Origin of the sequence: Idiomarina aquatica, assembly GCF_004362895.1 — a bacterium.
Taxonomy (GTDB): Bacteria; Pseudomonadota; Gammaproteobacteria; order Enterobacterales; family Alteromonadaceae; genus Idiomarina.
Genome location: NZ_SNXI01000006.1, coordinates 1 through 57671 on the forward strand (window position 1 = coordinate 1; position 57671 = coordinate 57671).

Consider the following 57671-nt stretch of genomic DNA (forward strand, 5'->3'; position numbering starts at 1 on the left):
ATCGGGGATCGGCGTCAAGAGGTAATCGGTAAATTGGCGATCAATCGCTCATTTATTGGACAGTTCTAAATCCGAATATTGGTGCGGAATAACGGGTATACCGCAATAGCGTCTCGACTTGCCAACTCCGCTGCGCTGCCCTTCCAAGTATCCGAATGTAAAGAGCCTTTATGTCGATTCTTTTTGCCAATCACCCAGTTCGAGTCATTGTCATTTCTATTTGTGTGTTCGTCATCATCTCTGGCCGCCGCATTGATTCTGGCACGGAAATCTACCTCACTTTCTAAAGGGCGTTTCACGTCAAAGCGAAGACCATGAGACTCATACCGATAGCGTGAGGTAACTCCACGAGCCGAGGGGTTAGGCTCAATAAAATACGACAATGTTACACGCATTTCCACGGAAGTTTCGCCAAGTGCTTCGAGCTCTTGTAGGGGCCAAGGCAGATTGTGAAGTTTCATATCACGGAGCTGAGGTTCTTTTCCCTTTTCGCGTTTGAACGGATTTAAAAACTCTTCACAGATCATGGTTAGTGAATTATCTGTGCTCCATATGGCTCGTTCGATGCTCGGCTCACCAAATCCGCAATGTCTTACTAATTCTGTTGTCTGTGCCTTGGTCGGCTCTCCTTTAGCTGGAAGAAACATGCGTTTCATGGCGTCCGTCCACTGTGCTGAGTGTACTATCAACCCTCGAATACTCTCACACCATAGTTCGGGATATCTTGCCATCAACTCGGCAGCCATTTTTGCGCAAAGAGCTGAAGCTGCGCTTGTTGCATTGCTCGTAGTAAACATACGCTCGGCTGGATTCAAATGAGTAGTGAGCAGGCTCAGGCTCCTCATCCAAGCTGCACCAATACCATCTTGGGCAACATTGCCACCTTCAAACACTACATCTGGTTTGAGTGGCCAATGAGACTGCCACGTCTGTGATGTCGTACTAAATGGACTTAATCCGCCTAATTCTGCAATTGGTGTATAATGTTGGGTATCAGCTTCAGTAATTCGTGTAAGGTTAGTCATTGCTCCGACGGTTAGCGCATTCCATGCTTGTGCAGGATCGTGGATACCGTCGGTTGCATTGCTGTGTGGATATTCCATCCAGGCATTGGCATCGTTGATATTGCCAGCAGATATAACAAATAGCCTTGGACTCTCACTTTGTTCATCAGCATCGTATGCAAGTCGATCAATAGTAGCTGACCAGGCAGAGGGACGGCCTCTGTCCCGATTGTCTCTCGCTGTAATAGCCATACTGTAAACTCGTTTACGATGTGGCGCAGCTATGGTTGTTCGATAGACGGCCTCTGATGTCAGGTATCCGTGTAACTGAGCATCTCCGCCATTAGCACCGTCCTGCGGTATAAGTTTAACTGATTCTAGACGATGTGATACGCCGACAGGCGAGTTGGTTTCAAGCACTTCCGACAGATTTCCAAGTACAGCAAGCCCGGCCATTTCCGTGCCGTGCCCCTCGATATCGTTTACTCCCCATGCGGGATCAACGCTATGCTTATCTTCATTTGAAATGAGTTCTTTTAACAAGGGGTGGCCATTGTTTACGCCAGTATCAAATAAGCACACATACGGCACATCTTGGTCTGGCATTATTAAACGCTCCCTCAGATCATCTACCCACTGTGGCTGCTCATCAGGTGCTAAGTCATCAAAAAATTCTGCTGTTTCTTTCGCTCGACGTAATTCTGCAATGCTGTTTAAAGTCATTACCGAGCGTTTCATTTGCCCTACAGAACCATAAACTAGTAATACAGAACGTTCGGGAAAGTATAGCTCGCCAGGCGCAAGGCGAAAGCCGAGCCCCTCCGCCATTTCTCTAAATTGATCAACCACACCAATACGATCGTCTCGTATAGGCAGCCAGACCTCCCACCAAAGGTGTTCTTCGTCATCTGTTGGCATGGAGTCGGAAGAGTCTGTCCACAATGCGTGTATTGTTGCCGCGCGAATCTCATAAATTGCGTTCAGGAGTTTACTATTAGCCGGGCCACTTTTTTTATCATTGCTTTCATCTAAATAAGCAGTAATGAGTTTCTCAAACACTTCGAGTTTACCATCAGGCACAAATACGGTCGCAAAGGTTCTATTAACGTCGTGGCGGACATTTCGCAGTTCGATTCCTGAGCGCTCTCTGGCTAAAGACTCAAAAGCCAACTCAACATCAGGGAAGCTCTCAAACTCAATTTGTAAGCCAAAACCTTCCTCAACACCAGCCAGCCTTTGCTGAGCTGCTGCATCATTCAAAACTGATGTTAATTGCTTAATTTTATTCAGCAGCGCGCCACCATGTGCGTTTCTATCTCTATCGGGTATGACTTTGCCACTACCGCCTCTAGGTGGTGAAGTAAAACGCTCTGGCTGTGCGCTGTTTTGAAAAATAAAATGCTGGTGATTATTTGGTTCCTTACCTGCCATGCAATGTCCCTATCGTTAACTGCCAGTACTTAACCGTTTAGAAAGTTTACAGCGCTCTTCCAGTGCATGCGAAATATCTTTTTCTGATACACTCTTTGCTCGTTCAATCAGTGCTGTTTTGAGTACTTCATCAGTTGAACGGGTTAGTTCGGCATAACTTAAGCCATTGGCTTTGGCTGCCAACCTCTTCCATGAAATATTTTTGACTGACACGCGAGATAGGCGAGATTTGAGCACGTTAGCGATATGAACATCATCAGGTAGTTCATAGTGCAGCAAATCATCAAAGCGACGGAAAAGAGCATTATCCAGAATATCGGGGTGATTAGTGGCACCGATAATTATGCTGTGGGAATCGTCCTGTTCAATCATCTGTAAAAAGCTATTGAGGATGCGCCGAACTTCACCCACGTCGTTTGCTAACCCACGTTGAGAACCTATAGCGTCAAACTCATCAAAGAAATATACCCCACGAGCCTGACGGGTGGACTCAAATATCTGTCGCAGCTTCGCAGCCGTTTCGCCCATAAACTTGGTAATTAACCCATCCAAACGCACCTGAAACAACGGAAGTCCCAGTTCACCGGCGAGCACAGATGCTGTCATAGTTTTACCAGTTCCCGGAGGCCCGACTAATAAAAGCTTACGCCGAGGAGACAAACCGTGTGAAAGGATCTCGGCCGCATGGCGCTGTTCAAGAATGATGCGATTCAATTGCTGAGCCAGATCACTGCTGAGCACCATATCGCCCAAGCGAGCTTTAGGATAACTAACGCTAAGCAGATTAGCCAACTCACCTCGTGGCTTGCTGATGGGCACTGTTTTCTTCTCTGACCCAATCACTCGACTAGCTTTGGCCTGATCTACTAAAGTACGCAATTCTCCTGCAAGCTTGCCATGCCCTCTCTTAGCTTCATGCGCGGCCACCTGCATGGCGACTGAATAGAAACGGCTGTCGTCACCCTCCAAATGTGATTGAAGCAACGCTTTTAGTTGATTTGCATTGGCCATAAAGTGATCCTCCCAAATGTGGAGTCATTGTACCTTGTCACGCGAGTAATCACGACCAAAAACATCAAGTAACCACCTAGGCTTCAAAACTCCGCTTACAATCTGACTTCCCGGGGCTTTTAATCTTGTCTACGACTTGTTTCCCAGCTTTTCCTGATTCTATATACGAGCCAATAAGGCGCGAGTAGAACCAGCATAAGCCTGATACTTGCACAAAGCAGATACGAGCAACAAACACGGCCATTAATGGTGTATAACCAATAAACCAGGCAAAGAAAAATACTGTCCACCATTGCATCCACCAATCCGGAGCAGTATTTGTAGTCATCGTCGCCATAGCAAAGAACGAGCCAAGATATCTGCCCATGCCCTGTAAATAACTGTCTGCCAGGAACAGTGTTGGCCCAAATACGATAATCACAGCGGCAATAGCGAGTGCTAAAAACACGTTCATTCGACTTAAAAACTGAATGCCTTTGTGCAGTCCGGTTAACGCTGAGGTCATATAAATCGCCGCCAGACATAACAAAATAGTCAGCTGCAGGGCAAAGCCATCCGTTGCGCCAAACAACTCACTCAAGCCAAAGCTCACCTGCGTTGCCAGAAAACCAATAGGACCGACTGTTCCTGCAACCACTGCAATCACGCAGCAAGCATCAACAATACTACCTAACGCACCTTTTAAAACGCGCTCTCCCAACACCGGATACAACAATGTCCGCGGCTGCAGCGGCTTACCTTTAACATAGTGGGCGTAGGACAATACAATCGCAGACAATGAGCCCAGCACGGCCCAGGCCAAAAACCCCCAATGCATAAAACTCTGCGCCAAAGCGGGCGCTATTGCTTCAGCACTTCCCCCATCGGCATCTGATGCCGGCGGACTGACCAAAAAGTGATAGACCGGTTCTCCTGCTGCGAAAAATACACCACCACCTGCAAGTAAGGTACACAAGATCATAGACAGCCAACGAAATGTGGTTATCTCCGGCTTATCAAGGGAGCCTATTCGTGCTTGCCCATAACGACTCATGGCCGTCGCGATCGCAATAAAAAAAGTAAGTATCAGCAGAACCTGGAAAAACGAGCCAAAATATTTGGCAGTCCAGGCAAAACCGCTGGCAATAGCGCTTGCCGTTAGCTCTATATCCCAAAGCGACAGGCCTAAAAACAAAACAATAAATCCCATTGTTAAGACGAGAACAATAGGGTCTCCGAAGCGTTTTTCCTGATTTACGTTCGCTTTATTCATTGCTCGGCCTTTGTCGGTCGGTTTATAAAGTGTACTTAGGGAAGGCGTAAAAAGTTTTCCCGATAATGGCGAAGTTCTGCAACTGATTCACGAATATCTTCCAGAGCTTCGTGTGCGCCTTTCTTTTTAAAGCCATTCAGAACCTCCGGATTCCAGCGCTTTGCCAACTCTTTCAAGCTACTGACATCCAAATTGCGATAATGAAAAAAAGACTCTAATTCAGGCATGTGTTTAACTAAAAAACGGCGATCCTGACAAATACTATTACCACACATCGGGCTACTATTGGGCTCGACCCATTGTTTTAGGAAGTCGAGGGTTGCTTGCACAGCGTGAGGCTCTTTAAATTCACTTGCCTTTATACGATCAACCAGGCCCGAGCCGGTATGCGTTTTTACATTCCAATCATCCATCCGATCAAGAAACTCTTGCGGTTGGTTGATAGCGATTACTGGCCCCTGCGCCAGTTCATTAAGGTCAGCATCCGTTACGATAGTCGCTATTTCAATAATGTGATGTTGCTCAGGATCCAAGCCGGTCATTTCCAGATCAATCCAAATTAGCCTATCGTTTTTATTGTTATCGCTCATAATCCCACTCTAAACTGTTACTATTTTCAGGTATGATAGCGTCAATTCAGTTTCAACGACAGGTCGATTGGCTTGGTAAAAAAACGTCGCCTCAATAAAGGTCAGCAACGCCGGGTAAAACAAAATCAGCGTAAGCGGCTGGAACAGCCTGGCTTAGACTTTGATAGTGATCAATTAGGTCCGTCCGAGCAGGGACGCGTGGTTAGCCGTTATGGGCAACACGCCGACATTATAGATAATGACGGCGTGTTGATACGCTGTCATATTCGCCGCGCCGTCGACAGCCTCGTCTGTGGCGATCGCGTAATCTGGCGCCGGGCCACGTCATCTACTGATGGCATGCAGGGCGTCATCGAAGCGGTTCATGATCGCGAATCGCTTCTCTCCCGGCCTGATTTCTATGACGGGCTGAAACCGGTCGCTGCTAATGTCGACCAGATTTTTGTGATATCCAGTGTGTTACCTGCTTTTAGTTCACAGATTATCGATCGTTATATTGTCGCCTGCGAAGATATTCATATTGAACCCATCATCGTGCTGAATAAAATTGATTTGCTGGCTGAACTCTCGAGTAACGAGCAACAGTTGATCAACGACTGTTTAAATTATTATCAAGAGATAGGGTATAAGGTTCTTAAAGTCAGTAGTGCGCTTGAGCACGGCCTAACCGCTATGACCGAAAAACTGCCCGGCCATATTTCGATTGTTGTCGGCCAGTCCGGCGTGGGTAAATCTTCATTGGTTAATAATATCCTGCCTGAAGTTGGCACCGCCACCAAGCAGGTTTCGGATAACTCAGGGCTCGGTCAGCATACAACCACAGTTGCGACATGGTACGACTTGCCGGCAGGTGGATCATTGATTGATTCACCCGGCATTCGTGAGTTTTCCTTGTGGCATTTAGAAAAGGACCGGGTCGCCTGGGGCTTTAAAGACTTCAGACCCTACTTAGGCGGCTGTAAGTTTCGCGACTGCAAGCATCGCAATGATCCTGGCTGCGCCCTTCAACAGGCGACAGACGCCGGCGAGATCGCCAGCTGGCGATTGCAGAACTATCACCGAATTATCGAGTCTATGGACTCACAGAAGCCCAATAGGGTTATGCCAAGAGGTTAATGAGCGTGTCAACGTCAGACAAAATTAAAATTGCAGCACAGTATGCTACCCCAAAACATTTACTTTCTCGCTTAGTCGGCCGGTTTGCTGCGGCTCGGGCGGGTATTTTTACCCAGTTATTCATTAAATGGTTTATCAAGCAATATGGCATTGATATGAGTGAGGCGATTGAGGAACACCCGTCGGCGTATAAAACCTTTAATGCGTTTTTCACCCGGCGTCTCAAACCCGAGTTACGCCCTCTGATTGCCGCGGAAGGCGAGTTAGCACATCCTGTTGACGGGGCTGTCAGTCAACTGGGCCAGATAAATGAAGACCGTGTGTTTCAGGCCAAGGGGCACGATTATTCATTACAAGAATTATTGGGCGGCGAGGCGCAGGATGCGAGCCAGTTCATCGACGGTGATTTTGCCACCATCTATTTAGCACCGAAAGATTACCATCGTATTCATATGCCCTGCGACGGCGTGCTGAAGAAAATGACCTACATACCCGGCGACTTGTTTTCTGTTAATCCCCTGACAGCAGCAAACGTACCGAATTTGTTTGCCCGTAATGAGCGCGTAGTCGCTATTTTTGATACGGAAGTTGGCCCTATGGCCATGGTGCTGGTTGGGGCAACTATTGTTGCCAGTATTGGCACTGTTTGGTCAGGAACGGTTACGCCTCCGCGCGGCGGCCGAGTTCAATCATGGTCTTATCCGACATCGGGACCCGAAGCGATTCGCTTAAACAAAGGTGAAGAGATGGGGCATTTTAAACTCGGTTCTACTGTGGTTCTGGCCTTTGCTAAAGACGCCATTACGTTTGAGGAGTCGCTAAAACCGCGCTCAGTTACACGTATGGGGCAAATTATGGCTGTATGCAAGGAAGCTAACAGCTAAATGAAAATTTGGGCGCACCGGGGAGCCAGTGCAGAGGCTCCCGAAAACACCCTGGCGGCATTTAGTCGCGCGATGGATGCAAAGGTTCACGGCATAGAGCTGGATGTTTATGCTATCGATGGCGAGCGCTTCGTGTTTCACGATCGTTATTTACAGCGTTTAACCGCGACTCACGGGCGTTTAAAAGACCTTACCCAGCAGCAAATTCGCCGCTTAAAAGTGTTTGGCCAACAACCCATTCCAACCTTACGCGAAGCACTGCAACACATTGATGGTTACTGTTGCGTCAACATCGAGTTAAAAGGTGATGTGCCCAGCCCCGAGTTGATTAGCGACATTGACTGGGCACTGGCCAACACCCAGTTTGAGCTGCCGCAGATCTTGGTATCTTCGTTTAACCATCACTGGCTACAACGCCTGACTCATCGTCGCCCTGACATTGCGATTGGCGCTTTAACGACCTGCTGCCCGCTGGATTATTGCGCATTCGCGTCACGGCTCAATGCTGTTGCCGCTCACGTCGATGTTGATTTTATTACGCAGGAACTGGTCGATGACGCACACCGGCGCGATCTACAAATTTATGTGTTTACCGTTGACGAGCAGCACGATATTGAAGAACTGCACGCCATGGGCGTCGATGGCATTTTTACCAACAACCCGGTGTTTGTCGACAACATTTTAAAAGGGGTTGGCACCTCCCGGTGACAACCCCTTTTAACTTACTCAATTTGCCGCAGCGTTTTAGCTGTGATGGTCGGGATAGTCTTCCTGCATAGATTCCAGGCGTCGGGTAAGTGCTAATGGTGATGTTGTTTTCTTAGCCATCAACAAGTAAAGCGCCGGAATTACAAACAGAGTTAAAAACGCCGATACCGCAACCCCGGAAAATATAACAATACCAATAACCATACGGCTCTCATGCCCCGGACCTGACCCCAGAATAAGCGGTAGTGCGCTCATTAGTGTGGTAAATGCAGTCATAACGATAGGACGAAGACGCTGTTGCGACGCGCGTAACACAGCCTCTTTAAAATCTAAGCCGGCATCACGCAACTGGTTGGCAAATTCGACAATCAAAATACCATTTTTAGCCGCCAGACCGATTAACATCACAATGCCGATTTGAGAGTAAATATTAATGGTTTGCCCGGTAACGTAAAGGCCAATAAATGCGCCGACAATTGCCATGGGTACCGCCAGCATAATAACCAGCGGATGCACGAAGCTCTCAAATTGCGCCGCCAATACCAGAAACGTGATTACCAGGGCCAGTCCAAACACAAAAATGATTGAGCTGCCACTTTCCTGATAAAGCTGCGATTCGCCCTTATAATCAATGGATACATCTTCCGGCAATTTCTCATCGACTACCCCTTCCAGAAAACTGAGCGCCTCACCCAGTGAGTAGCCTTCTGCAAGGTTTGCTTCGATGGTCACGCTGCGCATTCGGTTATAGCGATTAAGCTGTCCGGAAGTAGCCTTTTCACTAATATTGACCACGTTAGACAGCGGAATTAACTCGCCGCTACGACTTGAGCGTACGTAAATGTTATCGATAGCTGCCGGACTGCGGTAGTCAGCTTTCTCGCCTTCCAGCATCACATAATATTCTTCACCGCGATCAAGATAGGTGGTTACCCGACGCTGCCCAAGGATCGATTGTAAGGTAATACCGATATCCTGTACCGACACACCTAAATCAGCAGCCCGGGCTTCGTCTACTTCGATCAATAACTGCGGCAATGTTTCTTTATAATCGCTATCGACTTCCTGCAAACCCGGATTAGTCATCGCCTCTTCGATAACAATATCCCGGTATTGGGCCAGCTGCTCATAGGTATTGCCCTGCAGTACAAACTGAACCGGGCGGCCGCCACCACCACTAATACCACTGCGCATAAAGGCAAAGGCCTGTACACCGACAACCTGGTTAAGTTTGCTGCGCATCTCTTCCATCAGTTCGAACGTCGACCATTCGCGCTCTTCAAACGGAATAGCACCGACAATGGCAATACCGGCAGAGCCACCCCAGCCTGGCGCCCGCACAATGACACGGTCAATTTTATTTTGATCAAGGTACGGCAACAGTATTTGCTCAATTTCATCCATATGACGAGAGTTTGATTCAAAACTCGCACCCTCAGCGCCACGGATACTAATGTAAAACGTGCCTCGGTCTTCTGGTGGCGCAAACTCCTGGGGGATGAGTTTAAGTGCGCCAAAGCTAACAACACCCGCCATGATGACTAATATCAGGGCAAAAATCGGTCGCGCAACACTCGCCTCCAGTACCTTGCGATAGCTTTTCTCCAGCCACGAAAATACCGCGTCAAACGCCTTACCAAATTTGCTACTGCGCTCTTTATGGCTTAGTACCTTTGAACTTAGCATCGGCGTTAACGTCAACGCCGCAATGCTCGAAAACGCAACCGCCGCCGCTATGGCTAAAGCAAACTCCGTAAACAGCTTACCAATGTTACCTTCCAAAAAGGCTAACGGTACAAATACACTGATTAGCACTAAGGTTGTTGCAACAACTGCAAAGCCAACTTCACGTGCGCCGCGATAAGCAGCCAACAGAGGCGGTTCGCCCGACTCAATGCGGCGATAAATGTTCTCCAGCACTACAATAGAGTCATCGACCACCAGGCCAATCGCAAGCACCAGCGCCAGCAGCGTCAACAGGTTTATCGAAAAGCCTAAAGCAAATAATACAATATAGGAGGCAATAATCGCGACCGGAACGGTGAGCGCCGGAATGATGGTGGCACGGACATTACCGAGGAATAAGTATATCACCACCACCACTAAGCACATGGCGATTAATAATGTGTTGTATACCTCGTCGATTGAACCCTGAATGAAAATCGATGAGTCATAACTGGTCGCCAGATACATGGTTTCAGGAAGCGTTTTTTCCAGCCGCTCCATCTCTTGCCGGACATTTTCGACAACTGACAGCGTATTGGCTTTGGATTGTTTAATAATGCCAATACCGACCATGTTAACGCCGTTACCGCGGAAGTCGGTTTTATCATCTTCGGCACCGAGTTCGACACGTGCTATTTCTCCCAGCCTTACCAGGTACCCGTCGTCTCCCCGGCGAACGACGAGGTTTTTAAAGTCCTCTTCGGATAGATAAGCACGCGCCATGCGCACCGAGAATTCTCGTTCGGTCGATTCAACCTGGCCCGCGGGCAGCTCAATATTTTCTTCCCGCAGTCGGCTGACAATATCGGTAACTGTTACATCGCGAGCTGCCATAGCGTCACGATCAAGCCATACGCGCATCGCGTAGCGGCGGTCACCGCCAATCCGCACTCGCGCCACACCATCGACTACCGCTAAGCGATCGACAATATAGCGTTCGGCGTAATCGGTAAGCTCCAGAATCGACATGCTTTCGCTGCGCAGGTTGTACCAAACCACAGTGGTTTCATCTGAGGAAGCTTTTGAGACTTCAGGCGGGTCGGATTCTTCCGGCAGGTTGTCAAGGGCCCGGGAGACACGCTCGCGTACGTCGTTTGAGGCCGCGTCGATATCACGTGTTAAATTAAACTCGATGCTAATATTAGAATAACCCGGACGGCTACTGGAACTAATATTCTTAATCCCTTCGATACCACTAATACGCTCTTCGATCAGCTGCGTAATTTGCGTCTCGACGACTTCTGCAGACGCTCCCGGATAGTCCGTGCTGACACTTACTACCGGCGCGTCGATATCAGGAAACTCACGCAGTGGCAGCATAGTAAACGCGACAATGCCGAAAATTAGCAAGAGCACGTTTATAACCGTGGCGAAAACCGGACGCTTTACCGAAACATCAGATAAAAACACGTATTAATCCTCCCGCACGCTTACGGGAACACCATCGCGAAGGCGCACCAAGCCCTCCACTATTACCTTATCACCCGGCTCTACACCTTCAGTAATTTCTACAATTCCTAGCTTCCGGCGGCCTATAACCACTTCGACCTGCTTAGCACTGCCATCAGGCATCAACTTAAACACGTACTGCCGGTTTTGTATTGGCATCAGCGCCTTCTCAGGCAGCAACAAGGTTTTATCAATGCTACGTAGCAAAATGATCTGTAATAGCATGCCGGGTCGCAACAAATCGTCACTGTTAGGCAGTTGCGCACGCACGCGAACTGATCGAGTTACCGGATCCACGCGAGAATCGATACTGGTAATACGACCGACGAATTGCTGGCCAGGATAGGCACGGTTGCGCGCGATAACTTCCTGATCAACAGCTAAGCTGGCAAAGTAGCGCTCAGGAACACTGAAATCGACTTTTATCGGAGTAATATCATCTAAAGTGGTAAATACGTCGCCAGGCGAAACTAACGCGCCCGGGCTAACTTCACGAATACCCACGCGGCCAGAAAAAGGTGCATAGATCTTCATCTCAGCGAGGGTTGCTTCCGCTACCTCAAGCTCAGCCTGCAGACCATTCACCCTAACTTGCTGCTCTTCTACCTGTTGCTGAGAAGCTGCATTTCCGCGACGAAGTTCATTGAGTCGTTTTAGTTGGCGCTCCGCTTCACCCAAACTAAACTCTAACTGTTGCACGCGGGCAATCTCTTTACGCGCGTTAAGTTCTGCCAGCAGTTGTCCTTGTTCTACAAAGTCACCGCTATCAAAATAAATTTTTTCGACAACTTCCTGGGTTTGCGAGGTGATTGCCACGGTCTCGTTAGCTTGTGCCGTTCCTAACGCCTCTATAACATCACGAAACTCACTAATTTCGGCAGTTTGCACGCGAACCGGTACACTGGGTTGCTCACGCGCCTGATTTTCCTGTTTAGGTGGAAAAGCAAAAAAATACACAGCTAGCGCTATCAATACAATAACGATTATCGTGAGCGGGTTTATCCAGGAACGTCGGGCCATGCTTACCTCTAGGCATTAATAAACTGATGTTACTGTACCTATTGTACGCAAAACACCGCCATGTAGGCGGTGTTTCTAACGAGGATTACAGGGTGTTAATCGCAAAATAGTTAGCTTTTTAACAAACTTTACTCAGCTGCAATCATTTATGATACTGCGGGCTATGCTTATGAATCGCTTCTATAAAGGCACCCGCATGCTCCGGATCGACTTCAGGGTGAATACCATGACCCAAATTAAAGACATGTCCGGTACCCTCGCCAAAGCTTGCCAGAATCGTTTTAACTTCATCTTCGATACGAGCCGGGCTGGCATATAGTACACTCGGATCCATATTACCCTGTAGGGCTACCTGGTCACCAACCCGTGCCCGCGCGTCACCTAAATCGGTGGTCCAATCGACACCCAGACCGGTCGTCCCGGTAGCGGCCATGGCCTCTAACCACTGACCACCATTTTTAGTGAATAGCGTAACCGGAACCGTTCGCCCTTCTGACTCTTTGGTTAAACCGTTTACGATTTTCTCCATATAAGTCAGTGAGAACAGTTTATAATCGCGCGGCGACAATACTCCGCCCCAGGTGTCGAATACCATCACTGATTGCGCACCGGCTTCAATTTGAGCATTGAGGTAGTCGATAACTGAGTCCGCCAAGACATCTAATAGTTTGTGCATTGCTTCTGGCTCAGCAAACATTAACTGCTTAACTTTAGAGAAGTTCTTGGTACTACCACCTTCGACCATATAGGTCGCCAGCGTCCAGGGGCTACCCGAAAAGCCAATCAAGGGGACATTACCTTGTAATTCTTGACGGATCAGGCTGACGGCATCGGTTACATAGCGTAAGTCTGAACCCATATCCGGCACAGCCAGCTGTTCAATTTGCTCTACGGACGTGATCGGCTTAGCAAACTTTGGTCCCTCACCGGTCTCAAAATAAAGCTCTAAGCCCATTGCGTCAGGAATCGTCAAAATATCACTAAATAAAATGGCCGCATCTAAGTCATAGCGACGCAGCGGCTGCAACGTGACTTCACAAGCAAGCTCAGTATTACGACACAGTGACATAAAATCGCCGGCCTGCGCTCGTGTAGCCTTGTATTCTGGCAAGTAACGACCCGCTTGACGCATCATCCAGACCGGCGTCCGGTCGACGGGTTGCTTCATTAACGCGCGTAAATAGCGATCATTTTTTAGTGCCGGCTTATGCATTATTAAGTTTCCAGTTTTACAACAAGTAAGCGCAGATTTTACCACTATTGGCTAGTTTTGCCGATAGCCTTTTCTATCAGGGTTCGGGCAATAGTACCAGCCGGCGGAATAGGTGGAAGGTTATCAAACTCAAACCAATCGCCGGTTACCAACTCATGCGGATCAATGTGTAATTCGCCGCCTGCCCACTCAGCTGTATAGCCCATCATAAGCGAGTGTGGGAAAGGCCAGGGTTGGCTTAAATGATAGGTTATATTTTTTACTTCAATCCCCGCTTCTTCGTGTACTTCTCTTTGTAAGGCCTGCTCGAGTGATTCACCTGCCTCGACAAAACCAGCGAGAATCGAATACATGCCCTGCTTGTGGCGTTTACCCTGCGCTAACAGGAGCTTGTCACCCTTGGTAATCGCCACGATGATACATGGCGACACGCGCGGGTAACAACGATGCTGACACTGCTGACAGTGCATGGCGAGTTCCCAATCTACGGCTTGCATGCGACTGCCACAGCGGCCACAGAACCGATGTGTGTTTACAAAGTCACTGAACTGCCGGGCACGTCCCGCTATGGCGAATTTTTCTAAATCATGCGCATCCAACAACGTACGCAAAGAGTTAAAAGAGCCGCCGACAAAGCTGTCATCTAAATAGTCTGCCATGACCAGGTAACAGGCTCGCTCCCGGAGTTCGCCAATAAATATCACTTTGTATTCAGTCAGGTCCGGAAAAGGTAAATCCTGTAGACATCCGAAGGGTAAATCATTATCGTCTGTTAGGAAGATTTGATCTGAACTAATAATGCACCACCAGGCAGGCTCATCAGCCGCGGGGCGGGAATAAGGCTTTACCATAAAAGGCTCCTATGGTCAGATCAGTAAACTGAAAACTTTGTGTCATGGTTAGTTGTGATTGTGACAGATAACCGTTGTTCGGAGAAGCACATGTTAAGGAAAGGCGAACACGCCAAAAAGAAGTGGGGCGGAGCTAACGATAGTATTGATCAGTGGTTGACTGAACGTCAGGACCTATTGGTTAACTACTTTAAGCTGGCCGCTCTCCCTCCGTACGAAACGGTGCGAAATGGGTTACCGGATATTACTGACATCCGGGAGTTTTGTGGTCAGCTCGTTGATTATGTCTCCAGCGGACATTTTGAAATTTATGGGCAGTTGATTAATGCGGGTAAAGACCACCATGTTCAGTTGGATGATTTAATGGACGACTTATTTCCATTGATTTCGGATACCACAGATATCGCCCTGGATTTTAACGATACCTACGGTCAAGTGGATAACAACAGTGACCTTAACAAGTTTGACCGCGATTTATCTGCGCTAGGCGAAGCGATTGAGCTGAGAATGGAATTTGAAGATCAATTGCTAAACCACCTGCACGAGAACGAGTTACTAAAGCGCTGACTTGAAACGAAAAATGCCGGCAATTGCCGGCATTTTTTATGGAACTCGAGCAAACTTTTAGTTTGTCTCGTCACCTGCAGTTGCATCAGCCTCAGCGGGTTGCTGGTCCTTTACGTCCAGTAACTCAACGGTAAAAATCAATGTTGAGTTCGGTGGGATCTGACCACCACCCACTTCACGTTCACCGTAGGCAAGCTCTGCCGGGATAACAAAACGATACTTTGCTCCCTCTTGCATCAATTGCAGACCTTCAGTCCAGCCAGGGATAACTCGGTTTAACGGGAATACAGTTGGTTCGCCGCGCTCGTAAGAGCTATCGAATACTTCTCCGTTGACCAGCGTCCCTTCATAATGAACTTCTACCGTATCTTCAGCTGCCGGGCTGGTGCCGTCACCGGCTTCCAGCACTTCATATTGCAGTCCTGACTCAGTTACCGTAACGCCTTCTTTTTTGGCGTTTTCAGCCTGATACGCTTCGCCTTGCTCCGCTGCTTTTGAGCCCAGTACATTTTGACGTTGTTCCATCACTGTAGAACGCAAATCGTTCAACAGTTTTTCTGCTTCTTCTTCGTTAAGTTTCACTTCGCCTTTTACAGCATCAACGAAACCGGCAATAACCATATTGCGGTCTAACATAACTTCCGCTTCTTCTTGCTGGTCAAGGTTACGACCAACGAAACGTCCAACGGATGAGCCTAACGCATACGCTTGTTTTTGTTCTTCCGTTTTTAGTTCTTCCTGGCTCACTGGGTATTGTTCTGGTTGTGAACATGCCGCCAACGCTAAAGTAAGAGCCGACAGCGCTAAAGGCTTTATCACTCGATTCATGTTTTTCTCCAATTCTCGTCCCGTAAATGACCGGACTATGCCATAATTCCTAAATGAGGTCAGCACCATACTACACAACCAAAGGAAGCTTGCCCATGACTTTTCTTGACAAAGTACGTGCGGCTTTTGCTGTCGCATTGGTCGGCATAACTGCAACTGCCTGCTCTCCGGCGCCTGATAAAGTGCATCAGAAAATCCATGCGCAGCAAGGGAGCTATGTTGCTGACATTGCCGATACCGGTGAATTCAGCGTCGTTTCAACCAACGAAAATGGTCTGTTGCTGTGGCCCCGCTATGCTAACGATCCCAAATTTCAGTGGCAGCACGATGACGACACCTCACAAATTATTGCTATCGATGCCAGCTTTGATGGCAGCGTAGTCGCCTCAGCCACACGTATCGAATTTGCCCTTTGGGATGCGCAAAGTGGTGAAAATTTAGGTTTTTGGAAAGTCGGCCAGGGCGGCATACAAGATATTGCCGTCAGTGATGGCGGCAGCACAATTGTACTGGCTAAGCGCGATGGCACCCAGATAGCCTTTAATCCTGCGTCTGGTCGACGCATCGAGTTCTATGGACATACTGAGCGAGTCAACGCTGTCGATGTCTCTGCCAACGGCTTCTACGTGCTAAGCGGCAGTAATGATGCCTCAGCCATTTTATGGGATACCCGCAGCGGACAAATCGTTCATCGATGGGAACACAAGAACCGGGTGACCCAGATAGCCCTTCACCCAGAAGCTAAGTATGTGTTTACTTCGGGCAGTACCGACAATGCTATTATATGGTCGTTACCCGGCGGCGATGAACACAGCAGACTACAATTTATCGACCGCCAGAAGATTTTCAGCGCGGCGCGTTTTAGCGCTTCGGGGGAGCTGTTAATCACCGGTGCTCCATCACGCCGTGTTACACTCTGGGCCACCGAAACTGGCGAATCGCTGAAACATTGGAACGTCGACCTGGTTGAGCAACGAAATCCCAACAGTGCGGTTGTTTTAGCCGTACATTATTACGAAACCGAAAACGTGTTACTTACAGAAAGTTCTGCCGGCCTTGCCGAATGGTGGCAGTTAAACGACGATTGGAAGCAGTAAAATTATGACTGATAGTATGGCGTTATTAACACGCATAGAGCATCTCGAAAGTCAGCTCACGTTCCAGGAAGATACCATTGAGTCTCTCAATCAACTCGTTACTCAACAGAGTAGAGAGTTAACCGAAATCCACGAGCGTTTGCGCTGGCTGGGCCGGAAGGTAAGCCAGTTACAAAATGGCGACAATGGACCTGAGTCTGACCCCAGCCAAGAACCACCGCCACCACATTATTGAATACCATCGTCGGGTCAGGTATAACAGATGTTCACTTTTTGTTATTGAGCGTCTATGTCTGCTAAACACCCTATTATTGCGGTAACCGGTTCATCCGGCGCCGGAACTACCACGACTGGACAAGCTGTACGACACATATTCCGCTCGCTGGATGTGTCTGCCGCATTTGTCGAGGGCGATAGTTTTCACCGCTACTCACGTCCCGAGATGGAACTTGCTATCCGCAAGGCTCAGGAGCAAGGCAAACATATTAGTTATTTTGGTCAGGAAGCCAATGACTTTGAACGACTTCAGGATCTATTTCAGTATTATGGGAAGTCTGGTCAAGGTGAAATAAGGCGTTACCTGCACACCTTTGACGACGCCGTTCCATACAATCAAATGCCCGGAACTTTTACTCCCTGGGAAGAACTACCGAACGATACCGATGTACTTTTTTATGAAGGGTTACATGGTGGTGTATCCGGCGAGGGATATGACGTGGCACGCCATGTCGACTTGCTCATTGGCATGGTGCCTATCGTTAACCTTGAGTGGATTCAAAAGCTAATTCGCGATACACAAGATCGAGGCCACTCGCGAGAAGCCGTTACCACAAGTATTGTGCGCAGTATGGAAGACTACATTCACCACATCGTGCCGCAATTTTCTCGTACCCACATCAACTTTCAGCGCGTACCAACCGTTGATACCTCAAACCCATTTAGCGCTAAAGATATTCCGTCGCTGGATGAGAGCTTTGTGGTGATTCGGTTCAGGGGCATTAAAAATGTCGACTTTCCCTACTATTTGCAAATGATAGAAGGTGCGTTTATGTCACGCACCAATACACTGGTGGTACCCGGAGGAAAGATGGCGCTGGCAATGGAGCTGATCTTAACGCCGTTAATTGAGCAAATTATGGAACGTAAACTAAAAGCCCGCACACAACTCGACTGGATAAGTTCGAAGTAATCAAGACTCTTCAACCAGCCAACGGCAGCTTGCACTTGCACCTGCACTTTGGCCCAGTAGGTTTTGCAAAAACGGAAGGATCTGAGCCAGTTCGTTAACCACTCCAAAAGGCGGGTTAAGCCAGACAAAACCACAACCACTAAGCCCGCTGCCTTCGTCAGGTGTGCGAATCATTAATTCAATTAGCAGTGTTTTCGGCACGTTTTCAAGTGCCGCAACATTGTCATAAAAAGCCGCGGTTTTTACCGGATCCTTGATTGGAAACCACACTGCATAGCTGCCGCTTTGCCAACGTTTTAGCGCAGCGTTTAGTGCTGTAACAACCTGATCATATTCGTCAGTTTGCTCAAATGGCGGATCGATCAATACCAAACCACGTTTTTCGCGCGGCGGAAGCTTGGCACTCAGCGCCTGATAGCCATCCTGGGGAGCCAACACTTCCAATTTTGCCTGCGTTTTTAATGGCGCAAGATTGGTTTTTAAGGTAGTAGCATCATCGCGATGTAACTCGCATACAATGAGTCGATCCCCCGCGCGCATCAAGGCTTGACTAAGCCAGGGTGAGCCAGGGTATTGGGTAATGTCACTCGGCGCGCTATCTGCGTTAAGCTGTTTAACACAAGCCACGAAATCATCAGTAAAAGCTGGTAAGTCTTGCGCTTCTAAAAGACGCAAAATACCTTGCTCAAATTCCTGTGTTTTCTGTGCCTCTTCACCGCTTAAATTATATCGGCCAATACCGCCATGCGTATCCATTACCATGTAAGGCTTGGGTTTTTTATTCAAATAAACCAAGGCACGCGTGAGTAGCAAATGTTTGAAGACATCAGCAAAATTGCCGGCGTGATAGCTATGACGATAATTCATGCAGCGTGAATAACGTAACCATGGCTCATTGCAACACTGGCCTCAAGCATTTTAGCTACCGAGCAATATTTATCTGCTGACAGCTGCACCGCCCGTTCCACGTGCTTTTCGGCAATATCATGGCCAGTGACATGAAATTCCAGATGAATAGACTTAAATACATTGGGTGTTTCACCGACACGCTCACCGGTAACTTTGCATTCACAGCGAGTGACCTGCTGACGCGCTTTTTCGAGAATACTGACAACGTCTACAGACGCACAACTACCGGCCGCCATTAACACCACTTCCATTGGGCTAGGAGCGGTTCCCGGACTGTTACCGTCTAAAACCACTTGATGTCCGCTACCGGACTCCGCAACAAAGGTTAAATCATCAACCCATTTTACCGCTGCGGTCATGCGATTATCCGCCATGCTGACTTCCCTAATGATTGAGCTTTTGATCGAATAGGTTTTTTACTAAACCTACAAATTCCAACACGAACTCTTCTTGTTCTGCGGTAGGATGATTGTTGAGGACACTGGATAACACCTCTTCTAAGTCGTACATGATGGCATCAGCTTCACGCACAATGTCCAGCCGTGTTTCCTGTTCAAGATCATTTTGCTCAAATACTGCCATCATACTTTCGCCAAGCTTCTCTTCGAGTAGCTCACGTAGCGTGTAATCAGCTGTACTTGTTGCACCTTTGTTCTGAGCAAACAACGGTAGCTGGCCCGTTAAATATTGGACCAGCTCGATATATCCATCGGTTTCAACAATCATAAGTTGCCTTGATTAAAATTTTAATCCCGGCGCTAAGATTTCTGGCATAGACTGGTTCTCAGCCTCTACCGAGGCAACCGGATACGAGCAGTAATCTGCTGCATAGTAAGCACTGGCACGGTGGTTACCACTTGCCCCAATACCGCCAAACGGTGCCGCACTACTGGCTCCCGTAATCGGTTTATTCCAGTTTACTATACCAGCACGAATATGCTTGAAGAAGTAACGATAGGTTTCTTCATCGTCGCACAAAATACCAGCCGATAAACCATAGCGCGTGTTGTTCGCTTCTTTTATTGCGTCATCCAACTTGGTGAAGCGATACACTTTTAGTAAAGGTCCAAAGTATTCCTCATCAGGAATATTATCAACACCCGTTACATCCACAATACCGGGTGTTACAAATCCGGTTTGCGTATCACGGTGAGTCGATTTTACCAACGACTTACCGCCTAAACGCACCAGCTCATTATGTGCATCGACCATTCCTGCCGCAGCTTTAGCAGAAATCATCGCGCCCATAAACGGCTGTGGCTCAGCTTCGTAGTCATCGACAACAATGTTTTTGGTCACTTCGACTAAGCGATCAAGTACTGCCTGACCTTTTTCACCGGCTTCTATAAACAGCCGACGTGCGCATGTGCAGCGTTGACCTGAGGTAATATAAGCTGACTGAACGATGTTATGAACAGCCGCATCTACGTCTGATACATTGGTAACGATAAGTGGGTTATTTCCACCCATTTCTAAAGCCAGAATCTTATCGGGACGGCCGCCAAACTGCTTGTGTAATAAATGCCCGGTGTTAGACGAGCCGGTAAAGTACAAACCATCAATTTGCGGATGCGCCGATAACGCTTTACCGGTGTCAACTTCGCCCTGAACCAAATTAAGGACTCCGGCAGGAATACCGGCTTTCTCCCATAATTTTACTGTGAACTCAGCGACTTTGGGGGTTAATTCTGACGGTTTGAATACCACTGTATTGCCGGCAATAAGCGCGGGCACAATGTGGCCGTTCGGCAAATGGCCGGGGAAGTTATAGGGCCCATAAACAGCAACAACGCCATGCGGTTTATGACGAATAAAGGCTTTTGCGCCGGGCATTTCGTTTTCTACCGTGCCAGTGCGTTCTTTGTATGCACGCTCGGAAATTGCTACTTTGCCGATCATTGCACCAACTTCGGTACGGGTTTCCCATAAAGGCTTACCTGTCTCTTCGGCCATCACACGCGCTAAATCTTCTTTATTTTCGCCCAGTAGTTCGGAGAAACGCTGACAAATTGCCAAGCGTTCATCAAAACTACGCGTAGACCACTCGGGAAACGCTTTTCTCGCTGCTATGACGGCACTTTCTACCTGGCTGTCATCAGCAGATTCACCTGACCAGACAGCCGTATTGCGGGCCGGATCAATTGAGGAAAATGTTTTACCTTTACCGGCTGACCAACAGCCATCAATAAACTGTACACTGGAACTCATTTGCTGATCTCCTGTTACAACGCGACGGGTTATAGCGCAACAATGCGCGCATCGTCGCCATGTTCTAAATTTAAATGTTGTGCCTGCTCACCGGTTAACGCTAATGAATCGATACCGGGCTTACATTGCACTTGAGCAGCACGGAATGCCTGCAGCTTGGTATTGCAGACAATATGCGGCTGCTGGTCGTCACCTTTCGCTGCTTCGTTAACAATCTCAACGGGCACGACTCTGCTATTACGTACACTGCGTAAATTGCAAACTTCTGCTTCAACTGTGGGTCCGGCGTCGAAAATATCGACAAAACCGCGAAATCGGAACCCTTCCGATTCGAGTAACCGCAGCGCCGGACGCGTATTATCATGAACTTTGCCGATTACAGCGCGAGCTTGCTCAGACAACAAACTGGTGTATATCGGAAAACGCGGCATTAACTCCGCAATAAATACCTTATCACCCACACCACTTAAATAGTCGGCTTTAGGGAAGTCCATAGAAAAGAAGTGCTGCTCCAGCCACTGCCAAAAAGGCGAGTCACCATTTTCATCAGAGACGCCTCGCATTTCCGCAATAACCCAGTCGCTGAACCGTTGTTTAAACTGCGCCAAAAATAACATACGAAAACGCGACAAAGTGCGTCCGTTAAGGCTATGCCGATAAGGTTCGCGTAAGAACAAAGTGCACAACTCCGACACCCCGGTGTAATCATTACACAGTGTCAGAGTTTCCAACGCATTATAAATATTGTGCTTCTCTGAGTGGTGCACCACTTTACCGAGCCTATAGTGCCAGAAAGCCTCAGTTAAGCCGACAGCTGCTTCAATGCCACTGACACCAGCGATCTCGCCACTCTCGGTGTCTTCCATGACAAACAAATACCCCTCGTCACCAGGTGCCTCGACATCCGCTTTTTTAAACGCTTCATTGGCGCGCGAAATGCGACGTTCCAGCAATGTCTGGTCAACAGGTAGCGACGTAAAGCCGTGTCCTGACTCTACAGCGCAACTGTAAAGAGCCTGATAATCGGCTGACTCGATCGGTCGGATCAGCAACATAATTCAGCTCCTTAATTAGCCGACAATTTGAGCAACTGCTTTCTCGAAGCGCTGCAGACCCTCTTTGATATCTTCCTGAGGAATAATCAATGACGGTGTTAATCGAATAACACTGGCGCCTGCAACCAATACCATTACGCCATGTTCCTGACCTGCCAGTAAAAAGTCGCGCGCGCGGCCTTCGTATTTTTCGCTCAACTCAGCACCCAACAAACAACCTTTACCGCGTACTTCTTTAAATACCTGATACTTTTCGTTAATTGCGTTGAGTTGCTCTTTCATCCACTGCTCACGTTGTTTAACACCGTTTAATACTTCGTCAGTATTAACAACATCAAGTACCGCCTCAGATACCGCACATGCTAGCGGGTTGCCGCCATAGGTGCTGCCATGGGTACCGGGTTTTAAGTGCTTCGCAATCGCGTCAGTCGTTAGCATAGCGCCAATCGGAAAGCCGCCGCCCAATGACTTCGCACTGGTTAAGATGTCCGGCGTAACACCCAACTGTTCATAGGCATACAGCGATCCTGTCCGACCAAAGCCTGTTTGAACTTCATCAAAAATGAGCAACGCATTATGTTGGTCACATAATTCGCGAACAGCTTTTACAAAGTCCATTTCGGGAGGCACAACACCGCCTTCACCCTGCAACGGCTCCATCATCACAGCACAGGTTTTGTCGGAGATTAACGCTTTTAATGCGTCGATATCGTTATAAGGTACATGCTCGATAGCACCGGGCTTGGGACCAAAACCCTCGGAGTAAGCAGGCTGTCCGCCAACTGTCACGGTAAAAAACGTACGTCCGTGGAAGCCTTTACTAAAAGCAATGATCTGCTGTTTTTCTTCGTTATGCTCTTCCAGTGCCCAGCGACGTGCTAGTTTTAATGCTGCTTCGTTTGCTTCGGCGCCCGAGTTGGCATAATAAACACGGTCAGCGAAGGTGGCATCAGTTAGCTTTTTGGCCAGGCGAATAGCCGGCTCGTTAGTAAAGACGTTGCTTAAATGCCAAAGTTTTTGGCTTTGTTCCTGCAACGCGCTGACCATAGCGGGGTGACAGTGGCCTAAGCAGTTAACCGCAATACCACCTGCAAAATCAATATACTCTTTTCCCTGCTGATCCCACACACGAGCTCCCTCGCCTTTTACCGGAATCATTTGGGCGGGGTTATAGTTTGGAACCATTACGTCGTTAAACATCTCACGCGTAATTGAATTTGCTTGTTGGTTAGCTGCCATTGCTCACTTCCTTATCGCTATCGCGAATTAATTTGATAAGAGTCATGGATTCATAATTTAGCCGCCCATTATGCCAAAATTTAACCGAATTGTCTGTTTTTATTGGAAGCTCAGGCTTTTAGTGGCGGGGGCTCGGTAAGATTTTCACAAGAACAGAATAAGTATTCACTCATGCGCCAATAAGGCGCATGAATAAGCATTTTTCTAGCAACCGTGTTATTCCGGCACGATAACTTTGGGACGTTTGAGGTTGACGTTATTCAAGATTTTTACCCGCTCTGCATCAATATTGTGCTTTTTAAGCAGGTGCAGCCCCTCTTCTACCGACGCAAGATCGACTTCTCGCAGTAACCGATATTCACAAAAGGCATTCGCCTGCGCCAAAACCGCAGCATAATCAGTATAATCATCACGCGATTTCGCTTGGGTAAAACTCAGCAACTGCTGGCTGATCGGTACCCGTTGCAATCCCCAGCCCTCAGCCACCAAGTAACTGACTCGCTTATCCTGTTCGAGCATTAAATTGCGTAAAAAGCGCTCATCCGGTTTTAATTCGACCAGTGCATTGTGTTTGTCCGGCGTACTGTCTTTAATCGACTTCATTGCCATTTCACGTTGCACGTCATCAAAAACGCGCAAATAAAGCTTGGTCAATGCTATTTTACCCAATTCATGAAACATGCCGATGGTGTATGCCAGAACCGGGTCACGGAGGCCTTCCTGGGTGGCTATTTCATGCGCCAAAATAGCGGTACCCAAACTATGGTCCCAAACTTTGCGCCGAAATAGTGTAAACGGATGAGTCGAGGGTGGTAGCCAATATTGCATGATGTACGCGGGCGTCAGAATGCGCAGGTTTTCCGGCCCCATAAAGCTCATAGCCGTACGTAAGCTCTCTACTTTTACTTGCTTTTGCTTGCGACGCTTATCAATAAAAGGCGGCTGGTTAACTGTTTTGAGCACGCCATTGTGGAACCAGTCCAATCCCTGTACAACGTTTTCTATACGCCGCATGGACGCTGCTTTAGTACTTAATATATCCAGCAGCTCCGGAAGTTGCTCCGGCAACGGAATCAAGCGTTCACGTACATAAGTGGCATCGTCAATCCGCTCCAGGATGCGATGATAAATAGCCTCATGGAGTTCGTCTGACACACGGTCTAAATAACGTTGGCGTGCTTGTTTAAGACGCTGCCTCTCATCATGATTGATTTGTTCAACTTGCAAGAGTCGACGTTTTTGTTCCTGCTCTTCATCTTCTTTGCCATCGGCTTTATCACGACTTTTACGCGCAAAAGGGAAGCTGATCAAATAATTGATAAACCGCTTCTCCAGTCGCACGGCTGGATCCTGGCTGCCACCTTCGGTGGATACTGCAAAAAAGTCATACATGCGTGTAAAACGCTCCCACTTAGCCTAACGTCAAGACAAAATTCTTTAATAGCTGATGACCCGCATGGGTCATCACCGATTCCGGATGAAATTGCACACCAAACAGCGCCATTTCACGATGTCTAATAGACATAATTTCTCGCTCTGCTTCGCCGTCATCAGCCCAGGCGTCAACAATAAAATCTGACGGCACCGAGCTCGGCTTAACCACCAGCGAATGATATCGGGTCACCTGTAACGGACTGGCTATACCGTCGAATAACCCTTGCCCCGAGTGCGTAATCATTGAGGTCTTGCCGTGCATCACTCGCTGCGCACGTACAATTTCTGCCCCATAAGCTTGGGCCAGAGCCTGATGCCCCAGACACACGCCCAGAATTGGAAACTCACCGGCAAACTCGTTAATGCCCTGAAGCGAAATACCCGCTTCGTTCGGGGTACAAGGGCCGGGCGAAATAACCAACCCCTGCATCGCCTTTTTATCTGCCAGCTCACGCAATTGTTGGATAGTTATCTGGTTGTTACGGTAAACTTGGACCGGAACATTCAACTCAACAAAATAGCGCGCTAAATTGTGCGAAAACGAATCATAATTGTCGATCAGCGCCAGCATAAATACTTACTCAGGGTAAGCAACAAAACCAACCGCTTTGTATACGTCAGCCAACGTCTGCGCCGCCTTTTCCCGAGCCTTGTCAGCGCCTTGCTTCATTACTTGCTGTAAAAACGCCGGATCATTTCGCATCTCACTATACCGCTGCTGAATCGGCTCAAGCATTGCCACCACGGCATCAGCTACGTCGGTTTTGAGGTGCCCGTACATTTTATCTTCATATTCCGGCACCAAGTCGTCAATATGACGTCCGGTTGCTGCCGATAAGATGCTAAGTAAATTAGACACACCTGCTTTTTCGGCAGGATCAAAATATATCCGCGCTTGTTCGTCAGAGTCAGTTACCGCGCGCTTTATTTTCTTAGCTATCTTTTTAGGTTCTTCGAGTAAGCCGACATAGTTATTCGGGTTATCGTCAGATTTCGACATCTTTTTAGTCGGCTCTTGCAGTGACATAACTCGAGCCCCAACTTTTGGAATCATTGGTTCGGGCACTTTAAAGACTTCGCCATAGAGATTATTAAAACGTTCGGCTACGTTTCGTGCCAATTCCAGGTGCTGTTTTTGGTCATCACCCACCGGCACTTCATGTGCTTTGTATAACAAAATATCAGCCGCCATAAGAGCCGGGTAGGTAAACAGACCGGCATTAATATTGCCGGCGTGTCGCTGCGATTTATCCTTAAACTGGGTCATTCGGTTTAACTCACCCATCTGGGTGTAACAATTCAATATCCAGGCCAGTTCCGCATGCTGTGGCACATGTGATTGAATAAATAGCGTGCTTTTATTCGGATCAAGTCCACATGCCAAATACAACGCCAATCCGTCCAGTGTCGCCTCGGTCAACTTCTGCGGCTCCTGCCGCACAGTTATTGCATGCAAATCAACCAGCATGAACTTGCAGTCATGGGTATCCTGCATTTTCACCCAATTACTAATCGCACCAATATAGTTACCAATAGAAAGCTGTCCTGATGGCTGACAGCCACTGAGTACAACGGGTTTTGACATGTTAATTTCCTGATTCTACTTGTGATATTTGTTGACGCATCTTACTGATAGCATCAGCATAACTGGGTTGATTAAAAATAGCTGAACCAGCAACAAACATATCTGCGCCCGCTGCAGCAATATCTTTAATGTTGTCAGCATTAACTCCACCATCAACTTCCAACCGGATTTCTCGCCCACTGGCATCGATACGCTGACGCACCTGCCGCAACTTTTCTAATGTCGATGGAATAAATGACTGACCTCCAAATCCCGGATTAACGGACATGAGCAATATAACGTCTAGTTTATCCATAACATGGTCCAGGTAATGCAGCGGCGTTGCCGGGTTAAAAACCAGTCCTGCTTTGCAACCGTGTTCTTTGATCGTCTGTAAGGTCCGGTCAATATGTTCCGATGCCTCGGGATGGAAGGTAATGTAAGAGGCACCCGCTTTAGCAAAGTCGGGAATAATGCGATCGACCGGCTTTACCATTAAATGCACATCGATAGGTGCACTAATGCCATAGTTGCGCAGCGCCTTACAAACCATTGGTCCAATGGTCAGATTGGGCACATAATGGTTGTCCATTACATCAAAATGAACAACGTCGGCACCTGCCTCTAACACGTCCTGTACTTCTTCTCCCAGGCGGGCAAAGTCCGCGGATAAAATTGACGGAGCGATCAAGGGTTGCATAGTCAATAGCCTCTAAAACAGTAAGTGCGCGGATTATAGCAGGTTATGAATGACAAAAAAATTTCTCTTAAATTGCTAGTAATTGTAACAAATCGCTGATAAATTAGGCAGTATTAACCATCGGGGGACTGACACATGTCGTTGACAGTAAAATCAGTATCTATTGCAACCTCAATCATCGGCTTAGCGGCTGTTGGTTACCTGTTTGCAACACCCGCATCTCCGATCACCTCAGTCAGTAATTCCACACAGCAATGCGAGCAGTTACTGTCCAACGCAGAAACAGGTGACATTAAAAAGCAGTGTGTAGCTGCCGCAAACGAAGTTACCTGGACAAACTGGGTAAAAGGCGAAAGCCGCTCTGCACAGTTTCACTTTATTGATTTATTCGAGTTGTTATTCAGCTCTAAAGACGCCTCACAACAAAAACAACGTTTTAATCAACAATCTTCATTGTAATGTCTGAATCGCAGAAGCGCCCGGGTATTGTCAGTACTATTTTTAGTGTCATCGCGGCCTTTTTTGGCGTGCAGAGTGAGTCCAATCGACAGCGCGATTTTAAACACGGTAGTCCATTGGCTTACATCATCGTTGGCATTATTCTCGCCACGGTAATGGTGTTTGGACTCATTGGTGTGGTTAATTGGGTGCTGGCCGCAAGTAGCGGCCAGTAACTAACGCTCGTACTATGCGGCTATTCCACTATGCCGCAGTAATGGTTCTACCTGAGGCTCGCGACCACGGAACTCGATAAATAAATCTGCTGCGCTGCGTGTCCCGCCGCGCTCTAATATTGCCGTAAGAAAATCGCGCCCGGTGGCAGCACTGAATATTCCCTCCTCCTCAAACCGGGAAAATGCATCTGCCGACAGTACTTCCGCCCATTTATAACTGTAATAACCAGCCGCATAGCCGCCGGCAAAAATATGACCAAAACTATGTTGAAAACGGTTGTAGTCAGGAGGAATGCGCACACTGACTTGTTCTCTGACTTGGTTCAGTATTTCGGCGATCCGCGCTCCTTCAGCAGCATTAAATTCATAGTGCAAGCGCATATCGAATAAAGAGAACTCCAACTGGCGCATCATCTGCATGGCAGACTGAAAATTCTTCGCCGCCAGCATCTTTTGTAACAACTCGTCTGGCAGCGGTTCACCAGTCTCATAATGCCCCGAAATATAGGCCAGCGCTTCCGGTTCCCAACACCAGTTCTCTAAAAACTGACTAGGCAACTCAACCGCATCCCACTCAACACCATTAATGCCGGAAACTCCCGCGGTGTCTACCTGCGTCAACATGTGGTGCAACCCATGCCCAAACTCGTGGAATAACGTGACCACCTCGTCGTGTGTAAATAACGCCGGCTTACCGCCTACCGGTTTGTTAAAGTTACAGGTTAGAAAGGCGATGGGGTTTTGTACCTGCCCTGATGCATGTTTGCGCCGACCGACACAATCGGCCATCCACGCCCCTCCACGTTTGCCGGCGCGCGCGTATAAATCAAGATAAAAGCTTCCGCGTAACCGACCGTCTGCGTCATGAATACGGAAGAACCTGACATGTTCATGCCAGGCATTGATATCGGTTTGCTCGCTGACGGTCATTCCGAACAGGCGTTTCACCACCTCAAATAAGCCGTTTAATACCTGTTGTTCAGGAAAATAAGGGCGCAACACCTCATCGGAAATAGCGTACCGCTGTTGTTTCAGCTGCTCACTGTAATAGGGGACGTCCCAAGCTTCGAGTTGCTGTACCCCTTGTTGTTCTGCAAATGCTTCAACCTCTGCATATTCCTGCTTTGCTTGTGGCAACGACTTGGTCGCAAGGTCGTCTAAAAACGTCAATACTTGCGTCGGTTCATCGGCCATTTTGGTGTGCAATGACATTTCGGCATAATTGTTGAAGCCGAGTAACTCCGCTAGCTCATGTCTCAGCGCCAGTGTTTCATCCATAATACTGGAGTTATCATATTCACCGGCATTGGGCCCTGTTTCAGACGCCCGGGTAGTAAATGCGTAGTACATTTCACGACGCAGTTCACGATCTTCGGCATACAACATAACCGGTAAATAGCTGGGGATATCCAACGTGAACAACCAGCCGCCCTGATCGCCTGCGGCCTCGGCAGCTGCTTCCCTTACGCTTTCCGGTAAACCGGCCAAACGCGCTTCATCAGTAATATGACAGTGCCACGCGTGCGTGGCATCAAGTAAATTATTACTAAATTGTGATGATAAATCCGACAGACGACTTGAGATTTTCGCGTAGCGCTGCTTTTTCTCCTCATCAAGATCAACGCCTGACAAGTGGAAATCGCGCAGTGTGTCGTTGATTAGCTTTTGTTGCGCCTCGGTCAATTGCTCGAATTCGTCGCTATTACGCAGGCTCTGGTAGGCATCGAATAAGCCTTTGTGTTGCCCAACAAAAGTAGAGTAGTCAGATAACAGCGGCAGGCAACTATCATGAGCTTCACGTAATTCCGGCGTGCTAACAACCGAATTTATGTGTGATACCGGCGCCCACACTTGCTCTATTTTCTCGTCTGCGTCAGTCAGTGGCTCGACTAAACCATTCCAACTGTAGTCTTCGCCAGCCAGAACGGTTTCGATTGTTTTTCTGGCCTCATCTAAACGTTGTTTCAGGGCCGGTACAATATGATCAGGCTGGATTGCCTTAAAGTCAGGTAACACTTCACCCTGTTTTTCATCACTCAATAGCGGATTCTCGTTCATTAGTTCCTCGGTCGCTTTATCTTTTCTCATAACCTAGATATTGGGCTAGTGGTCGATTCTTCAAGCCATGCCTCTGACTTTTGCTTACGCTTAGGGTAGTATCGTTGGCGGGACTAAATCAGATTACAACATTATAAGGTTTTTCCATGTCAGTGAAACAAGCGTTACGGGGCCCTCTTTTAATGGCCGGTATTATTGGCCTGACGGTTAGTGGCTGTGCACAGACCTCCTCAACGGTAGAGTCAGTGGCGCAAACGAGTAGTTTATCCGTCGATACGATATACAATAGCGACACCTTTCGTTTGGATTATCCTGCGCCGACTCGTTGGCTAGAAGATGGTTCAGGTTATACAACGCTGGAATCATCAGCAACAAACGAGGGGCGAGATATCGTCCGTTATCATCCAGAAACAAATGAACGCGATATCCTCGTTTCGGCAGAGCAACTCACACCAGCGGGTGCTGAAGCCGCGCTCGATATAGCTGATTACCGTTGGTCCGATGACGGTAACAAAGTACTGATTTTTACTAATACAAAACGCTCGTGGCGAACCCACACGCTCGGCGATTACTGGGTGCTTGACCGAGCTAACAATCAATTACAAAAGTTAGGTGGTACTGCGCCAGAGTCGACCTTGCAGTTTGCAAAATTTAATCCACAAGGTGACAAAGTTGCCTACGTAATGCAGAACAACATTTACGTGCAGGATCTGGCGTCGATGACTATTACACCCATTACCACTGATGGTAACGACTATATTGTTAATGGGACCTTTGACTGGGTTAACGAAGAAGAGTTTTTCTTACGTGACGGCTTCCGCTGGAGCCCCGACGGTGAGCATATTGCCTACTGGCAGCTCGACACCGAGGGCACACCGCTGTTCACCATGATCAACAACACCGGAGAATTGTATCCAACACTCAAGCAGTTCCCTTATCCCAAAGTTGGTGAAACCAATGCCGCCATGCGCATTGGTGTAATTGACGCCGATGGCGGAGACACAACCTGGATGCAATTACCCGGCGATCCGCGCCAACATTATCTGGTACGCATGCAGTGGTCAGGCAACAATCAGCAGCTGTTAATTCAACAGCTAACCCGTAAACAACACATTAACCGCGTATTCCTTAGCACTATTGATAAAGGGCGTACTCAGGAATTAATTCGCGAAACCACCGACTCCTGGGCTGAATATGTTGACGACGTTAAGTTTTTAGCCAATGGCAAACGCTTTACCTGGTTGTCTGAGCGCTCAGGTTTCCGCCATATTTACGTGGTTAATAAAAGCTCGGGTAAAATGACCGAAGTCACCCAGGGTAGCTGGGACGTGGTCGAGGTTTTGCGTATCAATGAGACCAGTGGCTGGGTGTATTTTATTGCGTCGCCGGATTCACCGCTCGAGCGTTATTTATTCCGTGCCAAACTTGACGGCAGCGGAGTATTGGAGCGTTTAACACCACAACAAGCGGGCACTCATGCCTATAGTGTTTCGCAGGACGGAGCCTATGCTGAGCACACCTTTAGTGCGGTTGATCAGGTGCCGCAAACTCACATGGTTAAACTACCAAGCCACGAGATCATCCGTCCTGTCGTATTAAATGAGGATGTTCAACAACAGGTCAATAGCATCGCACGCAAACCCGTTGAATTCTTCCGTGTCGAAGCGCGCGACGGCTTAGCACTCGACGGTTATATCATGCGTCCAGCCGACTTTGATCCAACTAAAAAATATCCCATTTTGTTTTACGTTTACGGCGAACCCTGGGGCCAGACCGTTGCGAATAAATGGGGAGGCTCGACCTTCTTGTGGCACACCATGCTAACCCAACAAGGTTATATTGTGGCTTCAATCGACAATCGCGGCACCAAGTCACCACGGGGCTTTGACTGGCGTCGTTCGATATACAAAAACCTTGGGGTTGTTACCGTGCGCGATCAGTATGACGCGTTGCAGGCTATGAGCCAACGCTGGGACTTTATCGATACCTCACGAGTCGGCATTTGGGGTCACAGTGGCGGTGGGTCACAAACGCTAAACGCTTTATTCCGTTACCCCGATGCCTATCATATGGGTATGGCCCTGGCGCCGGTTCCTGACCTTACCCTGTACGACACTATTTACCAGGAGCGTTATTCAGGGCTGCTGCCGGAATCTGCAGAGCGTTATAAGGAAACCTCTGCCATTACTCACGCTGAGGGATTACAAGGGGATTTGCTGCTGGTACATGGTACCGGTGATGATAACGTGCATTTTCAGGGCTCCGAGCGATTAGTTAACGAACTCATCAAGCACGGTAAGCAGTTCGACTTCTTCGCTTATCCGAACCGTTCTCATGGAATTTATGAAGGCCCGGGCACTGTCGAACACCTTCGCACCATGATGACCAAGTTTGTTAAAGAAAAACTACCAGCCGGCGGTCGCTAAGAACTGATCTTTCGATTACGGTAATCGGTATTATCAACAGGCAAAGCCCCTCAGTTCGTTGCAACATGAGGGGTTTTTCTTCAAGATATGCGCATTCAAATTTTTCTGACAGGAGTTTAGTAGTATGAGCAGACATTATGACTATTTGGCTATTGGCGCAGGTAGTGGTGGTATTGCGTCAGCTAACCGCGCTGCAATCCGTGGTGCTAAGGCAGCAGTGATCGAAGCCAATGCTGTTGGCGGCACTTGCGTCAATGTCGGTTGTGTACCCAAAAAAGTCATGTGGTACGGCGCTCATATTGCAGAAGCAGTTAAATACTCCCCCGCGTACGGTTTTGATGTCGAGCAGAAAGGTTTTGACTGGGCAACCATGGTTAAAAACCGTGAAGCGTACATCGAGCGTATTCACGGCGGCTACCATCGCGGCTTTCAGGGTAATGGTGTTGAATTCATTGAAGGCTATGCAACTTTCGTGGATCATCGCACGGTTGAAGTGAATGGCGAAAAAATCACTGCCGACCACATTACTATTGCCACTGGCGGACGCCCTATGATCCCGGATATTCCAGGCGCTGAGCATGGTATTGATTCAGATGGTTTTTTCGCGCTGACAAAACAACCAAAAAAAGCCGCTGTCATTGGCGCAGGCTATATAGCAGTAGAGATTGCCGGCGTATTTCACGCACTGGGCACCGATACACATCTTTTAGTTCGCCGTGACCGACCGTTGCGTAACTTCGATAAGTACATCACCGACGGACTGCTGGAACGAATGAAGCAAGACGGCCCGACCTTACACACAGAGACTACGGTCAAGGAAGTGGTCAAAGCAGACGATGGTACCTTGACGCTGCACTACGAAAACGGTGAATCACTTGCCGACGTTGACTGCCTGGTGTGGGCAATAGGGCGAGTGCCTGCAACCGATAAGATTAACCTTGATTGTACGGGTGTTGAGTTAGATGCTGACGGTTTTATCAAAGTCGATAAGTACCAAAATACCAACGTACAAGGTATTTATGCGGTAGGTGATAACACCGGCGCAGCCGCATTAACTCCAGTCGCGATAAAAGCCGGTCGACAGTTAGCTGAGCGCTTATTCAATGATATGCCGGATGCGCACATGGATTACGAAAATATCCCAACGGTAGTATTCAGCCACCCAACTATAGGAACCGTTGGATTAACCGAAGAAGATGCGGTTGTTAAGTATGGCGCCAGTAACATTAAGACCTACACCTCGTCTTTTGCTGCAATGTACAATGCGGTAACACCACACCGCGCGTTAAGTTATTTCAAACTGGTTTGCTATGGGCCGGAAGAAAAAGTCGTGGGTATTCACGGTATCGGTGAAGGCATGGATGAAATTCTGCAAGGCTTTGCCGTTGCCGTGAAAATGGGTGCACGCAAATCTGACTTAGATTCGACCGTTGCATTGCATCCAACATCAGCGGAAGAATTCGTTACATTGCGATAAACAGCCTAACCATGCGAAGTAAAGCCGGCGACTCTGCCGGCTTTTTTATGGTTAAAAGTTGTTACAAATTTTTAGACAAGGGATGAACCTCAATCGTTATAACAGTGTTAAAGTCTGGTCAATATAATTTAGGTAACTGAGACTTTTCACTATGAAAAAACTATTCCTTGCTTCCGCTATCAGCGCAGCATTATTTGCCGCTGGTTGTGCGCAAACAGACACATCAACAAACGCCAATAGCATCAGTACAGCGCCAGTAGCCGCTGATCAAGTTATTAAAAGCCCAAACGACCAGCGCCAATATCGCACCGTAACACTCGAAAACCAACTGCAGATACTTTTAGTGTCTGACCCTGATACTGAAAAATCGGCAGCTTCGCTGAGCGTCGATGTTGGTTTGCTACATGACCCAATGACCCAACAGGGTATGGCACACTACCTTGAGCATATGCTATTCCTGGGCACCGAAAAGTATCCCGATACCAATGGCTACAGTGAATTTATGAGCAGCAACGGGGGTAGCCAAAACGCCTACACCTGGCTCGATATTACTAACTATATGTTTAAGGTTAATAATGACGCATATGACGAAGGGCTGGATCGATTCTCGGACTTTTTCAAGGCTCCTATGCTGTACCCGGAGTACGTCGACAAAGAGCGTAATGCAGTAAATGCCGAGTGGTCAATGCGCCGTGAAATGGATTTTTTTGGACAGTTTAAATTAGGTCGCGCGTTACTCGGCGAACACCCGGCCAACCGTTTTTTAATTGGTAACCTGGAAACATTAAGCGATAAAGAAAACAGCAAGCTTCACGAGGAAACCGTTAAGTTTTATAACCAGTATTACTCTGCCAATATCATGAAAGTCGCGATGCTAAGTAATCGTTCGCTGGATGAAATGGAAGCCCTGGCACGTAAGCATTTTGCCAGCGTAGAAAATGACAATATCGAAAACCCGGAAGTGGACGAACAACTGAACTTTGCAGACGTAGGCGGCAAGCTCATCCATTACGTCCCTAACGAGGATGTGAAGCAATTAAAGCTGGAATTCCTGATAGCCAATAACCAGGACCAGTTTGCGGTAAAACCTAATCGCTACGTAACCTATTTGCTAGGCTCAGAAATGCCGGGGACTCCGGCCGCCACGCTAAAAGAAGCGGGTTTAATCTCAAGCCTGAACGCATCAGCGTCGCCTGATTTTTATGAAAACTATGGCGTATTATCCATTGATTTTGAACTGACTGACGCCGGCATGGAACAGCGCGAAGAAATTGTTCGCGTTATGATGGATTACATTAAACAGGTTAAATCTGAAGGGGTCGACGAGAAGTACTCTAAAGAAATACGTACGAGTTTACAGAATCGTTTTAGATTTCTCGAAAAAGGCGATGAGTTTAGCTATGTTTCATCGCTCGCGGAAGCTATGCAAAATTATCCTGCAGAGTACGTTATCAGCGCACCGTACGAATTTCAGCGCTTTAACCCAGACGCAATCAATAACGTACTTGACCAGTTAACGCCGGAACGGTTACGAATTTGGTATATCAGTCAACAAGAGCCGAGTGATAGTGAGCTGAAGTTTTACGATGGTAAATATAAAGTCGTGGAGCTGAGTGAGCAGCAGTTACAGCAATACCAACAACCCGCCGACTATGCGGTTAGCTTACCTAAAGTCAACGAATTATTACCCGAAAGCTTTGCAATTCGTGACAATGCGAGTTTCGCTAAACCGAAAATTGTTACACAAGAGCCAGGCCTTGAGGTATGGCAATATCCGAGCCAGAAGTTTGCTGACCAACCTCGCGGCATTCTAACCGTCAATATAAATAACGAAGCACCGATTACTGATATAAAAAGTCACGTATTGGCTGCCCTTTGGCGCGATCTCTACAGCCTGAATACCAGTGCTTTGGATACTGAAGCGAGCATTGCGGGCATGAATTTGAGCCTTGCCAATGGTGTTGGTATGACGTTGACCGTATCTGGTTTTACTGACAAACAACCTGAGTTGCTGAATCGTGCATTATCAGCACTTGCATTTAATGTAGAGCCTCGTAGCTTCAAGCAAGCAGTCGACCGTTACATCCGGGCGATTAATAACAAGGGCCAACAATTCCCGCTATATCAATCGTTCGACGCCTACGGCAGCTTGATCCGCGAAGGCAGCTTTGCCGAGGACGAGCTAATTAAAACCGCTCAGTCTCTCAGTGCAGCAGACCTCGAGCAGTTCATGTCGGCTCTATTAAGTAATAACACCATACGTGCGTTTGCATTCGGTAACTATAATCAACCCGATATCGATAAGGCAGTGGCTCAGGTTAAGACCAATCTACCTGATGACCGCAATATCACCGATTACCGCTACGCTAAGTTTTACAAGCCTCAACAGCAAAGCGCTATAGTGTTGCGTAAAGATCTCGATGTCGCCGATGTTGGTTTAGTGGAAGTTCACATGCACCCGGAACCTGGATTTGCACCGCAAGCCGCCGGCACCGTGCTGCAAAGTCACTTCCGCACTGCTGCGTTTGATACGCTCAGAACGGAAGAGCAGTTAGCCTATGCGGTAGGCACCTTCGCTCCAACTCTGGATCGATACACGGGCCTGGGTCTATACATTCAAACACCGGTGAAAAATGTTGCTGACATGCATGAGCGGTTTAATCGCTTTAAGCAGGAATACTGGCAGCAACTAAAAAACATGTCGGTCGATAAGTTTGAACAGTTAAAATCAAGCACGCTAATAACCCTTAACGAGCCGCCGAAAAACCTCAACGAGGAAGTCGCCCCAATCTTATCTGACTGGGCACTACAGCGGTTTGACTTTGATAGTAAGCAAGCCCTAATACAGGCTGTCGAAGCGCTTACGTTAGAACAGCTGAAAGCTTTTTATCAAGCAACGTTGCTTAACCCTGAAGCTGCTCGCATTTCTGTTCAATTACGTGGCGAAAAATTCGCCGAGCAGCCATTTGCAGACATTCCTAACATGACCGTTATCGAGAGTCTTTCCGACTTTCATCAAACTATGCCCAAACAATAAACAGTTAGTCCTGCAATCACAAAAACAAAAGGCAGTCTAAAAATGACTGCCTTTTTTATACTCTTTACAGGACATATCTGCACGGCTACTATGACCTTTATAATAGACAGGCGATCTACTGCGAGTATACGGTTGCCAAGGAGCCACGGTGTTAAACCAATTAACAGATAACCTCTCATCATCATTGGTCCCGTTAATGGGGCTTGTGTGTCTATTATTTGGTCTGGTTGGCGTTATCGACCTTGCTGTTAGTGCCAACGCCGAAATCATGCCCGCATTAACACCCGTGTTGTCTTTGGCAACAATAGTTACTGGCCTTGCTATTCTTAGCTACCTGGCCTCGTGGTGGCTTCTTACACGCATGCTAGGTGTAGTGATTATTATTAGTGCGGTTTATTCCGCGTGGTTTGCTGAGACCCAAATGTCGGTTTTTTTGCCACCGGTTGCTCTATTAGTCGGTTCGGTATTTTTGTTGTCTTCTAATCATAATTTCTCTTTTCGCTGGTCTAAATTTACAGGCTTACTACTAGCCACGTTATCCACCGCCCTCTTTATCTCGCTTTGGGTCCGTGGCTATACCACCCAATGGGCTACGAATCCAATTACTGTAACCGCAGCCATGGTTATAACGACCGCTGTGGCGTTAGCTTTTTTACTTTTGCCGAGTGCCAAGCGGCAAAATACTTACCCCCATCCTGTTGGACTTTTTTTAGCCGGCGCCATTGTTACAGCAACCATCGCCATTTGGGCGGTTGTCTCTAACCAGCATATCGACAATATCAAGCACCGCGGTGAACTCAACCTGCGAACATCCAGCGAAACAATAAGTGAGCGTTTGGTAATTCAGGACGCGGCAATACAGCGATTGGTAAACCGTTGGGAAAACGTTGGTGCGCAAGATTTGAAAACCTTGATCGAGATAGATTCGCAGACTTATATCAACGATTTTGGTTTAATTGAGGCCATTGCTATTTTTGAACAACCTAACCGGATGTTACCGGCATCCTCAGGTGTTGACGAAGCCCTCGATATTTTCTCTATCGAGAGTATCAAGCAATGGCGTGCTGACAACTTTAGCACTCAGGCAGCTGTAGTTGTCGAAAAAAGCCTGCACTCTAATCAGCCTCGCTTTGTATTAGTCTACCCGATCAATAGTCAGGACAAGCAACCGAAGCAGTTAGCAGTCGTGCTGAATATTAGTAAACTCTTAGATGTTCGGAAAATTCCCTATCTTGATTATTTCGACACTTACCTCAAGCTCAGCGCCGATTACTATTTACCGATAGCGAGTAGTGAATTTTATACGCTATCTGAAGCTGAACTAGCCGACTTACACTTTTTCCAGTTATCTACCGAATTACCGGTTTTTGGCGAACAACCGATGGTATTTCATGCCGCGCTTAATAGCCCCAGCGTATTTTGGCACAACGCAATGATTAATCAGTTTATTTTAATCGTTGGCCTGCTGTTGAGCGTGCTTTTTTTAGCCACTTTCGATGTTAATCGCCGCTTAAACCGAGAGCGCAACAAACTTTATAACCTGGCGAATTTTGATACCGTCACCGGCTTAATACGACGCGATGTGCTCGAACAACGAATAGAAGACTATTTAGCTAAAAATAGGCACTTAGAATGCGGCGTGCTGTTTATTGACTTAGATGGCTTCAAAGCGATAAATGACAATTTGGGTATTAACATTGGCAACCGGCTTTTACGGGCTGTTGCTGAGCGCTTAAAGGAGAAGCAATTAGACGACGTGGAAATTGCACGGTTCAGCGGCGATGAATTTATCGTGTTTCTCCGTTATTCATCTATCGATAACTGCATAACCGTTGCCGAGCGATTACTCAGCCGTATCCGGGAAAAGTTTTCTTTCGACGAACTCGAGCTCTATTTAACCGCCAGCATAGGTATCAGCCAGCCCAAATTAGAACAAACTACAGCAGAGCTGTTGATTCAAAACGCCGATGTTGCAATGAGTAAGGCCAAAGAACGAGGGGGCAACACCTTTCAGCTTTTCACTGAATCAATGGGAGTAAAATACGAACATGCATTGCATTTGCGCAATAAAATGCAAACAGCGATAGAAGCGGACTCCTTTGAGGTTTACTTTCAGCCCTACGTGGCAGCCAATAGCAACAAAATAATTGGCGCAGAGGCGTTGGCCAGATGGCCACAGGCGGACGGCAGTTTTATATCCCCGGCAGAGTTTATAGCCATTGCTGAACAAACGGGCCAGATTGTCCCGCTTTCGACCCTTATCATGCGCAAAGCATTTGCCCAGCTTGCAAAAATCCAACACAACTCTGACTTTGTGATGTCGGTTAACTTATCGGTGAAACAGTTTCAACGCGAAAATATCACGCAATTGGTTTCATCGCTTGCAACAGAATTCAATGTACCGTTACACCGCTTGCAGTTTGAGTTGACAGAAAGCGTGATGGTCGACGATGCTCAGCAAGTGTTTACCGAACTGGCGGAGTTAAGAACAATAGGATGCCAAATTGCAATCGATGACTTTGGTACGGGATTCTCTTCGCTGGCTTATCTGAATAAGTTGCCGGTTGATGTACTCAAAATTGACCGCGAATTCACGCAATCAATTTATACTGACCCGGCCAGCCAGACTATTTGCAAAGCAATAATTAGCATGGCACACGGACTTAATAAACACATTATTGTAGAGGGTATCGAGACCACTGAGCAGGCTGATTTCTTTAAACGATTAGGCTGCATGGGCTTGCAAGGCTTTTTATTTTACAAACCCATGCCTTTTGAGCAGCTAGATAATTTACTCAACCCGAGTGACTCGAAAGCGTCGGTTAGCTCCTTCCCGCCCGAAAAAGAATGAGTTAAGTGCGCCACGTTCGATATAATAAGTGTCTTCTTCTTTCCAACTAAAATAGCCGACACTTTCCGTTTGCTTCCAGACCTGGCCATTGTCCAGTGTAATTATCCAATTGCCGTAAGGGTCCTGGCGGCGGCTTGCCACATTAACAATCAACTTCTCTATTTCGTCCATATCTTTGGCGTTTTTGTGTTCAAGTCCAAAGCGTTGTTCAGAGCTCTTCCCATTTTCGCTGCGTTTTTGCTGACCTTTTTTACGAGCTTGCTCGGCTACTTGCTGGCCATGGTTATTGCCTTTAGCCTGGCGTTCTTTACCAGAAACTGAAGTTTTATCAGCCTGCTTCTGCGCTAACTGGTCATAACACACCAAACGCTCCAGTGAATCTTCTATGGTTGCGCATCGTTGCAGCGGAGTCTGTTGTGCGGCTACCGATGCGGTCATTACGATTGATGACGCAATACATGCTAATGCTGCACGTTTTTGCATAATGCTATCCTCTTAAAATAGTTGTTTGACTCGATATCGGGGTTAGTATCGGATAGTCAGCGTATCGCCTTTTTGCGTTAACTCAAATTGTTTTAACGCGCTCATACCCAATAAAATAACGTCACCATCCATACCCGGTGTAATCGATGCTTCGACATCATTCAAGGTTATACCACCTAACTCAAGCGAATTAAGCTGCGTGCGGTAGGTTATAACCCGGCCATTAGCTGTTTGCGACATGCCTTGCCGACCCCGTTTTAGGTTTAGCCGCTCAGCCAAACCTGCCGGTATGGCGACCAGAGTTGCTCCGGTATCCAGTAAGAAGGTTACCGGCGAGCCATTAATGCGCCCATCAGCAACATAGTGACCCATGCGGTTCTGCACTAGCTGGACAACCAACTGATTATCTCGCTGTTGGGCTTGTAATTGTTGGTTGGGGTTAAATTGTTGCTGCAACTTATCTTCAAAAAACCAAACCAATAATGCCAGTGCCAGGCCCCATGCGATAAACAAAAAGGGCTTACCAAAGCTATTCGTGGTCGACATCTTTTACCTTGGTATTGTTGCTGTCATAGACCTTCACATCAACATCAATGCCATTACGTACGCTTTGGGTAACCACACAAAAGTCTTCAAATTTCTCCAGCGCTTGTTGCAAGTGTTCAAGGTTATCCTGCTCATTACCCAGAAATATTTCGACCGTAATGTTGGTAATTCGCCAACGTCCTTCTACTCGCTCTACTGAGCCCTCAACCTCAGCACTAACCTTGCCGGGATTATCTTTGTACTTGCGTAGCGCGAACATTAAACTGGCAGCCAGACAATTTGCCACTGATGCTGCAAGCATTCTTGAAGGGTTGGGACCTTCGCCCCCACCCAGCGGCTCAGGCTCATCGGTAGTGATTTCGCCAAATTGGCCAAAATCGACAACAAACTTATAGTCCTCTACAAGCTCCAGGCTTAACTTAAAATCGCCTTCCATGATATCTCCTCTTGAAGCGACACAATCGATTTCTAATAAGGTAAACTTTGATTTTTTACCTTATCAGCCTGCGACTGTCTAACTGCCAACGAACCTGCTTGATCTTGCTCAACTACCCAGCCACTCAAGTTATGTGTTATGAGTTGAGTCAACGCCTCTATATGTTGCGGTTCTGCGTTTAACGCACTGATATACTCATATCGCTCACCGCCGCTCTCCATAAAGTACTCTTTATTCTCTTCGCCAATCTCTTCAATTGTCTCCAGGCAGTCTGCCGAAAAACCCGGACAGAAAACCTGTACTGATTTGACGCCTTTACTCGGTAGGCTTTTCATTGTCTCGTCGGTATATGGCTGCAGCCATTCTTCTCGGCCAAAACGCGACTGAAATGTGGTTAAGTACTCACTTTCGCTAAGCCCCAGCTTTTCTGCCAGAAGACGAGATGTTTTATAGCATTCACAATGATACGGGTCGCCATTTTTTAAATAACGGAGCGGCACGCCATGATAAGAAAATATAAGTTTGTCAGCTCGCCCGTGCTCGCTCCAGTGGCGTGTAATGCGAGCCGCAGCCGCCTCGATAAACGGGTCAAAGTCATGATAATGCGTGATAAACCTAAATTCGGGAATCCAGCGACGACGGGTGAAGTCGTTTGCAATAGCGTCGAACGTTGAGGCTACGGTAGATGCAGAATATTGCGGGTAAAGCGGCAATACTAATAACTTTCGCACTCCTGCCTGCATCATTCGCTCAATCGCATCTTCAATGCTCGGCGAGCCATAACGCATGGCAAACTCAACGACAATGTGTTCACCATACTGTTGCTGTAACTGCTCACGAATCGCATTCGCTTGATCTTCAGTGTGGTACAGCAACGGTGAGCCGCGATCGGTCCATACCGTCTGGTAAGCTTCTGCTGAGCGCTTGGGCCTAATCCTTAGAATAACGCCATTCAAAATTAGCGACCACAACAGCCTGGGAACCTCGACCACACGAGGATCAGACAAAAATTGTTTCAGGTAAGGTTTCAGTGCCGCTTTAGTCGGCGCGTTTGGGGTACCCAAATTGGTTACCAGTACCCCCAGTTTATCTGGCTGCTGATGAGAAAATGTGGGACTGCCCTTAAACTTCATGCGTCGCTTTCCTTTTGGTGACCACTAAAACAAATTACCTGCTCATTACGTCATTTTTAAACGGTTCGATCCCTATTGCAAAGTTTTCGCGTTAAACTAGTTACGATTGTACCAATCGATAATGGAAAATTGTGAACGACAGCAACGTCAAACCCACTAATAAGTCAGCACAAAAATGGCTGCAGCGATTACTTGAGTCTCCCCACGCTCTGGTTATTTTATTCTTTATGTCTGCGCTGGAAGCTACCCTAATACCAATTCCGCTGGAGTTGGTATTAATTCCCTTTATGATCCTCGAACGCGAACGTATCTGGAGCATCGCCTCGGTAGCCTTAGCAGGTTGCTTATTTGGTGCAGTTTGTGGCTACTATATTGGTTACACCTTGTTCGATACGGCTGGCCAGTGGTTTATCAACTACCTAAATCTTCAGGATTACTACCAAGAGTTTAAGAAGACCCTGGAAAGTGACGGTTTTATCGCGATATTTTTAGTCGGCGTCACCCCGGTTCCGTTTCAAACAGCTATGCTAGCCGCCGGCGCAACTGCATTCTCGTTACCACTATTTTTACTGGCTTCCGGGCTGTCCCGGGGTATACGTTATTACGGTCTGGCAGTACTTGCATTATGGCTTGGCCCATACGCGCAGGAATGGTGGCAAAAAAATGCATCGCGTTTGGGTTGGTCGATTGCTATTATTTCAGCCATTGCATTGCTGATCTTTCAGTTTAGCTAAATAGAGAGCCCATGTTTTTACTTATTGTTTTTGCTGTTTTAGCAGTCGGTGTGTCATTTGTTTGCTCAATATTAGAAGCTGCACTGCTGTCGATTACACCGAGTTACATTGCTCAGCTAAAAGAGCACAAGCCAGAATTACACAACAAACTTAAAAAGCTTAAGCAAAATATTGATCAGCCGCTGGCTGCCATATTAACCCTAAACACAATATCGCATACTGCCGGCGCCGCAGGCGTCGGTGCTCAGGTTGGTATTGTGTTTGGTGATGGCTATCTTGGTATTGCTAGTGCGGTAATGACATTATTAATTTTAGTATTATCAGAGATCATTCCCAAAACCATTGGCGCAAAATTTTGGCGTGGCCTTGCCCCGGTCTTAGCTCCTACGTTAATTTTTATGATATTTATTTTGCGTCCATTTATCTGGTTGTCCGACCAAATTACCCGCCGTATCGGTAGTACCGAACCCGACATTGACGTGCGGTCGGAAATTAAAGCCATGGCGACAATGGGATTGGAACAAGAGGCGTTGGATAAAGACGAGCACAGGGTAATATGGAATATCCTCGACTTGCATGATATTCGCGTTAAGGATGTCATGACCCCGCGTACTGTGTGTGAGACCATTCCGCCAGGTATGTCAGTTGCGGAGTTTGCTGAAAAAGCCCGAACTCTTCCTTTTTCTCGCTTTCCTGTTATTGATGTCGAGGAGGAACCCTTAGGATTGCTGTTCAGGAGTGACGCGTTAGACGCCGAGAGACACCAGGATGTCGCCGAGCTAGTTCGTCCGGTAGAAATTGTCACCGAAACGGTAAGCATCGAAAATTTGATGGCCTACTTACTAAAAGAACGCCAGCATTTGTGTCTTGTATACGACGAACACGGGAGTTGGCTGGGGTTAATTACCTTAGAAGATATCATCGAAACCATTCTGGGGACCCCGATTATGGACGAGACGGACAACGTATCCAGCCTACGCCGTTATGCCCGCCAGCGTTGGGATAAGCGTCTCAAACGCGACCCACAATAAGCGCAATGCTAATAGCGTTATAACCCAACTGAAGATCTGGTTAAAGCGATGATTGGAGATTCGCTTTAGCCAGTTTAAGCCAACCCAGGTACCAACAAAGCCCGCCACCATCATGGCGAAAATCAGTGCCAACCAGTCTTTAAATATAAAACCTGCCAAGCCAAACACTAATGCCTTGGGAGCATGCTGCATGCTCATCGTGGCGGCAAAAGTAGCCACGGTGGTCATGCGTTCGTTAAATCTGGACTTAATAAATGCCGCCACTACAGGCCCGGAAGCCCCTACAAATAGCGAAATAAACCCAGTAATCAACCCTCCGGTAGCTAACCCGGCTCGTCCCAAAACCAATTGAGGTAATTTCGGCCCCCAGGTCAAATACAATAAAAACAGCGCAATACATAATTGCAGAATACTTGCGGGAAGTTGTACTAATAACAAACTACCCACATACGTTCCCAACAAACCAAACGGGACAAACCAAGCGACCGTAAACCAATTGATATAACGCCACGCTAAAATAGCGCGACCAATATTAGAGCCCATTTGTACAACACCATGAACCGGGATTATGGCTTGAGCGGGCAACACCAAAGCCAAAATGGCGATAAGTACCGCGCCACCGCCGGCGCCAGCTATGGCAGTAAGCAACGAGGTTAGCGAAGAAATAAAAACCAGCAACCAAAACAAGCCATCGCTTGCAGACATTGAGCAAAACTCCCTGAACGGTTATAATTCGCGCGATTTTAACGCCCCGGATTTACGTTCCGGCTAGCTGAAAAGGTAATTATTTTATGTATATATGCGCGGCATTGTATAAATTTGTCGAGCTCAACGATTTTGAGCAACTTCGTGAACCCCTGTACCAAACCTTAATCGATAACGATGTTAAAGGCACTCTTCTTTTAGCTCGCGAGGGTATTAACGGGACTATTTGTGGTACCCGCGAGGGTATTGATAACGTGCTGAAATACTTGCGCGCTGACCCTCGATTAGCGGACGTTGACCACAAAGAGTCACCGAGTGATACCCAGGCTTTTTACCGCACCAAAGTAAAATTGAAAAAAGAGATTGTCACATTGGGCGTTGACTGGGTCGACCCTAAGAATACTGTCGGCACCTACGTTGAGCCTGAACAATGGAATGATCTGATTTCGGATCCCGAAGTGCTGGTCATTGATACCCGTAATGAATACGAATACGCGGTTGGCACCTTTGAAGGCGCGGTTAACCCGAAGACCGAGGCGTTTCGCGAGTTTCCCGAGTATGTGAAACAACACCTGGATCCGGCTAAGCATAAAAAAGTTGCCATGTTCTGTACTGGCGGAATTCGCTGCGAAAAGTCCACTGCGTACCTTAAGGAGCAAGGCTTTGACGAGGTGTATCATTTAAAGGGTGGCATTTTGAAATACCTGGAGATGGTGCCTGAGCAGACCAGTAAGTGGAATGGCGAGTGCTTTGTATTCGACCAACGTGTTACTGTAAAACATGGTCTGGAACAAGGCGAGTACGACCAGTGTTATGCCTGCCGTATGCCAATTACCGAACAAGAAAAACAATCTGAGCATTATCAAAAAGGTGTGAGTTGCCCGCATTGTTTTGACAAAACAACCGCTGAACAAAAAGAGCGCTTTGCCGAGCGGGAACGTCAAATTCAATTGGCGAAGCAGCGCGGCGAGCAACATATTCGTGACGGTAAGCGGGAAGCTAGCGCTCAGAAATGATCACTTTATCCGCTTAGTTCGTAATTAATGATATTAAATTTTCGCGTAAGGAGACAGCATGAAACAACTACAGGTTATCGGGTTAGACGAGAAGAAGTCGGCAAAACTAGGCGATAAGCTAAATGAGCTTCTGGCTAATTATCAGATTTTTTATATGAACGTGCGTGGTTTTCACTGGAACATCAAAGGTGAGCAATTCTTTGAGCTACACGTGAAGTTTGAAGAAACTTACAATGACTTGCTGTTGAAAGTGGACGAGATTGCCGAGCGTATTCTAACTCTGGGTCAGCGCCCTATGCATGCTTATTCAACCTATATTAAAGCGAGTGATATCGAGGAAGTAAAAGACGTTCACGAAGGTCGCGCCTGCGTTGGCAATATCCTTGATAGTTACCAATCAGTGATTCGCTTGCAGCGCGAAATTCAAGCGCTGGCTAACGAAGCTGATGACGAAGGCACAGCTGCATTAATGAGTGACTATATCCGCGAGCAAGAGAAGACAGCCTGGATGCTAACTTCATACCTGGGGTAAGTCACCTGCCGTTTCATTTGATAACAGGAGCCTGGCGATTTTTCGCCGGGCTTTTTTATTTTGGTGTGATTATCGCCAAAACTAACCTGCTTGAATACCACCATAGCTGTGCTACATTTGAAAAGAAACTAGCGGGAAATCAGATAACTAGGAGAATAATATGAATAAAGCGGTGGGATTAGTGCTAGTGGTAGTAGGGGCAATTTTACTCTTTTTATCATATGAGGCATCACAATCATTGGCTTCAGAAGCATCTGAGGCGTTTACCAACCAACCGACCGATAGCACCCTTTGGTACCTAATTGGGGGCGTTGCAGCGGTTATTATTGGTTTGTATGCCTTACTCAAAGGCAAAAAGTAAGCCATTAACAATAACGGTGGCTCTCGAGCCACCGTTTACCCCGACAATTAGTTTTCTTCACCCGACACATTTGGCAGTGCCAGCGCAGATATGAAGGCAAGCACACCGACAGCAACTAAAAACCATAGTACGGCTGCTACACCATAGGCTGAATCAAGCCAACCCAGCAAAATTCCCGCGAGTAATATCACGCCCATGACCGTGTTCGAGACTGCCGTTAATTGAGCTCGATTATCCTGCGTTGCCATGTCGACCAAATATGTTTTGCGGCCAACACGTGCTCCGTGATGCGCAACCGCTGATAAAAACAGGAGTGCGCCGGCTGCCCAGCCGGTTGCCAGTGCGTCCGGCATCCAGTAATAAATAGCCAGTGCCAATAACATAACCAGCGTCGACATAACCGAGGCCGCCGCCATTACACGATGACTGGCCACATCAGACCAACGTCCCCATACTCGGCCGGCCAGCAGCCCTGCAAGCCCACTAGCCAGCAATAAACTACCGAGGCTGGTTAATTCAGCATCACCCTGACGCTGTATCAAAACCACGATATAAGGAATCGCAAAGGCCGCAGACACTAATAATGCGCGGGTAATAACAAAGTGACCAAACTGTCCATTGCGCCATAACAGCGTCAAAGATCGTAGCGCCTCGTTAATGGCGTTACCGCCTCCTTCGGTTGAGCCGGCGACTTCCGGAATACCAGCATAAAGCAACGCCGCAGAGGCCCATAGAATCACGCCAGCCGCTAATAACGCCAGGAATAACCAGCGTTCACCACTAATATCCGGCGCAAACATTATGACCAGCGCAGTGGCAAGAGTTAAAAAGCCGGCAGCTGACGCTGCAACACCTGACAACCGGCCACGACGAGTTTTAGATACCGTCTTACCCGTTACGTCTTTATTCGCAACGGAACAAATGCCACGTGATAACGAAAAAATAGCTAACAAAATGACTACAGACCAGCCCAATGCACTGTCGTTTAGAGTCGCTACGGCTACGATCATTAATGCCAGCGCGAGAGCCTGTCCCACGCTGCCAGCTACCCAAAACCACTTTCTAACCGGCTGCTCCCGCAGCTTCTGCGCTACAAACAATTGCGGCAATAAAGCCAGTGATTCTCGCAGCGGTACCAACGCACTAATAAATATGGCAGGAGCACCCAGCGTACTTAGCATCCACGGCAGCACTAACCGAGCGCTGACTAACGTGTCGCCGAGTTTAGTCAAGGTAAGCGACAATAACATCAATACAAATGAGCGCGGCTGATGATTGCAGGCAGATTCCGGGATATCCTTACAAACCCTGGCATCTTCGTCTTCAGCAAGATAGCCGTAGACGCGGTGGGTCAGGTCCTTATCACTCATTTATCGCTCCCTCGGGTTATTCCTGATTTAACAACGTCGTCCATTGCTGATTAAGCCAGCGCACAAATAACCGGTGGTCATTAAGTTCATGATTGTCGATTACAGTATCGCTGTACTGGCGATAATAATGGCACAAGGCATCAGCGCTGGGATCATCAAGTTGATTTATTTCTATACTACTGGCTATATCTGTAAGCCGATCACCCCAACCTGCGTATTCCCAGTCGACAATCGTCAGTTTTTGGTTAACTAAAATATGTGCAAACGCCAGATCGAAATGACAAAGTACTTGCGCGCGATTGCTCTTTAATGCCTGCTTAAATTGTAACAGTTGGGAGCTTATTGCGCCGCCTAGTTTGGCTGCATATGCATCGCACTTTTGCCATAGCGTGGTTCCCTGCCAGGCCGGCTGCTGCTGATGCACCAATGCCAATGCTTGCGCGGTTACTTTCAGCTTTTCAGTTTGACCCAGCGCAAACGAGTTCATGGGCGTGCCTTCCACATAACGTTGCAAAACCCATTGCGTCGGGTCAAGCGCAATGACATCCGGCGCTAATCCGGTTGCAGCTAACTGTTGCTGTAACTCAAACTCAGCGCTGCGATCAAGACCAAAGCGTTGACTGTGCCGCAACCATTTAAAGATATAAGATTCAGTGCGCCCCTTTAGCCACAACACCTGATTTGCAGGCCCGGCAGTTAAGGTCTGAATTTCGATGGGCTTCTCTATCATTAGGCTTCCGTCACCAACTCCGTGTGCTGATCCCGGCGCCAGCGATACATGGCGTAAATAACAAGCACGACGTATAGAACAAAAAGCAGGGCTGTAGCGACAAAACCTTTACTCCAGTATAAATAGACGTAGGCTGTGTCGATAATAAGCCAGTACCACCAGGTTTCAAACGCTTTTTGCGCAATTAACCACGTCGCCAGCAAACTAAAACAGGTGGTAAAGGTATCTAACCAAACCGCATCAGCATCGGTGAATTGCTGCAATGCAAGGGCAATTGCAATAGCCAGCGGTGTAAGCCAAAGCCATTGCCTTAAGTGCCACCGCCATGAGAATTTGAACCCGGTCGATTGCGCAGCATCGTCTTTATGTTGCCACTGCCACCAACCATAACCGGCTAGCGCAATATAAATGACTTGTAGCAACGACTCCATATAGAGCTTTGCCTGCCAAAATATTAGTGCATAAATGGTGCAGCTAACGGCCGCTGCCAGCCAACACCACTGGCGTTGGTGCGCCGCAAGCATAAGATAGACTAACGCCAGCACCAAAGCTATCAGCTCCCAGCCTGAGCTCATTACTAACTGGTCAGCCACCCACGTTAACTGCTCCATTATACAATACCCTTAAAACTTATATTCTGCCGTGAAGCCGACACGGCGTGGTTCGCCATACTGACGATAGGTTTCGGTAACATACTCATCACGGGGGTCATTACCAAAATAGAATCCGCGAATATCAGTTTGTTCGTCGGTTAGATTGCGGCCCCAAAGCTTTAACTGCCAATTGCTCCAATAGTAACTGAGCTGTGCGTGCCACTGCACTGATGACTGCGCTCGTTGGTCGTGAGAGTTAGAAAAATAAAAGCTGTCCTTGGCATCAGCCTGAACTGACCAGGCCCAATTATCCCAAAGCGATCCTTGCAAACCGATATTTGCGGTATAGTTTGGCGCATGTGCCTGTTCTCGTCCTGAGATATCCGTGCCGTCTTCTCTGACAAAGCCATCAATACGTGTTTTTAACCAGCCAACATTGGCGAAGATTTCCAGCTCCGGCATTAGCTGATAATTAACCTCAGCTTCGAGACCGTAATTTTTACCGCTGGCTGCATTTTCTAAGAAACCGACAAACGACTGATCGCGATTAATCCAGCTTTTTAATTGCACGTCATCGCGCCAGTTATAAAAACCACTTACACGCCCGGACATGCCGTCACCACTAGACCACTTAAATCCGCTCTCCAGGTTCCATAAGTGTTCGGGAGCAAATGTCGAGCGCTGTAAAAGATAGTTTTCGATTGATTCAAGCTGCTGATCCTTTGCCCGCCCGAGGGCTTCACCATTAACCCCACCAGCTTTATAGCCGCGGGCTATGGTGGTGTACCAGTAGCTGTTGGTTGCTAATTGATAACGCAAACTTAAGTTACCACCCACCATCGTATCCGCGGGCCGCTCAACAACATTATTACTGTCATTGTAGTCGGTCTCGTAACGCTCTAAACGCAAACCACTCAGTAAGCTCCAGCGCTTAGCTAACTGCTGAATGAGTTCACCGTAAACGGCGTAATGACGGCGTTGCTGATCACTGTTAAAAATCGTTGCTATGCCGAGATCCCAATTAAAATAATCACGGCTAAGTTGTTGGTCTTTTTGATAGTGATAAATACCTAACGTCCACTTGGTAGGTAAACCCAATAGGTCGCTGGACTGTTTAGAGGTCAACCGTACGTCCAGCGTTAGGTCATCACGTTGTCTGGTGTAGGCATCAAAAGAGGAATACTCCCATCCCGGCGCTATACCGACATAGGTCCAGTCTTCGTCAAAACTGTATAAGCTGTCTGCAGTTAATCCACTGACTGCTATCTCCAGTTGAGCCGAGTCAAAACCATGATACATTGCGCCAAGTCGCAATGCCGTTGAACGCAAATCGTCCTTACCTGGCTCATCTGAAAGGGTTTCGCGATTATTCTCCAGACTAAACGCATCATAACCATTATCGGTATCAATATGATGCAGCTGGGTTTGCAGCGACCAAAGCTCATTAATTTGGCTATCAACGCCTAGCCGGACAGCGAGCTCGTCTCGCTGTTCAGTATCATCGCGGTTCAGATAAACATTGTTGGTAAAGCCATCCTGATAAAATTGCTGAACCGAGAGCCGCGCATTACCCAGAACGCCTAAATTACCGCCTATAGCCAGCCCTATTCTACGTTCGTCATAATTGGCCAGCCCGAGGGCAAGCTTGCCACTCAATAGCTCTGTCGGCTGCTCGCTTTGCATCACCACCATACCAGCCAGAGAGTTGACTCCAAAGCGACCACTTTGCGGCCCTCTGAACACCTCAACCTGACCAATATCAAATAAACTGGCAGCGCCGCCTAGCCCTGAATAATCAATACCATCGATGATAAGCCCTACCGACGGATTAACATTGTCAACAAACTGAGAACGCTCACCAATTCCACGTATTTGAATAAATCGCGCTGTTGATGTCCCGCCCGAGAAATTAATGTTCCCGACCGTATTCAGCACCTCTTGCAGATGTTGGGCACTGAGTTTTTGAATTACCTCAGAGTCAATAATAGCAATACTCTGAGGGGTTTGATTAAGGGTTTGTTGCTGAAAGTCGGCGCTAACTTCGATTGTTTCGAGTGGTTCAGGGCTTTGTGCATGCGTCAGTGTTGATAGTGAAACCGCGCCTGCAAGAATAGCAAAACGTTTAAACATGGATCATTTCCTATAATTAATGCGAAGAAACGATCCGGTAAGGCTTTATTGGATAGGTTTTTTTATTTTTACCATCCCTACGCCAGTATTAACCGGATCAGGTACAAAGGGTTCGCAAAAATGCATCTCAGCCCGGTAGGGCACCCCTTGGTATTGCCGCGTTAGTGTAACGCAGCGTTTATATAAATGCTAACGCATCACCGTGCAATTGCGACATCGATAGGCCACGCGCGATAAAATCGTCACGAATGACTCGCACCATTTCAAAACGGCCTGCCATGTAAATCTGGCAGTCACTTAAGTTATCACGCTCCGCCATTACCGCGTGATGCACAAGCCCAACAGCATAGCTCCAATCTGCAGAAGCTTCTTCTATAACCGGGCGATAATTGAATAGCGGATGTTGCTCGGCTAACTGCTCAAGCTGCTGGTGCAAATATAAATCGCTCGCCTGACGTGCTCCCCAGTAAAGATACACAGGCTGTTGTAAGCCATCAGCAAGTAATTTCTGCAGTATCGAATAGGTATAGGAGAATCCTGTCCCACCCGCTATTAAAACAATAGGCTGCTGCTGGGGTAACTTTACAAACGCATCGCCTGCAGGCGCGTCGATAATAAGTTGCTGCTGTTGCTTAATTTGCGTTAGTACCTCGCCCGCATAACTGTTATCAGGTGTCGCACCAACGTGCAGTAACCATTGGTTATGTTCAGCAGGGTCTGACGCTATGCTAAACGGGCGCTTGTCCCGTTCGCCCATAACAACCTGTAAGTACTGGCCCGCTTTAAAGTCAACAGGTTTCGGCAATTCTATACTCACTTCCCAGACATAATCAGCCAGTTGACGGGTTATAGCCGCCTTGCAAGTCAGCTGTTCTGACATTTACTTCTCCAGAATATTGAGTTGTTCCCAGAGCATATCAACGCGCTGTTTAACGTCTTCACTCATGGTAATAGGTTCGCCCCATTCGCGGTCTGTTTCGCCCTGCCATTTGTTCGTTGCATCCATCCCCATTTTCGAGCCCAACCCCGAAACCGGCGACGCAAAATCCAAATAATCGATGGGCGTATTTTCTACCATAGTAGTGTCCCGCGCTGGGTCCATTCGTGTTGTCATCGCCCAGATCACGTCCTTCCAGTCACGTGCATTGACATCATCGTCACAGACAATGACAAACTTGGTATACATAAATTGGCGTAAAAAAGACCACACACCCATCATCACCCGCTTGGCATGACCCGGATATTGCTTTTTCATCGTCACCACAGCCAACCGGTATGAACACCCCTCTGGTGGCAAATAGAAATCAACGATTTCAGGGAATTGCTTTTGCAATAGCGGAATAAAAACTTCGTTAAGCGCAACACCCAATACGGCCGGTTCATCCGGCGGACGCCCGGTATATGTGCTGTGATAAATCGGTTGTTTACGGTGGGTAATGTGGGTCACCGTAAACACAGGGAATTCATCGACTTCGTTGTAATAACCGGTATGGTCACCATAAGGCCCTTCCGGTGCTGTTTCGCCTGGCTCGATATACCCTTCAAGAATCATCTCGGCATGCGCCGGTACTTGCAGGTCATTACTCACACTTTGCGTGACATGAGTTTTGCCGTCGCGCAATAGTCCGGCAAAGGCATATTCAGACAAACTATCGGGTACCGGCGTAACCGCTCCCAAAATAGTGGCAGGGTCAGCTCCCAACGCAACTGATACCGGGAATCGCTCACCCGGATGTTGCTGGCACCATTCTTGAAAGTCCAATGCCCCACCGCGATGCGACAACCAACGCATAATGAGCTTGTTAGGTCCGAGTAGCTGCTGCCGATAAATGCCCAGATTCTGGCGCTCTTTATGCGGTCCCCGGGTTATGGTTAATCCCCAGGTAATTAACGGAGCGGCATCACCTGGCCAGCAATGTTGGATAGGTAATTTAGTCAGGTCAACGTCGTCACCACTTAACACAACCTCCTGACAGGGGGCTTTTTTAACCTGTTTAGGCGACATACTCAGCACTTTCTTGTATGTCGGTAACAAGCTCAGTGCGTCTTTAAAACCTTTTGGCGGCTCCGGCTCCTTCAAAAAAGCCAGTAATTTACCGACATCCCGTAACGCTGTAACTGAATCCTGACCCATTCCCATTGCTACGCGCTCGGGCGTACCAAACAAGTTGGCCAGTACCGGAATAGAGTGACCTTTCACGTTTTCGAATAACAATGCAGGACCGCCCGCCTTTAACGTACGGTCTGCAATTTCGGTCATTTCCAGATAGGGGTCAATCTCGGTACTAATGCGCTTAAGTTCGCCACGCTGTTCTAACTGCGCAATAAAATCCCGAAGGTCTTGATATTTCATTTAGCTATTACGCTGACGCTTCATTGACTCGAAGAACTCGTCGTTGGTTTTAGTCATCTGCAGACGGTCAATCAGGAATTCCATCGCTTCAACTTCGCCCATCGGGTGCATAATCTTCCGTAGGATCCACATTTTCTGCAGTTCGTCCTGCGTTGTTAACAATTCTTCACGACGCGTACCTGAACGATTGAAGTCGATAGCCGGGAACACACGGCGTTCGGCAATCTTACGGTTAAGGTGTAACTCCATGTTACCGGTACCCTTAAACTCTTCGTAGATAACTTCATCCATTTTCGAGCCGGTATCAATAAGTGCGGTTGCGATAATTGTTAAACTACCGCCTTCTTCGACATTACGGGCAGCACCGAAAAAGCGCTTAGGTTTATGCAGTGCATTGGCATCAACACCACCGGTCAAAACCTTACCTGAACTTGGGATAACAGTGTTATAAGCGCGTGCCAGACGAGTAATCGAATCCAGCAAAATAACGACGTCTTTTTTGTGTTCTACCAGCCGCTTAGCTTTTTCGATTACCATTTCCGCTACTTGCACGTGTCGGTTAGCCGGCTCATCAAACGTTGAAGCAACCACTTCGCCTTTTACCAGGCGGTGCATCTCGGTCACCTCTTCCGGGCGTTCATCGATCAGCAATACGATAAGCTCAGCTTCCGGATGGTTGGCAGCAATTGATGTTGCAACGTTCTGGAGCAATAAGGTTTTACCGGCTTTAGGCGGCGCCACGATTAGACCACGCTGACCTTTACCAATCGGTGCCGATAAATCCAACACTCGCGCCGTAATATCTTCGGTACTGCCATTGCCGCGTTCCAGACGAAAACGCTCGTCTGCGTGCAGTGGAGTTAAGTTTTCAAAAAGGATTTTATTACGGGAGTTTTCAGGCTTGTCGAAGTTAACTTCTCTAATTTTTAGCAACGCGAAATAACGTTCGCTATCCTTCGGCGGGCGTATCTTGCCGCCAATGGTGTCGCCCGTTCGTAAATTGAAACGTCGGATTTGACTCGGCGATACATAAATGTCGTCGGGGCCGGCTAAATAAGATGAGTCCGCTGAACGCAAGAAGCCAAAGCCATCCTGCAGGATTTCCAGCACGCCACCGCCATAAATATCCTCACCGCTTTTAGCGTGTGCTTTAAGGATTGCGAAAATAATATCTTGCTTACGCAGGCGAGCCATATTTTCAAGGCCCATGCTGTCTGCAAGTTCAACAAGTTCGTTTACGGGTTTATTTTTAAGTTCTGTCAGATTCATAGGAGGGTTTTCGAGTTATCGATTAATGGTTAAGTCTTTGGGACTCTCTGTGTAAAGTATTCTGTATAAAGTATTCTGTGTAAGGTTTAATACTTTTGCTTCACTATTGATTTGGCCTGAATTCCGCGAGGTGCGGTGCCAACAACTGCAAGATTCGTTCAGATTTATTCCAGCGTTTCGGTGGTCAATGACGCCTGGATGTTCAGTTAATGAGCAAAAACTATCATCAAATTGCTGATTCGTCCAGTTTTCACGACAATAAACAAAAAAACGGCGCTGATGCGCCGCTTTTTTAATCAATTAAATGTGCTGGTCTAAAAATTCGGTAAGTTGCGCGCGTGATAATGCGCCCACTTTGGTTGCGACTACTTCGCCATTCTTAAACAGCAGTAATGTCGGAATACCACGGATACCATACTTCGGAGGAGTCTGGTCGTTGTGGTCAACGTTCAGCTTACCAATAACGAGTTTACCCTCGTAATCACCGGCGATATCATCAAGAATCGGTGCTACCATTTTACATGGCCCACACCACTCTGCCCAGAAATCAACCAGGACAGGCTTATCGGATTTAATGACATCTTCTTCAAAACTGTCATCACTTAGCTGAACAATTACATCACTCATGGTACTCTCCGCTACGTTCTTCGCGTGGAAATATTTTAAAATACTATTATTTATGTTTTTGAATGCAAGCGCAAACTGATATGCTTATAACTTATGACTAAAACACATCTTACAGAAACACGTTTTGCCGAACTTGGGCTCAATCCTCAAGTCGAGCAAGCAATTACTCATGCTGGATTCGAGCATTGTACTCCTATTCAGGCGTTAAGTCTTCCCGTCGCCTTAGCTGGTCAGGATGTTGCCGGACAAGCCCAAACGGGCACGGGTAAAACCTTGGCATTTCTGCTCGCGACTTTCAACCGCTTGATGAACAAGCCCGCGGCGCCCGAACGCAAAGGGCCACGCGCCTTAATCATGGCGCCAACGCGCGAGCTTGCAATTCAGATTGCCAATGATGCTGAGCCACTGACTAAAAACTGCGGCCTCAACATGGCAGTTATATACGGCGGTGAGGGCTATGAGGTTCAAAAACAACAGCTGGCTAACCAACCTGACATCTTAGTTGGTACTACAGGTCGATTAATCGACTTTTATAAGCAAGGCTTATACGCGCTGGATAATATCGAAGTGGTCGTGTTAGACGAAGCCGACCGCATGTTCGACTTAGGTTTCATTGATGATATCCGCTATCTGTTGCGTAAAATGCCGCCGCCGGCAGAGCGCCTTAATTTGTTATTTTCAGCAACGCTGTCCTACCGTGTTCAGGAACTCGCCTACGAACACATGAATGCACCGGCAAAAGTTGAAGTTGAGCCAGAGCAAAAGACTGGTGTGCGTATCAGCGAAGAATTATTTTATCCGTCTAAACCCGATAAAATGCCGTTGCTGCTGACCTTAATTGAAGAAGACTGGCCCGACAAAGCCATCGTTTTTGCAAACACCAAGCACACATGCGATAAGATTTATAATTGGCTGGCAGTCAATGACCATCGTGTTGGGCTGCTCACCGGCGATGTGCCGCAAAAGAAACGGTTAAAAATTCTTGAGGATTTTGCCCAGGGTCAACTCGACTTTCTGGTTGCGACCGACGTTGCTGCACGAGGCTTACACATTCCTGCCGTTAGTCACGTCTATAATTTTGACCTGCCTGACGACTGCGAGGACTATGTACACCGTATTGGCCGTACCGGTCGAGCCGGAGCAAGTGGTGCAGCAATAAGCCTGGCATGCGAAGAATATGTTTATAACCTACCTGCAATTGAAGACTACATCGGGCACCCAATTCCGGTTACCAACTATGACGAGACGGCTTTACTGTCTGACCTAAAACGTCCACGGCCAAGCAATCGTCGACGCCGCCATAACAGCGGTGGTAATCGCGGCGGTAATCGCTCCCGACAACGAAAACCTGGCGGCCAACGTAAGAGCTAACATGAGCGCCAGTTTCAAACGCCTCGCAGCAATAGATATGGGCTCAAATAGCTTTCACCTGCTGCTTGCCGAGGTTTCTATGCGGGGTTTTTTCCCAAAGCCCCGCATTATTGCCCGATATAAGCACAAAGTTCGACTCGCAGATGGCTTCAATAAATCGCTGGAATTAGATGCAGCGGCCATCGCCCGCGCGAAGGACTGTTTAAAAGGGTTTTCCGACCAGTTAGCGCGCTTCAAACCGGACGCACTCAAGGTTGTTGCAACAGCGGCTTTACGTAAAGCAACAAATCAACATGCCGTCTTACCAGAGTTAGAAGCGGTACTTAATTATCCCATCGAGGTCATATCCGGCGAGCGTGAAGCGGCTTTGATTTTTTCTGGTGTTTGTGCGGCTTCAGAACAAAAAGGCCCGATGTTAGTCATTGATATCGGCGGTGCCAGTACCGAGGTTATCGCCGGTGAACCACTTAAGGCAAAAGTCCTCAACAGCCTAGATATGGGCTGTGTCGTATTTCAAAATAACTATTTTGATCAACAGACAATAACGCGACAGCGCTTTAACGATGCTATACAGCAAAGTCGTTCTCAAATTAGCGGTCTTAAACAACAATATCAGCAGGTTGGCTGGCAACATGTTTTAGGTGCTTCAGGCACATTTCGGGCAGTGGCGGAAATCGCCTTAGC

At 47.6% G+C, this 57671-nt stretch carries 53 protein-coding genes and 1 riboswitch (1 of these 54 running past the window's edge); of the genes, 20 read left to right on the forward strand and 33 right to left on the reverse strand.

Annotated features, from left to right (window positions below):
* Nucleotides 1–65: 65 nt before the first annotated feature.
* The 4 genes from DEU29_RS06225 to orn all read right to left on the reverse strand — a co-directional run bounded on the left by DEU29_RS06225 (nt 66) and on the right by orn (nt 5288).
* Entirely contained in the window at nt 66–2435 is a 2370-nt protein-coding gene (locus tag DEU29_RS06225) for a S8 family peptidase (RefSeq protein ID WP_208107614.1), read from the reverse strand.
* A gap of 15 nt (nt 2436–2450) precedes the next feature.
* Nucleotides 2451–3446 carry an ATP-binding protein gene (locus tag DEU29_RS06230; protein WP_133539394.1) on the reverse strand — a complete coding sequence of 332 codons (996 nt, stop codon included), beginning with the start codon at nt 3444–3446 and terminating at the stop codon, nt 2451–2453.
* 76 nt (nt 3447–3522) lie between these two features.
* The gene (locus DEU29_RS06235) at nt 3523–4698 is read right to left on the reverse strand and encodes a BCCT family transporter (RefSeq protein ID WP_133539395.1); all 1176 of its coding nucleotides are present in this window, start codon (nt 4696–4698) and stop codon (nt 3523–3525) included.
* A gap of 35 nt (nt 4699–4733) precedes the next feature.
* Complete coding sequence (gene orn, locus DEU29_RS06240; RefSeq protein ID WP_133539396.1) at nt 4734–5288, reverse strand: oligoribonuclease; 555 nt, start codon at nt 5286–5288, stop codon at nt 4734–4736.
* 72 nt (nt 5289–5360) lie between these two features.
* Between orn and rsgA the strand changes: the two genes are divergently transcribed.
* From rsgA to DEU29_RS06255, 3 genes are read left to right on the forward strand one after another with little or no spacing between them, the layout of a single operon-like run.
* Entirely contained in the window at nt 5361–6404 is a 1044-nt protein-coding gene (rsgA, locus tag DEU29_RS06245; RefSeq protein WP_133539397.1) for a small ribosomal subunit biogenesis GTPase RsgA, read from the forward strand.
* On the forward strand, nt 6404–7288 hold the full coding sequence (gene asd, locus DEU29_RS06250; protein ID WP_166635889.1) for an archaetidylserine decarboxylase: 885 nt from the start codon (nt 6404–6406) through the stop codon (nt 7286–7288). Before rsgA ends, asd begins: the two co-directional genes overlap by 1 nt.
* On the forward strand, nt 7289–7996 hold the full coding sequence (locus DEU29_RS06255) for a glycerophosphodiester phosphodiesterase (protein WP_133539398.1): 708 nt from the start codon (nt 7289–7291) through the stop codon (nt 7994–7996). It begins immediately after the preceding gene.
* 36 nt (nt 7997–8032) lie between these two features.
* Here DEU29_RS06255 and DEU29_RS06260 read toward each other — a convergent pair whose 3' ends face one another.
* The 4 genes from DEU29_RS06260 to nudC form a co-directional block, all read right to left on the reverse strand.
* Nucleotides 8033–11131, reverse strand: a complete 3099-nt coding sequence (locus tag DEU29_RS06260) for an efflux RND transporter permease subunit (RefSeq protein WP_133539399.1) — start codon at nt 11129–11131, stop codon at nt 8033–8035.
* 3 nt (nt 11132–11134) lie between these two features.
* Nucleotides 11135–12190, reverse strand: coding sequence for an efflux RND transporter periplasmic adaptor subunit (locus DEU29_RS06265; RefSeq protein ID WP_133539400.1), 1056 nt, complete (start codon nt 12188–12190; stop codon nt 11135–11137).
* Nucleotides 12191–12332: 142 nt separating this feature from the next.
* Entirely contained in the window at nt 12333–13403 is a 1071-nt protein-coding gene (gene hemE / locus DEU29_RS06270; RefSeq protein WP_133539401.1) for a uroporphyrinogen decarboxylase, read from the reverse strand.
* A gap of 44 nt (nt 13404–13447) precedes the next feature.
* Nucleotides 13448–14254, reverse strand: a complete 807-nt coding sequence (gene nudC, locus DEU29_RS06275) for an NAD(+) diphosphatase (protein ID WP_133539402.1) — start codon at nt 14252–14254, stop codon at nt 13448–13450.
* Between the two features lie 90 nt (nt 14255–14344).
* On the opposite strand from nudC, the gene rsd reads away from it, so the two are divergent.
* The gene (rsd, locus tag DEU29_RS06280; RefSeq protein ID WP_133539403.1) at nt 14345–14821 is read left to right on the forward strand and encodes a sigma D regulator; all 477 of its coding nucleotides are present in this window, start codon (nt 14345–14347) and stop codon (nt 14819–14821) included.
* 57 nt (nt 14822–14878) lie between these two features.
* On the opposite strand, the gene fkpA is transcribed toward rsd, so the two are convergent.
* A complete protein-coding gene (gene fkpA / locus DEU29_RS06285; protein ID WP_133539404.1) occupies nt 14879–15649 on the reverse strand; it encodes an FKBP-type peptidyl-prolyl cis-trans isomerase in 771 nt (256 codons plus the stop codon).
* A 95-nt stretch (nt 15650–15744) separates the two neighbouring features.
* Between fkpA and DEU29_RS06290 the strand changes: the two genes are divergently transcribed.
* From DEU29_RS06290 to DEU29_RS06300, 3 genes are read left to right on the forward strand one after another with little or no spacing between them, the layout of a single operon-like run.
* Entirely contained in the window at nt 15745–16746 is a 1002-nt protein-coding gene (locus DEU29_RS06290; RefSeq protein ID WP_133539405.1) for a WD40 repeat domain-containing protein, read from the forward strand.
* Nucleotides 16747–16750: 4 nt separating this feature from the next.
* Nucleotides 16751–16981 (forward strand): SlyX family protein, encoded by a 231-nt coding sequence (locus DEU29_RS06295; protein ID WP_133539406.1) that lies wholly within the window; start codon nt 16751–16753, stop codon nt 16979–16981.
* 54 nt (nt 16982–17035) lie between these two features.
* Nucleotides 17036–17935, forward strand: a complete 900-nt coding sequence (locus DEU29_RS06300; RefSeq protein WP_133539407.1) for a phosphoribulokinase — start codon at nt 17036–17038, stop codon at nt 17933–17935.
* Here the strand turns inward: DEU29_RS06300 and DEU29_RS06305 are convergent, their stop codons facing one another.
* The 10 genes from DEU29_RS06305 to rpe form a co-directional block, all read right to left on the reverse strand.
* Entirely contained in the window at nt 17936–18802 is an 867-nt protein-coding gene (locus tag DEU29_RS06305) for a 23S rRNA (adenine(2030)-N(6))-methyltransferase RlmJ (protein ID WP_133539408.1), read from the reverse strand.
* Complete coding sequence (locus tag DEU29_RS06310; protein ID WP_243734500.1) at nt 18799–19218, reverse strand: OsmC family protein; 420 nt, start codon at nt 19216–19218, stop codon at nt 18799–18801. Before DEU29_RS06310 ends, DEU29_RS06305 begins: the two co-directional genes overlap by 4 nt.
* 10 nt (nt 19219–19228) lie before the next feature.
* Nucleotides 19229–19570, reverse strand: a complete 342-nt coding sequence (locus DEU29_RS06315) for a DUF3802 family protein (RefSeq protein ID WP_133539409.1) — start codon at nt 19568–19570, stop codon at nt 19229–19231.
* A gap of 12 nt (nt 19571–19582) precedes the next feature.
* Complete coding sequence (astD, locus tag DEU29_RS06320) at nt 19583–21052, reverse strand: succinylglutamate-semialdehyde dehydrogenase (protein ID WP_133539410.1); 1470 nt, start codon at nt 21050–21052, stop codon at nt 19583–19585.
* A 29-nt stretch (nt 21053–21081) separates the two neighbouring features.
* Entirely contained in the window at nt 21082–22107 is a 1026-nt protein-coding gene (gene astA / locus DEU29_RS06325) for an arginine N-succinyltransferase (RefSeq protein WP_133539411.1), read from the reverse strand.
* 15 nt (nt 22108–22122) lie between these two features.
* On the reverse strand, nt 22123–23346 hold the full coding sequence (locus tag DEU29_RS06330) for an aspartate aminotransferase family protein (RefSeq protein ID WP_133539412.1): 1224 nt from the start codon (nt 23344–23346) through the stop codon (nt 22123–22125).
* A 216-nt stretch (nt 23347–23562) separates the two neighbouring features.
* Entirely contained in the window at nt 23563–24738 is a 1176-nt protein-coding gene (locus tag DEU29_RS06335; RefSeq protein ID WP_133539413.1) for an HDOD domain-containing protein, read from the reverse strand.
* A gap of 19 nt (nt 24739–24757) precedes the next feature.
* A complete protein-coding gene (locus DEU29_RS06340) occupies nt 24758–25351 on the reverse strand; it encodes an anthranilate synthase component II (protein WP_133539414.1) in 594 nt (197 codons plus the stop codon).
* Between the two features lie 6 nt (nt 25352–25357).
* Entirely contained in the window at nt 25358–26365 is a 1008-nt protein-coding gene (trpS, locus tag DEU29_RS06345) for a tryptophan--tRNA ligase (protein WP_133539415.1), read from the reverse strand.
* A gap of 1 nt (nt 26366) precedes the next feature.
* On the reverse strand, nt 26367–27044 hold the full coding sequence (gene rpe, locus DEU29_RS06350; RefSeq protein ID WP_133539416.1) for a ribulose-phosphate 3-epimerase: 678 nt from the start codon (nt 27042–27044) through the stop codon (nt 26367–26369).
* Between the two features lie 135 nt (nt 27045–27179).
* Here rpe and DEU29_RS06355 point away from each other — a divergent pair, with 135 nt between their 5' ends.
* Together DEU29_RS06355 and DEU29_RS06360 are read left to right on the forward strand one after the other, a co-directional pair.
* Entirely contained in the window at nt 27180–27503 is a 324-nt protein-coding gene (locus tag DEU29_RS06355) for a hypothetical protein (protein ID WP_133539417.1), read from the forward strand.
* Entirely contained in the window at nt 27503–27718 is a 216-nt protein-coding gene (locus DEU29_RS06360) for a DUF2970 domain-containing protein (RefSeq protein WP_133539418.1), read from the forward strand. The genes DEU29_RS06355 and DEU29_RS06360 overlap by 1 nt, the downstream gene beginning before the upstream one ends.
* 12 nt (nt 27719–27730) lie before the next feature.
* Here the strand turns inward: DEU29_RS06360 and prlC are convergent, their stop codons facing one another.
* Complete coding sequence (prlC, locus tag DEU29_RS06365; protein ID WP_133539419.1) at nt 27731–29776, reverse strand: oligopeptidase A; 2046 nt, start codon at nt 29774–29776, stop codon at nt 27731–27733.
* A gap of 146 nt (nt 29777–29922) precedes the next feature.
* Here prlC and DEU29_RS06370 point away from each other — a divergent pair, with 146 nt between their 5' ends.
* The 4 genes from DEU29_RS06370 to DEU29_RS06385 all read left to right on the forward strand — a co-directional run bounded on the left by DEU29_RS06370 (nt 29923) and on the right by DEU29_RS06385 (nt 39567).
* Nucleotides 29923–32202 carry a S9 family peptidase gene (locus DEU29_RS06370; protein ID WP_133539420.1) on the forward strand — a complete coding sequence of 760 codons (2280 nt, stop codon included), beginning with the start codon at nt 29923–29925 and terminating at the stop codon, nt 32200–32202.
* A gap of 124 nt (nt 32203–32326) precedes the next feature.
* Entirely contained in the window at nt 32327–33679 is a 1353-nt protein-coding gene (gene gorA / locus DEU29_RS06375; RefSeq protein WP_133539421.1) for a glutathione-disulfide reductase, read from the forward strand.
* A 151-nt stretch (nt 33680–33830) separates the two neighbouring features.
* A complete protein-coding gene (locus tag DEU29_RS06380; protein WP_133539422.1) occupies nt 33831–36716 on the forward strand; it encodes an insulinase family protein in 2886 nt (961 codons plus the stop codon).
* Nucleotides 36717–36864: 148 nt separating this feature from the next.
* The gene (locus DEU29_RS06385) at nt 36865–39567 is read left to right on the forward strand and encodes a putative bifunctional diguanylate cyclase/phosphodiesterase (protein ID WP_133539423.1); all 2703 of its coding nucleotides are present in this window, start codon (nt 36865–36867) and stop codon (nt 39565–39567) included.
* Here the strand turns inward: DEU29_RS06385 and DEU29_RS06390 are convergent.
* The 4 genes from DEU29_RS06390 to hemH are packed head-to-tail and all read right to left on the reverse strand — an operon-like array spanning nt 39508 to nt 42165.
* On the reverse strand, nt 39508–40050 hold the full coding sequence (locus tag DEU29_RS06390) for a hypothetical protein (RefSeq protein WP_133539424.1): 543 nt from the start codon (nt 40048–40050) through the stop codon (nt 39508–39510). The genes DEU29_RS06385 and DEU29_RS06390 overlap by 60 nt on opposite strands.
* 42 nt (nt 40051–40092) lie before the next feature.
* Nucleotides 40093–40596 (reverse strand): retropepsin-like aspartic protease family protein, encoded by a 504-nt coding sequence (locus tag DEU29_RS06395; protein ID WP_133539425.1) that lies wholly within the window; start codon nt 40594–40596, stop codon nt 40093–40095.
* A complete protein-coding gene (locus DEU29_RS06400; protein ID WP_133539426.1) occupies nt 40580–41032 on the reverse strand; it encodes an OsmC family protein in 453 nt (150 codons plus the stop codon). The genes DEU29_RS06395 and DEU29_RS06400 overlap by 17 nt, the downstream gene beginning before the upstream one ends.
* Nucleotides 41033–41064: 32 nt before the next feature.
* The gene (gene hemH / locus DEU29_RS06405; protein ID WP_133539427.1) at nt 41065–42165 is read right to left on the reverse strand and encodes a ferrochelatase; all 1101 of its coding nucleotides are present in this window, start codon (nt 42163–42165) and stop codon (nt 41065–41067) included.
* Between the two features lie 131 nt (nt 42166–42296).
* Here hemH and DEU29_RS06410 point away from each other — a divergent pair, with 131 nt between their 5' ends.
* Both DEU29_RS06410 and DEU29_RS06415 read left to right on the forward strand, forming a co-directional pair.
* The gene (locus DEU29_RS06410) at nt 42297–42899 is read left to right on the forward strand and encodes a YqaA family protein (protein WP_243734501.1); all 603 of its coding nucleotides are present in this window, start codon (nt 42297–42299) and stop codon (nt 42897–42899) included.
* Nucleotides 42900–42910: 11 nt separating this feature from the next.
* On the forward strand, nt 42911–43930 hold the full coding sequence (locus DEU29_RS06415; RefSeq protein ID WP_133539428.1) for a CNNM domain-containing protein: 1020 nt from the start codon (nt 42911–42913) through the stop codon (nt 43928–43930).
* Here the strand turns inward: DEU29_RS06415 and DEU29_RS06420 are convergent.
* On the reverse strand, nt 43874–44635 hold the full coding sequence (locus DEU29_RS06420; protein WP_133539429.1) for a sulfite exporter TauE/SafE family protein: 762 nt from the start codon (nt 44633–44635) through the stop codon (nt 43874–43876). The two genes, DEU29_RS06415 and DEU29_RS06420, sit on opposite strands and share 57 nt — an antisense overlap.
* Nucleotides 44636–44721: 86 nt before the next feature.
* Here DEU29_RS06420 and DEU29_RS06425 point away from each other — a divergent pair, with 86 nt between their 5' ends.
* The 3 genes from DEU29_RS06425 to DEU29_RS06435 all read left to right on the forward strand — a co-directional run bounded on the left by DEU29_RS06425 (nt 44722) and on the right by DEU29_RS06435 (nt 46544).
* Entirely contained in the window at nt 44722–45651 is a 930-nt protein-coding gene (locus DEU29_RS06425) for a rhodanese-related sulfurtransferase (protein ID WP_133539430.1), read from the forward strand.
* 58 nt (nt 45652–45709) lie between these two features.
* The gene (locus DEU29_RS06430) at nt 45710–46183 is read left to right on the forward strand and encodes a Dps family protein (protein WP_133539431.1); all 474 of its coding nucleotides are present in this window, start codon (nt 45710–45712) and stop codon (nt 46181–46183) included.
* Between the two features lie 160 nt (nt 46184–46343).
* Nucleotides 46344–46544 (forward strand): DUF3185 family protein, encoded by a 201-nt coding sequence (locus tag DEU29_RS06435; protein WP_133539432.1) that lies wholly within the window; start codon nt 46344–46346, stop codon nt 46542–46544.
* Between the two features lie 47 nt (nt 46545–46591).
* Here DEU29_RS06435 and DEU29_RS06440 read toward each other — a convergent pair whose 3' ends face one another.
* The 8 genes from DEU29_RS06440 to trxA form a co-directional block, all read right to left on the reverse strand.
* Nucleotides 46592–47914 (reverse strand): MFS transporter, encoded by a 1323-nt coding sequence (locus DEU29_RS06440; RefSeq protein WP_133539433.1) that lies wholly within the window; start codon nt 47912–47914, stop codon nt 46592–46594.
* A gap of 16 nt (nt 47915–47930) precedes the next feature.
* Nucleotides 47931–48644 (reverse strand): phosphotransferase, encoded by a 714-nt coding sequence (locus tag DEU29_RS06445; protein ID WP_133539434.1) that lies wholly within the window; start codon nt 48642–48644, stop codon nt 47931–47933.
* Nucleotides 48644–49255: a nicotinamide riboside transporter PnuC gene (gene pnuC, locus DEU29_RS06450; RefSeq protein ID WP_133539435.1), complete on the reverse strand. Its 612-nt coding sequence runs from the start codon at nt 49253–49255 to the stop codon at nt 48644–48646. The genes DEU29_RS06445 and pnuC overlap by 1 nt, the downstream gene beginning before the upstream one ends.
* Nucleotides 49256–49267: 12 nt before the next feature.
* Entirely contained in the window at nt 49268–51367 is a 2100-nt protein-coding gene (locus tag DEU29_RS06455) for a TonB-dependent receptor (RefSeq protein WP_133539436.1), read from the reverse strand.
* A 57-nt stretch (nt 51368–51424) separates the two neighbouring features.
* Nucleotides 51425–51525, reverse strand: a riboswitch (TPP riboswitch).
* A 20-nt stretch (nt 51526–51545) separates the two neighbouring features.
* Nucleotides 51546–52247 (reverse strand): NAD(P)H-flavin reductase, encoded by a 702-nt coding sequence (gene fre, locus DEU29_RS06460; protein ID WP_133539437.1) that lies wholly within the window; start codon nt 52245–52247, stop codon nt 51546–51548.
* Nucleotides 52248–53720, reverse strand: coding sequence for a 4-hydroxy-3-polyprenylbenzoate decarboxylase (gene ubiD, locus DEU29_RS06465; protein ID WP_133539438.1), 1473 nt, complete (start codon nt 53718–53720; stop codon nt 52248–52250).
* Nucleotides 53721–54989, reverse strand: a complete 1269-nt coding sequence (rho, locus tag DEU29_RS06470) for a transcription termination factor Rho (protein WP_133539439.1) — start codon at nt 54987–54989, stop codon at nt 53721–53723.
* Nucleotides 54990–55289: 300 nt separating this feature from the next.
* Nucleotides 55290–55616 carry a thioredoxin TrxA gene (gene trxA / locus DEU29_RS06475; RefSeq protein ID WP_133539440.1) on the reverse strand — a complete coding sequence of 109 codons (327 nt, stop codon included), beginning with the start codon at nt 55614–55616 and terminating at the stop codon, nt 55290–55292.
* A gap of 93 nt (nt 55617–55709) precedes the next feature.
* Between trxA and rhlB the strand changes: the two genes are divergently transcribed.
* Both rhlB and DEU29_RS06485 read left to right on the forward strand, forming a co-directional pair.
* On the forward strand, nt 55710–56987 hold the full coding sequence (gene rhlB / locus DEU29_RS06480; protein WP_133539441.1) for an ATP-dependent RNA helicase RhlB: 1278 nt from the start codon (nt 55710–55712) through the stop codon (nt 56985–56987).
* A gap of 1 nt (nt 56988) precedes the next feature.
* Nucleotides 56989–57671, forward strand: partial view of a Ppx/GppA phosphatase family protein gene (locus DEU29_RS06485; RefSeq protein ID WP_133539442.1) — the 5' portion only. Its footprint extends 244 nt past the window's final position; 683 of the gene's 927 nt are visible here — the first part of the coding sequence; it begins with the start codon at nt 56989–56991; the stop codon falls past the right edge of the window.

Coding starts and splice junctions, on each gene's coding strand:
- trxA (WP_133539440.1), bottom strand. CDS start 55,616: ATGAGTGATGTAATTGTTCAGCTAAGTGATGACAGTTTTGAAGAAGAT.
- gorA (WP_133539421.1), top strand. CDS start 32,327: ATGAGCAGACATTATGACTATTTGGCTATTGGCGCAGGTAGTGGTGGT.
- DEU29_RS06265 (WP_133539400.1), bottom strand. CDS start 12,190: ATGGCCCGACGTTCCTGGATAAACCCGCTCACGATAATCGTTATTGTA.
- DEU29_RS06435 (WP_133539432.1), top strand. CDS start 46,344: ATGAATAAAGCGGTGGGATTAGTGCTAGTGGTAGTAGGGGCAATTTTA.
- rpe (WP_133539416.1), bottom strand. CDS start 27,044: ATGCAACCCTTGATCGCTCCGTCAATTTTATCCGCGGACTTTGCCCGC.
- DEU29_RS06225 (WP_208107614.1), bottom strand. CDS start 2,435: ATGGCAGGTAAGGAACCAAATAATCACCAGCATTTTATTTTTCAAAAC.
- DEU29_RS06420 (WP_133539429.1), bottom strand. CDS start 44,635: ATGTCTGCAAGCGATGGCTTGTTTTGGTTGCTGGTTTTTATTTCTTCG.
- orn (WP_133539396.1), bottom strand. CDS start 5,288: ATGAGCGATAACAATAAAAACGATAGGCTAATTTGGATTGATCTGGAA.
- trpS (WP_133539415.1), bottom strand. CDS start 26,365: ATGTCAAAACCCGTTGTACTCAGTGGCTGTCAGCCATCAGGACAGCTT.
- DEU29_RS06415 (WP_133539428.1), top strand. CDS start 42,911: ATGTTTTTACTTATTGTTTTTGCTGTTTTAGCAGTCGGTGTGTCATTT.
- DEU29_RS06255 (WP_133539398.1), top strand. CDS start 7,289: ATGAAAATTTGGGCGCACCGGGGAGCCAGTGCAGAGGCTCCCGAAAAC.
- DEU29_RS06315 (WP_133539409.1), bottom strand. CDS start 19,570: ATGATTGTTGAAACCGATGGATATATCGAGCTGGTCCAATATTTAACG.
- prlC (WP_133539419.1), bottom strand. CDS start 29,776: ATGAACGAGAATCCGCTATTGAGTGATGAAAAACAGGGTGAAGTGTTA.
- DEU29_RS06235 (WP_133539395.1), bottom strand. CDS start 4,698: ATGAATAAAGCGAACGTAAATCAGGAAAAACGCTTCGGAGACCCTATT.
- DEU29_RS06390 (WP_133539424.1), bottom strand. CDS start 40,050: ATGCAAAAACGTGCAGCATTAGCATGTATTGCGTCATCAATCGTAATG.
- DEU29_RS06330 (WP_133539412.1), bottom strand. CDS start 23,346: ATGGCAGCTAACCAACAAGCAAATTCAATTACGCGTGAGATGTTTAAC.
- asd (WP_166635889.1), top strand. CDS start 6,404: ATGAGCGTGTCAACGTCAGACAAAATTAAAATTGCAGCACAGTATGCT.
- DEU29_RS06335 (WP_133539413.1), bottom strand. CDS start 24,738: ATGTATGACTTTTTTGCAGTATCCACCGAAGGTGGCAGCCAGGATCCA.
- DEU29_RS06455 (WP_133539436.1), bottom strand. CDS start 51,367: ATGTTTAAACGTTTTGCTATTCTTGCAGGCGCGGTTTCACTATCAACA.
- astA (WP_133539411.1), bottom strand. CDS start 22,107: ATGTTGCTGATCCGACCGATCGAGTCAGCCGATTATCAGGCTCTTTAC.
- rhlB (WP_133539441.1), top strand. CDS start 55,710: ATGACTAAAACACATCTTACAGAAACACGTTTTGCCGAACTTGGGCTC.
- DEU29_RS06430 (WP_133539431.1), top strand. CDS start 45,710: ATGAAACAACTACAGGTTATCGGGTTAGACGAGAAGAAGTCGGCAAAA.
- DEU29_RS06290 (WP_133539405.1), top strand. CDS start 15,745: ATGACTTTTCTTGACAAAGTACGTGCGGCTTTTGCTGTCGCATTGGTC.
- DEU29_RS06355 (WP_133539417.1), top strand. CDS start 27,180: ATGTCGTTGACAGTAAAATCAGTATCTATTGCAACCTCAATCATCGGC.
- rsd (WP_133539403.1), top strand. CDS start 14,345: ATGTTAAGGAAAGGCGAACACGCCAAAAAGAAGTGGGGCGGAGCTAAC.
- DEU29_RS06440 (WP_133539433.1), bottom strand. CDS start 47,914: ATGAGTGATAAGGACCTGACCCACCGCGTCTACGGCTATCTTGCTGAA.
- ubiD (WP_133539438.1), bottom strand. CDS start 53,720: ATGAAATATCAAGACCTTCGGGATTTTATTGCGCAGTTAGAACAGCGT.
- hemE (WP_133539401.1), bottom strand. CDS start 13,403: ATGCATAAGCCGGCACTAAAAAATGATCGCTATTTACGCGCGTTAATG.
- DEU29_RS06300 (WP_133539407.1), top strand. CDS start 17,036: ATGTCTGCTAAACACCCTATTATTGCGGTAACCGGTTCATCCGGCGCC.
- DEU29_RS06400 (WP_133539426.1), bottom strand. CDS start 41,032: ATGGAAGGCGATTTTAAGTTAAGCCTGGAGCTTGTAGAGGACTATAAG.
- rho (WP_133539439.1), bottom strand. CDS start 54,989: ATGAATCTGACAGAACTTAAAAATAAACCCGTAAACGAACTTGTTGAA.
- DEU29_RS06360 (WP_133539418.1), top strand. CDS start 27,503: ATGTCTGAATCGCAGAAGCGCCCGGGTATTGTCAGTACTATTTTTAGT.
- pnuC (WP_133539435.1), bottom strand. CDS start 49,255: ATGGAGCAGTTAACGTGGGTGGCTGACCAGTTAGTAATGAGCTCAGGC.
- astD (WP_133539410.1), bottom strand. CDS start 21,052: ATGAGTTCCAGTGTACAGTTTATTGATGGCTGTTGGTCAGCCGGTAAA.
- DEU29_RS06340 (WP_133539414.1), bottom strand. CDS start 25,351: ATGCTGGCGCTGATCGACAATTATGATTCGTTTTCGCACAATTTAGCG.
- DEU29_RS06310 (WP_243734500.1), bottom strand. CDS start 19,218: ATGGCGGATAATCGCATGACCGCAGCGGTAAAATGGGTTGATGATTTA.
- DEU29_RS06445 (WP_133539434.1), bottom strand. CDS start 48,644: ATGATAGAGAAGCCCATCGAAATTCAGACCTTAACTGCCGGGCCTGCA.
- fkpA (WP_133539404.1), bottom strand. CDS start 15,649: ATGAATCGAGTGATAAAGCCTTTAGCGCTGTCGGCTCTTACTTTAGCG.
- DEU29_RS06230 (WP_133539394.1), bottom strand. CDS start 3,446: ATGGCCAATGCAAATCAACTAAAAGCGTTGCTTCAATCACATTTGGAG.
- fre (WP_133539437.1), bottom strand. CDS start 52,247: ATGTCAGAACAGCTGACTTGCAAGGCGGCTATAACCCGTCAACTGGCT.
- DEU29_RS06305 (WP_133539408.1), bottom strand. CDS start 18,802: ATGAATTATCGTCATAGCTATCACGCCGGCAATTTTGCTGATGTCTTC.
- DEU29_RS06370 (WP_133539420.1), top strand. CDS start 29,923: ATGTCAGTGAAACAAGCGTTACGGGGCCCTCTTTTAATGGCCGGTATT.
- DEU29_RS06425 (WP_133539430.1), top strand. CDS start 44,722: ATGTATATATGCGCGGCATTGTATAAATTTGTCGAGCTCAACGATTTT.
- DEU29_RS06395 (WP_133539425.1), bottom strand. CDS start 40,596: ATGTCGACCACGAATAGCTTTGGTAAGCCCTTTTTGTTTATCGCATGG.
- DEU29_RS06295 (WP_133539406.1), top strand. CDS start 16,751: ATGACTGATAGTATGGCGTTATTAACACGCATAGAGCATCTCGAAAGT.
- nudC (WP_133539402.1), bottom strand. CDS start 14,254: ATGGTAAAGCCTTATTCCCGCCCCGCGGCTGATGAGCCTGCCTGGTGG.
- hemH (WP_133539427.1), bottom strand. CDS start 42,165: ATGAAGTTTAAGGGCAGTCCCACATTTTCTCATCAGCAGCCAGATAAA.
- DEU29_RS06380 (WP_133539422.1), top strand. CDS start 33,831: ATGAAAAAACTATTCCTTGCTTCCGCTATCAGCGCAGCATTATTTGCC.